This is a genomic window from Pseudomonas sp. SZ40, from assembly GCF_052958135.1.
This window is the reverse complement of sequence record NZ_JBQWIF010000043.1, coordinates 1-44,500: the sequence shown is the minus strand read 5'-3', so window position 1 is coordinate 44,500 and position 44,500 is coordinate 1. Positions and strand designations below refer to the sequence as shown.

Annotated in this window: 35 protein-coding genes and 1 pseudogene; 29 read left to right on the top strand and 7 right to left on the bottom strand. The window is 63.5% G+C overall.

The window, feature by feature from the left end:
- Positions 1–1,196 precede the first annotated feature (1,196 nt).
- The 5 genes from ACT9T4_RS23365 (at position 1,197) to ACT9T4_RS23345 (ending at position 8,720) form a co-directional block, all read left to right on the top strand.
- On the top strand, positions 1,197–3,338 hold the full coding sequence (locus ACT9T4_RS23365; protein WP_499119197.1) for a TonB-dependent receptor: 2,142 nt from the start codon (positions 1,197–1,199) through the stop codon (positions 3,336–3,338).
- Positions 3,339–3,372: 34 nt separating this feature from the next.
- Entirely contained in the window at positions 3,373–4,956 is a 1,584-nt protein-coding gene (locus ACT9T4_RS23360) for a flavin monoamine oxidase family protein (RefSeq protein ID WP_499119195.1), read from the top strand.
- Positions 4,957–4,967: 11 nt separating this feature from the next.
- Positions 4,968–5,465 (top strand): RidA family protein, encoded by a 498-nt coding sequence (locus ACT9T4_RS23355; RefSeq protein WP_042556467.1) that lies wholly within the window; start codon positions 4,968–4,970, stop codon positions 5,463–5,465.
- 106 nt (positions 5,466–5,571) lie between these two features.
- Positions 5,572–8,037 (top strand): TonB-dependent receptor plug domain-containing protein, encoded by a 2,466-nt coding sequence (locus tag ACT9T4_RS23350; protein ID WP_499119193.1) that lies wholly within the window; start codon positions 5,572–5,574, stop codon positions 8,035–8,037.
- Between the two features lie 65 nt (positions 8,038–8,102).
- Complete coding sequence (locus ACT9T4_RS23345; RefSeq protein WP_042556466.1) at positions 8,103–8,720, top strand: histidine phosphatase family protein; 618 nt, start codon at positions 8,103–8,105, stop codon at positions 8,718–8,720.
- Here ACT9T4_RS23345 and ACT9T4_RS23340 read toward each other — a convergent pair.
- Positions 8,701–8,988 carry a hypothetical protein gene (locus ACT9T4_RS23340; protein WP_499119191.1) on the bottom strand — a complete coding sequence of 96 codons (288 nt, stop codon included), beginning with the start codon at positions 8,986–8,988 and terminating at the stop codon, positions 8,701–8,703. The genes ACT9T4_RS23345 and ACT9T4_RS23340 overlap by 20 nt on opposite strands.
- 398 nt (positions 8,989–9,386) lie before the next feature.
- Between ACT9T4_RS23340 and ACT9T4_RS23335 the strand changes: the two genes are divergently transcribed.
- Complete coding sequence (locus ACT9T4_RS23335; protein ID WP_197077066.1) at positions 9,387–9,635, top strand: helix-turn-helix domain-containing protein; 249 nt, start codon at positions 9,387–9,389, stop codon at positions 9,633–9,635.
- Here ACT9T4_RS23335 and ACT9T4_RS23330 read toward each other — a convergent pair.
- The 3 genes from ACT9T4_RS23330 to ACT9T4_RS23320 form a co-directional block, all read right to left on the bottom strand.
- On the bottom strand, positions 9,568–9,987 hold the full coding sequence (locus ACT9T4_RS23330) for a bifunctional diaminohydroxyphosphoribosylaminopyrimidine deaminase/5-amino-6-(5-phosphoribosylamino)uracil reductase RibD (RefSeq protein WP_042556464.1): 420 nt from the start codon (positions 9,985–9,987) through the stop codon (positions 9,568–9,570). The two genes, ACT9T4_RS23335 and ACT9T4_RS23330, sit on opposite strands and share 68 nt — an antisense overlap.
- Positions 9,988–10,408: 421 nt before the next feature.
- Positions 10,409–11,023 (bottom strand): nucleotidyltransferase family protein, encoded by a 615-nt coding sequence (locus ACT9T4_RS23325; protein ID WP_499119188.1) that lies wholly within the window; start codon positions 11,021–11,023, stop codon positions 10,409–10,411.
- Positions 11,024–11,123: 100 nt separating this feature from the next.
- Complete coding sequence (locus tag ACT9T4_RS23320; RefSeq protein WP_499119186.1) at positions 11,124–12,455, bottom strand: LLM class flavin-dependent oxidoreductase; 1,332 nt, start codon at positions 12,453–12,455, stop codon at positions 11,124–11,126.
- A 387-nt stretch (positions 12,456–12,842) separates the two neighbouring features.
- Here ACT9T4_RS23320 and ACT9T4_RS23315 point away from each other — a divergent pair, with 387 nt between their 5' ends.
- From ACT9T4_RS23315 to ACT9T4_RS23205, 23 genes and pseudogenes are all read left to right on the top strand, one after another.
- Positions 12,843–13,826, top strand: a complete 984-nt coding sequence (locus tag ACT9T4_RS23315; RefSeq protein ID WP_042556461.1) for an ABC transporter substrate-binding protein — start codon at positions 12,843–12,845, stop codon at positions 13,824–13,826.
- A gap of 19 nt (positions 13,827–13,845) precedes the next feature.
- A complete protein-coding gene (locus ACT9T4_RS23310; protein WP_042556460.1) occupies positions 13,846–15,180 on the top strand; it encodes an LLM class flavin-dependent oxidoreductase in 1,335 nt (444 codons plus the stop codon).
- The gene (locus ACT9T4_RS23305; protein WP_499119183.1) at positions 15,177–15,863 is read left to right on the top strand and encodes a peroxiredoxin-like family protein; all 687 of its coding nucleotides are present in this window, start codon (positions 15,177–15,179) and stop codon (positions 15,861–15,863) included. Before ACT9T4_RS23310 ends, ACT9T4_RS23305 begins: the two co-directional genes overlap by 4 nt.
- A gap of 81 nt (positions 15,864–15,944) precedes the next feature.
- The gene (locus tag ACT9T4_RS23300) at positions 15,945–18,497 is read left to right on the top strand and encodes a TonB-dependent receptor plug domain-containing protein (RefSeq protein WP_179538230.1); all 2,553 of its coding nucleotides are present in this window, start codon (positions 15,945–15,947) and stop codon (positions 18,495–18,497) included.
- Positions 18,498–18,515: 18 nt separating this feature from the next.
- Complete coding sequence (locus tag ACT9T4_RS23295; protein WP_499119181.1) at positions 18,516–19,376, top strand: TauD/TfdA dioxygenase family protein; 861 nt, start codon at positions 18,516–18,518, stop codon at positions 19,374–19,376.
- A complete protein-coding gene (locus ACT9T4_RS23290) occupies positions 19,376–20,710 on the top strand; it encodes an LLM class flavin-dependent oxidoreductase (protein WP_499119179.1) in 1,335 nt (444 codons plus the stop codon). The genes ACT9T4_RS23295 and ACT9T4_RS23290 overlap by 1 nt, the downstream gene beginning before the upstream one ends.
- Before the next feature lie 131 nt (positions 20,711–20,841).
- Positions 20,842–21,948 carry an LLM class flavin-dependent oxidoreductase gene (locus ACT9T4_RS23285; RefSeq protein ID WP_499119178.1) on the top strand — a complete coding sequence of 369 codons (1,107 nt, stop codon included), beginning with the start codon at positions 20,842–20,844 and terminating at the stop codon, positions 21,946–21,948.
- 15 nt (positions 21,949–21,963) lie between these two features.
- Positions 21,964–23,160, top strand: coding sequence for an alpha-hydroxy acid oxidase (locus ACT9T4_RS23280; RefSeq protein WP_499119176.1), 1,197 nt, complete (start codon positions 21,964–21,966; stop codon positions 23,158–23,160).
- A gap of 81 nt (positions 23,161–23,241) precedes the next feature.
- Positions 23,242–24,600 carry an LLM class flavin-dependent oxidoreductase gene (locus tag ACT9T4_RS23275; RefSeq protein WP_499119174.1) on the top strand — a complete coding sequence of 453 codons (1,359 nt, stop codon included), beginning with the start codon at positions 23,242–23,244 and terminating at the stop codon, positions 24,598–24,600.
- Positions 24,601–25,059: 459 nt separating this feature from the next.
- On the top strand, positions 25,060–25,896 hold the full coding sequence (locus ACT9T4_RS23270) for a class II aldolase/adducin family protein (RefSeq protein WP_179538234.1): 837 nt from the start codon (positions 25,060–25,062) through the stop codon (positions 25,894–25,896).
- Positions 25,897–25,910: 14 nt separating this feature from the next.
- On the top strand, positions 25,911–26,879 hold the full coding sequence (locus ACT9T4_RS23265; protein ID WP_499119172.1) for an ABC transporter substrate-binding protein: 969 nt from the start codon (positions 25,911–25,913) through the stop codon (positions 26,877–26,879).
- A gap of 301 nt (positions 26,880–27,180) precedes the next feature.
- Entirely contained in the window at positions 27,181–29,640 is a 2,460-nt protein-coding gene (locus ACT9T4_RS23260; protein ID WP_179538236.1) for a TonB-dependent receptor plug domain-containing protein, read from the top strand.
- Positions 29,641–29,689: 49 nt separating this feature from the next.
- Positions 29,690–31,018: an LLM class flavin-dependent oxidoreductase gene (locus tag ACT9T4_RS23255; RefSeq protein WP_042556450.1), complete on the top strand. Its 1,329-nt coding sequence runs from the start codon at positions 29,690–29,692 to the stop codon at positions 31,016–31,018.
- 17 nt (positions 31,019–31,035) lie between these two features.
- Positions 31,036–32,634 (top strand): ABC transporter substrate-binding protein, encoded by a 1,599-nt coding sequence (locus ACT9T4_RS23250; protein ID WP_499119170.1) that lies wholly within the window; start codon positions 31,036–31,038, stop codon positions 32,632–32,634.
- Positions 32,631–33,632 (top strand): ABC transporter permease, encoded by a 1,002-nt coding sequence (locus ACT9T4_RS23245; protein ID WP_179538239.1) that lies wholly within the window; start codon positions 32,631–32,633, stop codon positions 33,630–33,632. Before ACT9T4_RS23250 ends, ACT9T4_RS23245 begins: the two co-directional genes overlap by 4 nt.
- The gene (locus tag ACT9T4_RS23240; protein WP_499119168.1) at positions 33,629–34,480 is read left to right on the top strand and encodes an ABC transporter permease; all 852 of its coding nucleotides are present in this window, start codon (positions 33,629–33,631) and stop codon (positions 34,478–34,480) included. The genes ACT9T4_RS23245 and ACT9T4_RS23240 overlap by 4 nt, the downstream gene beginning before the upstream one ends.
- Positions 34,477–35,274 (top strand): annotated as a pseudogene (locus ACT9T4_RS23235) (ABC transporter ATP-binding protein); the annotation flags it as partial. The gene ACT9T4_RS23240 and the pseudogene ACT9T4_RS23235, both read left to right, overlap by 4 nt.
- A 33-nt stretch (positions 35,275–35,307) precedes the next feature.
- Complete coding sequence (locus ACT9T4_RS23230; RefSeq protein WP_499119199.1) at positions 35,308–36,102, top strand: ABC transporter ATP-binding protein; 795 nt, start codon at positions 35,308–35,310, stop codon at positions 36,100–36,102.
- A gap of 134 nt (positions 36,103–36,236) precedes the next feature.
- Entirely contained in the window at positions 36,237–37,061 is an 825-nt protein-coding gene (locus ACT9T4_RS23225; protein WP_499119166.1) for an NADPH-dependent oxidoreductase, read from the top strand.
- Between the two features lie 106 nt (positions 37,062–37,167).
- Positions 37,168–37,677, top strand: a complete 510-nt coding sequence (locus ACT9T4_RS23220) for a flavin reductase family protein (RefSeq protein ID WP_499119164.1) — start codon at positions 37,168–37,170, stop codon at positions 37,675–37,677.
- A 113-nt stretch (positions 37,678–37,790) separates the two neighbouring features.
- Entirely contained in the window at positions 37,791–39,149 is a 1,359-nt protein-coding gene (locus ACT9T4_RS23215; protein WP_499119198.1) for an MFS transporter, read from the top strand.
- 73 nt (positions 39,150–39,222) lie between these two features.
- Positions 39,223–40,224 (top strand): aldo/keto reductase, encoded by a 1,002-nt coding sequence (locus ACT9T4_RS23210; RefSeq protein WP_499119162.1) that lies wholly within the window; start codon positions 39,223–39,225, stop codon positions 40,222–40,224.
- Between the two features lie 20 nt (positions 40,225–40,244).
- Positions 40,245–41,282, top strand: coding sequence for an NADP(H)-dependent aldo-keto reductase (locus ACT9T4_RS23205; protein WP_499119160.1), 1,038 nt, complete (start codon positions 40,245–40,247; stop codon positions 41,280–41,282).
- A gap of 51 nt (positions 41,283–41,333) precedes the next feature.
- Here ACT9T4_RS23205 and mntP read toward each other — a convergent pair whose 3' ends face one another.
- From mntP to ACT9T4_RS23190, 3 genes are all read right to left on the bottom strand, one after another.
- Positions 41,334–41,900: a manganese efflux pump MntP gene (gene mntP, locus ACT9T4_RS23200; RefSeq protein WP_042556440.1), complete on the bottom strand. Its 567-nt coding sequence runs from the start codon at positions 41,898–41,900 to the stop codon at positions 41,334–41,336.
- 350 nt (positions 41,901–42,250) lie between these two features.
- The gene (locus ACT9T4_RS23195; RefSeq protein WP_499119158.1) at positions 42,251–43,207 is read right to left on the bottom strand and encodes a 2-hydroxyacid dehydrogenase; all 957 of its coding nucleotides are present in this window, start codon (positions 43,205–43,207) and stop codon (positions 42,251–42,253) included.
- A gap of 44 nt (positions 43,208–43,251) precedes the next feature.
- Positions 43,252–44,016 carry an SDR family oxidoreductase gene (locus tag ACT9T4_RS23190; protein ID WP_499119156.1) on the bottom strand — a complete coding sequence of 255 codons (765 nt, stop codon included), beginning with the start codon at positions 44,014–44,016 and terminating at the stop codon, positions 43,252–43,254.
- Positions 44,017–44,500: the final 484 nt, after the last annotated feature.

The following is a 44,500-nucleotide window of genomic DNA, read 5'->3' as shown; positions in this document are numbered from 1 at the left end:
GCCCGCGAGCGGGCTCCTACGGGTTAGAACTCCGGCCGTGTAGGAGCCCGCTTGCGGGCGATTGGTGATTGCACAGCTAGTCCTGCGGAATGGTCACAATCGATTCGCCCGCGAGCGGGCTCCTACGGGTCAGAACTCCGGCCGTGTAGAAGCCCGCTTGCGGGCGATTGGTGATCGCATAGCTAGTCCTGCTAAATGGCCACGATCGATTCGCCCGCGAGCGGGCTCCTACGGGTCAGAACTCCGGCCATGTAGGAGCCCGCTTGCGGGCGATTGGTGATTGCATAGCTAGTCCTGCTAAATGGCCACGATCGATTCGCCCGCGAGCGGGCTCCTACGGGTTAGAACTCCGGCCGTGTAGGAGCCCGCTTGCGGGCGATTGGTGATTGCACAGCTAGTCCGGCCATGTAGGAGCCCGCTTGCAGGCGATTGGTGATTGCACAGCAAGTCCTGCTGAATGGCCACGATCGATTCGCCCGCGAGCGGGCTCCTACGGGGCTGCTTAGCCTACCGGCAGCTCGCCGGTCACCATCGCCGTGACGATGAAGATGCCGAACAGCGGCAGCGACCAGAGGCCGTGCCGATTTCGGTCGGGGTGATGCCAAACTGGTGGAAATCGCGTTACGTGGGCGGGGCCGCTGGTATGGGACCGGCAAATGGGCACCACGCCTTCTGGGTGAAGTTAGCCCGCTGGTGGCGAATCGATTCGACGAGGCTTTCGGCGCGTTGTTCGTATACGCCAGCGTCGAGCCAGTCATTCGCTTGGCAGAAGATGAGTTATCACCCCATGGAGGCTTTCTCTTCGATGGCGACTGCCGTCCGGCACCGCCGACGTGGCGTCATTAAGAACGCCTCACCACACCCAGCTCGAGCCAGGGTGCCCGTCTTGCCCCCAGCACTACACAGGTTCATGCCCGTGATCATGCACCGATCCGCAGCAATCAGCGCACCCATTAAAATCAATTAATTTGATATTTTAAAAACGACTAAATAAGACAAATAAATAATTAGTTTAGAAGTAAATGTGCTTTCACAGACATTTTTAAAACGAATATCGTTTATGCAACCCGACCCCGACACGGTGGAGGCAATGGATTCCCGCTGCACTGTGTCCTGACGACGGGGTTGCTCCCTTGCCCGCAGGCGGCCGGTTTCCGACATCACGATCCTATCGATGACTGCCAGGAAAGCCTGCGATGCCAACCCTCCTCCACCCGTTGCACCCACTCGTGTTATCCATCGCGTTGAGTATCTCGGCACTGGCCGGTGCAGCCGATAACGATCGCCTGCCGACCGTCACCGTGACCGCCGAACACCGCTCGGAAAACCTGCAGAAAACCCCACTGGCGATCAGCGCCTTCGACGAGAACGCCCTGCGCGACGCGCAGATCAACAACGTACGTGACCTCTCGGGCCGGGTGCCGAACCTGACCCTCAATCGCCAGTCGATTTCCTACAGCGCGCAGACCTACGGCATCCGGGGTATCGGTGAAACCGACCCGATCCAGGAGGCTGCGGTGGCCGTGTATGCCGATGACCTGTACATCCCCCGGGCGATTTCCTCGATGATCGACTTCAACGATGTCGAGCGCGTGGAAGTAATGCGCGGCCCACAGGGCACGCTCTATGGGCGCAACAGTGCCGCCGGTGCGGTACGTGTCATCACCCGTGATCCGGATCAGCAGACGCGCGGTTTCTTCGAACTCGGTGCCGGCACCTACAACGCCCGCAACGGCCGCTTGCTGATCAGCGGCCCGTTGGTCGACAACACCCTGTTCGGCAGCTTCTCGGCGATCCGCCTGACCCGTGACGGCACGGTTCGCAACCGTACCCGCAACAAGGACGTCAACAACGTCGACATCCAGTCCTATCGCGGCAAGCTGCGCCTCGCGCCGGAGGATTCGCCCTGGGATGTGCAACTGACCCTGGCCGGCACTTTCGACCGTGGCGATACCACCAGCTACTCGCCCTTCGATCCAGCGACCGGTCGCTACGACAAGTTCAAGACCTACAGCAGCCTCGACCCGAAGAACAAACTCGACCAGGGCAGCGCGGTGCTGCGTGCGATCTACACCCTGAACGACAACCTCAGTTTCAAGTCGGTCACCGCCTGGTCTGAGTTCGATCAGCCGGTGGACTACGACAACTCCGGTCAGGCCAACAGCGGCAACGCCGCACCGATCCAGAACAACCTGATTCTCTACAAGCAGCGTTACGCCACCCAGGAATTCCAGCTAAACGGCAGCCATGACGACTTCACCTATACCCTCGGACTGTACCTCTACAAGGAGCGCTTCAGCGCCGAACGCGACAGCCTGACCTACTCGGTGGCCGCCGACCGGGTCAACGCTTCCGGCCAGTACAGCACCACCGATACTGAAAGTTATGCGCTGTACGGCCAGAGCAACTACAAGCTGACCCCGCGCCTGTCGCTGACTACCGGCCTGCGTTATACCAGCGAGCACAAGAACTTCCGTTACAGCAATTACGCCATCACCCCGGACAGACAGATAACCGGCACCAACTTCAGTGCCGAAACCAGCGAATCCTGGGCTTCGTTCAGCCCCAAGGTCGGCCTCGAATACGCCTGGAGCGATGACCTGGTGCAGTACGGCTACGTGGCCAAGGGCTTCAAGGCAGGCGGTTTCGACAACCGCGCGCCGACCCGGCTGGCGGCCGAACAGGGGTTCGATCCGGAAAACGTGACCACCTACGAGGTCGGCTTCAAGGGCGACTTCGCCGCTGGCCGGCTGCGCAGCAACATCGCCCTGTTCTACAACGATTACGACGACCTGCAGACCAACGCCTGGGATCCGGCCATCAGCGCCAACCTGCGTACCAACGTCGGCAGCGCCCATACCTACGGCCTGGAACTGGAGAACACCGCGCTGCTAACCCGCGACCTGCGCCTGACCGCCAACATCGGCTACCTGAAGAGCAAGTATGACGATTTCCAGAACGCCAGCGGCCCGGGGGTCAGCGCTGACGGCAAGGAAATGATCTTCGCCCCCCGCTGGAATGCCAGCCTGGGCCTCAACTGGACGGTGCCGGTCGCCCTGCCCGGCGCGCTGATCGCTGCTACCGACTACCAGTACCAGACCCGCTCCTACGCCAACGCCCTGAACGCCGACATCTACGAAGTCCCGGCTCAGGGTTTCTGGAACGCCAGCACCAGCTATGCCAGCGGCGACGGCCACTGGACGACCACGCTGTCGGTCAAGAACCTGCTGGACCGCGCCTACCCGCAAAGCGTCGCCAATTCGGCCGCCAGTCGCACCGCCTACTACTCGGTCAATGACCCACGCACCGTTCTGCTGAGCGTGCGTTACGACCTTTGAGCGAGCGCCCTTTTACCTTCAAGGAGAGATAGAAATGGGACTTACCCGCAGAGACCTGATTTCCCGCATCGCCGCCGTAGGCGGCTATTCCGCCGCCATGGGCGCCATGAGCGGCCTGGGCCTGATGCCGGGCCACCTGCAGGCGGCGGCGTTCGAGCCGCTGAACATCGCGGGCAGTGCCGGCAATGGCAAGCGCGTGCTGATCGTTGGCGGCGGCATCGCCGGCCTGGTGTCGGCCTACGAGCTGGCCAAGGCCGGCTTCTCGGTCAAGCTGCTGGAGGCCCGCGAGCGTATTGGTGGTCGTGTCTGGACCCTGCGCAACGGCGATCGCATCGAGCATAACGATGGCTCTCGGCAAACCGTGGAATTCGACGAGGGTTTGTTCTTCAACGCCGGCGCCGGCCGCATTCCCAGCCATCACCTGACCATTCTCGGTTACTGCCGGGAGTTCGGTGTCGAGCTGCAACCGCTGGTCAACAGCAGCCGCAGTGCCCTGGTGCAGCCGGATCTTGGCCGCCCGCCGTTGCAGCTTCGCCAGGTAGTCAACGACACCCGCGGCTGGCTCAGCGAACTGCTGTCTCGCAGTGTCAGCAGCCATGCCCTGGATCAGCAGCTCTCTGCGGATGAGCGCAAGGGGCTGCTGGATTTCCTGCGGGTATATGGCGATCTCGACGCCGAACACCATTACAAGGGTTCGGTGCGTGCCGGCTATAGCCGCTTCGCCGGCGCTGGCGACCAGACACCAATCACCCGGCAACCCGAGAAACTGACACGCCTGCTCGACAGCAATCTGCTGCTGCCGCAGATATTCGAGGAGATCCCGGAGTTCTCCGCCACCATGATGCAACCGGTCGGCGGCATGGATCGTATTCCCTATGCGTTCTATGAGCGGGTCAAACAGCACGTGCAGCTCAATGCCGAAGTGCTTGGCGTTGAAACCTCGGAACGCGGTAGCAAAGTGCTCTGGAAGGATCGCCTCAGCGGCAGGCAGCACAGCGAGGAAGCCGACTACGCCATCGTCACCCTGCCGACGCCCCTGCTGGCCAAACTACCGAGCAACTTCAGCAAGGACTTCAAGGCCGCACTGGGCAGAACCGAGGGCGACTACAGCAACAAGGTCGCCTGGCAGTCACCGCGCTTCTGGGAAACCGAGTACCAGATATACGGTGGGCTTTCCTACATCAACCACGAAGCGCGCACGCTCTGGTACCCCAGCGAGGGCCTCAACAGCGCCCAGGGCGTGCTGGTGGGCACCTACAACAATGGCGAGGTAGCCAAGACCTTCGCCGCCAAAACCCTGGAGCAGCAGATCGCCTCCTCGCGGCAGGCCGTGGAATCCCTGCACCCGGGGCACAGCAGCAAGCTCGGGCGGCCGCTGGCGGTCAACTGGTCGAAGATCGCCTTCAGTGAAAGCCCGTGGATCGTCCACGGTGCCGGTACCTCCAGCCCGTCCTACGACGAACTCAATCAGCCCCAGGGGCGTACCTGGCTGGCCAGCGACTCACTGGCCCATGGCGGCGTCGGCATCTGGCAGAACACCGCAGCCGAGTCGGCGCGCCGCGTGGTAGGGCTGATCGCCACCCATGCCCTCCAACAACGATCCGGCGTTGCCGCCTGAAAGGAATGACGATGAAAAACCCTGCCTTGCTACTCGGAGCCCTCATGACCCTGACCGCTATCAATGCCCAGGCCGATGCCATCAAGCGTATCGACCCACCAGGCTCCAACTTCCCCATCTCGCAACTGGTCACCGTACCTGCCGGTAGCTCGCTGACTTTCGTCAGCGGCACCTTGCCCGATGTCGCCGACCCCAAGGCCAAGCCACAGACCATCGCGGCCTACGGCAATACCGAGACCCAGACCCTCTCGGTACTCAACAAGATTCGCACGGCATTGCAGAGCCAGGGCCTGGATCTCGGTGACATCGTGCAGTTGCGGGTGTTCCTGGTTGGAGACCCGGCCCACGACGGCAAGCTCGACTTCGCCGGCCTGCAAGCTGCCTACACCCAGTTCTTCGCTACCGCGCAACAGCCCAACAAGCCCACCCGTACGGCATTGCAAGTCGTTGCATTGCCGCTGCCAGGCGCTCTGGTAGAGATCGAAGCGATCGCAGCCAAAGCGCCTTAGATACCCGTTCAACACCTGATAAGCCTTTTCCGCCGGGCCAGCCCGGCGGAGAGGCGGCGTGCACCCGAAAAAAGCTGCACGTTCGACTGCCTCATGGAGAGAGCACATGCCTTCATCACCCTTCGATCTGCCCACTGCCCGTTTCACACCCGCCCTGCTTGCCCTGGCAATCGCCGCTGCTGGTCTGGGTTCAGCGAGCGCCCAGGCGCAAACCCATGGCGGCCAGCCGGCTGCTTCGTCGCAACTCGGCACCGTGATCGTCACCGGCAACCGCGGTAGCGAAGCTCGCACGGTAACCAGCAGCCCGGTCCCCATCGACGTGATCAGCGCCGCTCAGTTACAGGAAACCGGCAAGCCCGGTCTGATGGAAGCGCTCAGTGCCAGCGTCCCCTCGCTGACCCTGCCGGAAAAAACCGGCTGGGATGCCAGCGGTATCGCCCGCGCGCCCAACCTGCGCGGCCTGAATGCCAGCCAGGTACTGGTGCTGGTCAACGGCAAGCGCCGCCACACCAGCGCCACGCTGAACATCAACGGCATCAACGCCGGTGCTGCGCCCACGGATCTCGACCTGATCCCCATCGGCGCCATCGATCGCGTCGAGGTGCTGCGTGACGGCGCAGCGGCGCAGTACGGCTCGGATGCCATCGCCGGGGTGATCAACGTCATCCTCAAGGCCGACACCAGCGGCGCTGCGGTGACCAACCTGGGTCAAGGTTACGACGGCAAGAAACAGACCGTGCAGCAGAGCCTCAACAAGGGGTTCGAGATCGGTGATGGCGGCGTCCTGCAATTCGCTCTGGATGCACGCAGCCAGAACGACGACAACAAGGCACGCGCCAACGGCTACACCTATGAACAGGCCTATGATCTGGCAGGCAAATCCACCTACGGCGGTTACGGTACACCCAAGATCAACCTGCTGACCCTGGGCTACAACGCCGAGCTGCCGATCAACGACAATCTGGAGCTGTACTCCTTCACCACCTGGTCGTATCGCAAGGGCGAACAGGGCCAGAACTTCCGCTTGCCGACCATCGTCAACACCATCACCACCGGGCCCAACGGACGCCCTGCCGGTTACACGCCAACCTGGTATATCGAAGAAGACGACCTGCAGGCAGCCTTTGGCGGGCGCGGCGAGGTGGGTGAATGGGGCTGGGATCTCTCCAGCACTTACGGACGCAACGCCGCCGAACAGGGCACCTGGAACAACCAGAATCCCTCCCTGGGCGAAGCCACCCCCAACTCGTTCGAGTCCGGTACCTGGATCGCCACCCAGTTGACCAGCAACCTCGACTTCAGCCGCAACTTCGAGGTTGGCCTCAGCAAGCCGCTGGACCTGTCCTGGGGCCTGGAGCACCGCAAGGAAACCTACCAGGTGCGTGCTGGCGACTGGGCTTCGTGGGCGGATGGCGGTTACTGCCGAGCCAACCCGGTCAGTGGCGCCCAGGAATGCGCATCCTCGGGCGCCCAGGTCACCAACGGCATCTCCCCGGCCGAAGCCACCAGCGCCAGCCGCAACAGCGTTGCCAGCTACGTCGACGTTGGCTTCAGCCCGAGCGAAAAGTGGTACCTGGGCACCGCCCTGCGCTATGAGCACTACAATCAGGGCGTAGGTGCCACGCGCAGCGGCAAACTGACGACCCGCTATGACTTCACGCCCGAGTTCGCCGTGCGCGCCACCGTCAGCAACGGCTTCCGTGCGCCGTCGCTGGCCAACGACCTGTTCAGTGCGCGCTCGACCAGCTACGCGGTGATCGACGGTGTGTATCAGTCATTCAACTTTGGCGTATTGCCGGTAGAGTCCGCCGCCGCCCGGGCGCTTGGTGCCAAGGCGCTGAAACCGGAAAAATCCACCAACTTCAGCCTGGGCCTGACCTACACGCCGACGCCCGAGCTGTCGCTTACCGCCGACGCCTATCTGATCGACATACGCGATCGCATCACCCTCACCGGCCGCCTGCTGGGCGAAGAGGTGCGCCAGACGCTGATCGATAACGGCATTACCTCGACCTCGGGTGGCCAGTACTTCGTCAATGGTGCCGACACCCGCACCAAAGGCCTGGACATCGTCGCCAGCTACAACCAGAACCTGCAACGCTTCGGCTCGCTGAAATGGACGGCGGCCTTCAACTGGAACGACACCGAGATCCGCAGCTACCAGCAGAGCACCGAGATTCTCGGCACCGCTTACGAGTTGATGAACCGCGAGGCCCGTAACCTGCTGACCAACGTACAGCCCAACACCAAGCTGATCCTCGGTACCACCTGGAGCCTCGACGACTGGACGGTCAACCTCGGCCTGACGCGCTATGGCTCTTATCGGGAGGTCAACGACGCCAATGACCGCAGCCTTGACCGTGTCTACAAGGCCAACTGGATCACCGACCTCGATGTCGGCTACAGCCTTACCGAGAACCTCGATCTGGCCATCGGTGCGAAGAACCTGTTCGACGTCTATCCGAAACGTCAGGGCATCGCCAGCGCGACCATGGGCTCCGGCTACGGCACCTATTCGCCATTCGGCTTCACCGGTGGCTACTACTACACCCGACTGAGCTACGCGTTCTGACGCAGCGATGCCCGCCAGCCCTCCACAGGCCTGGCGAGCATCGCCTTGGATGATGAGGAGAAGGCATGAACCTGTTGCTGGTACGTCACGGACAAACGGCTTTCAACCTCGAGCAGCGCTACCTCGGCGCCCTCGATCCCCCCTTGAACGACACCGGCATCGCCCAAGCGCAAAGGCTGCGGGCTCGGTTGCCCGAGGGCATCGACGTGCTGATCAGTTCGCCGCTGCTGCGCGCCCGCCAGACAGCGGAGATTCTGCGTGGTGAAAGCGGACCTGCAGTGGTTGTGAACGACGCGTTCCGCGAGCGCAACGTAGGCGTTTTCGAAGGGCTTACCCAGCGCGAGGCGCGCCTGGCGTTTCCCGGCCTGTGGGCGAGAAACATCACCCGCCAGTGGTCCGCAGCGCCCGACGAAGGTGAAACCATCGCCGCGGTATTCGCCCGCGTTCATGCAGGCCTGGCAGAACTGCTCCAGCACAATGCCGACGCGACCGTACTGCTGGTCGCCCACGGCTTCGTGGCCAAGGTCATCCGTGCCATCGCGCGGGGCGATCACCACGACCTGTTCGACTGGCAACTGGACAACGCCGCGATCTGTGAACTGCAAGTGAGCCCGCCATTGACATCCTTCACCGCCGAATACGGCAGTAACACACTGCCGCAGGTCACGCCAAACCTGGCATAGCCCCCTGCTCTCGCCCCTTCACCACGCCGATCGCACGGATATCGGAGAGGTGCACCTCGTAAGGGTCGCGGCGCTCGTCGCAGTCCAGCGCCACGATCAGGAAGTAGGCATGCGGGTTGATGCCGGTCATGGGCAAGACCACACCGATGATATGGGCGAGGTGCCCGTAGGACTCCGCCTCACCCTCCCAGTACAGCTCCATGAGGACGCTTTTGCCGAGATAGGAGATCGCGCTGGCGGCGTCCAGCCATGGAACGCTCCGCCCCATGCAGCCATTGCACGCATGTAGGAGCCCGCTTGCGGGCGATTGGTGGTTGCACCGCAAGTCCTGCTGGATGGCTGCAATCGATTCGCCCGCGAGCGGGCTCCTACGGGGTAGAACTTCATCGCTTGTGTGTGATTGGTGGTTGCATCGCAAGTCCTGTTGGACGGCCACGATCGATTCGCCCGCGAGCGGGCTCCTACGGGGTAGAGCTCCGTCGCTTGTGGGTGATTGGTGGTTGCACCGCAAGTCCTGCTGGATGGCCACGATCGATTCGCCCGCAAGCGGGCTCCTACGGGGTAGAACTTCATCGGTTGTGGGTGATTGGTGGTTGCATCGCAGGTCCTGCTGGATGGCTGCAATCGATTCGCCCGCGAGCGGGCTCCTACGGTTAGAACTCCTTGGTGGCCAGCGGCAACTGGCAAAGCGCAGCCGAGCACCTGGGCATCAGCACCACCACGCTGTGGCGCAGGATGAAGAGAGGACCGGGGCTGCTTCGATGCCGCACGCTACGGCTGAGCAGGCGCCACCTCGTCATAGGGGTAGATGCGGCAGCAGTCCCATCCGGGTGCTGCCCTGAGCCACTCAAGCGCCGCCAGGCAGAAGATAGCCCCGCAGATCGCGTTCAGCTTCTTCACTACCTGTCCCGATGATCACCTCAATGCCGGCATCGACAAGAATCCGTGCGCCGGCACCTGCATTTCTCGGATCGGGATCCAGTATGGCGATGAACACCCGTTCGATGCCCTGCCTGACCAGGGCGTGAGCGCATGATGGCGTGCGCCCATGAAACGAGCAGGGTTCCAGGGTGACGTAAGCCGTCAGGCCCTGCTGACTTCCCGATGGCAGTTGGGCCAGAGCCATCGCTTCGGCATGATGCTGACCAGGCGCCTGGGTGTGGCCTCGGCTGACGACCCTGCCCTCTCGGACCAGCACGCAACCGACCGGTGGATTCGGCAAGCACGCCGGTAAAGCTCGTTTACCTTCCGCCAAGGCGAGCGACATGAAGTACTCAGGGTCTGTTGACGTTTCAGCACGACCGCGCCGGAGCCAGTTTTTGCGCGAGGCAAGGCACGAGGTGCGAAGTTTGGCTGGCCAAATGAGCCACCGAGAAACGCAGCATCGCGCTAAAACTGGCCCGGCCCTACGGGTTGCGCGGGAAATCTCGCCATGCGTCGTTGGAGGACTTGAAAAGGGAATGCCATTCCCTGCGCCCTCCGCCTCGCCTGGCGAGATTTCTCGCAGCAACGCGGCTCGCGCTGAAACGTCAACAGACCCTGGGCCTGCAGACTCTTCGAAAAACAGACTCTCCGCTGCAGGCGTCGATTGCGCGCAATCGCCAAGCCCAGGCTCTGGCGTAACCTGCTGCGTTCGTACCCGTTTGAACGACGCGCTTATCGCCCAGGTACGGAACCTGCCAACCCAGTTACCCGGCATCGATTACAGTGACCAACGGCCAGCGCTCCTGGTAGCGCTTCTGCTCGTTCCGCTGACGGTAGGTCTGCTCGCTGACACGCGCCGGGTTGCGCTGCACGCGCATATCGAAGAGGTCATCCAGCCCATGTGGGGCAATGATGCGCAAAGCGCCATCGGCGTCCAGACTCACGGCAACCGAAGTGGCGAACTCGGGCCAGCTCGCCACCGCCTCATGGAGCGACTGCAACGGCTCGACGGCATGGCCGAAACATGACTCGAACCACAGGTGCACTGCCGCCTGGTTAGTCACCTCCCAGGGAAAGCGAGGAGCGAGGACACCCAGCATCGCCTGCAACTCGGTATCCGTCGCCGCAGACGACTCCAGCGGTTCGAAATAAGCCAGATCGATGTCCGCCAGGAACGACGGTTCGGTATGACCGTGCAGGTGATCCCAAACCAGATTGCGCACTGCCCCGGCGCCGATGCACCAATCGCTCAACTCCAGCTGGCGAGCCCCTTGCAACGCATCCATGAACCAGGAAGACTGCCGCACGATCGCTTCCAGCCGCTGCGTCAGCAGCCAGGTGCGACTCTGCTGCGCGGTTCGGCATAAACAATGGTTCATTGCCATGTGCTGCTTACCTATACGTCCTGGCGTGGAAATCTTACCGGTGCAATCCCGTTTTTCTACGGCGCATTGAAAACCAACGTAGTGTATCTGCCGATCAGGCGGGTAGCCGCCGATTGCGCGGAATCTCCAGCCCCAAGCTCTCACGCAAGGTGCTGCCTTCGTACTGCCGACGATAGACACCGCGCGCCTGCAGGATCGGCACCACCTGTTCGGTGAAACGGCGAAATTGCTCCGGGTGACCCACGTAGATATTGAAGCCATCCAGCGCCCGCGCCTCGAACCAGCGAATCATCTCATCGGCAACGGTTTGCGCTGAACCGACGAACGCGTTGGGCCGCAGCGTGAGGCCGTTGGCGACCGCCTGGCGTAGCGTCCAGCCCTTGCTGACGGCCATGTCGGTGGCCGCCTTGGCGGCGGTGTAGAAACTGCTGCGCGCATGCTCCAGCGCCTCGACCGGGAATGGCGCATCGAGGTCGTATTGGCGGAAGTCATGCCAGCCGAAGGAGCGGCCGAACTCGGCCAGAGCTTGCTCGAAGCTGTGATCCGCTTCGTGATAGCGCCGCTCGATTTCTCGCGCCTGCTGGTCGGTGTCGCCGACGAAGATCTGCGCACCTGGGAGGATAAGCACTTCGTCCGGGTCACGACCCTGCTGCTGCGCACGACGCTTGATGTCCTGATAGAAGGCCTGCCCCTTATCCACGCTTGGCGCGTGGGTAAACACCACATCAGCGATGCGCGCACCCAGTTCGCGGCCTTGCTGCGAATCACCGGCCTGGAAAATCACGGGCTGCCCCTGGGGCGAGCGCTGGATATTCAGTGGCCCGACCACCGAGAAATACTCACCTTTGTGGTGCGTGGCATGCAGCTTGGAGCGGTCAAGAAACTGCCCGGTCTCACGGTTGCGCGGCAGCGCATCGTCCTCGTAGGACTGCCAAAGCTTCTGCACCACCTGCACGTGCTCCAGGGCACGCCCGTAGCGAGTGTCGTAGTCGTAATGCTCGTCGCGCCCGTAATTGCCGGCGGTACCGGCATCGCCACTGGTGACCACGTTCCAACCGGCGCGCCCCTTGCTGATCAAATCCAGCGAGGCCAGGCGGCGAGCCACGTTGAAGGGCTCGTTGTAGGACGTGGTCAGGGTGCCAACCAAACCGATATTACGGGTCGTCACCGCCAGAGCCGAAAGCAGCGTCAACGGCTCCAGCCGGTTGAGGTAATGGGGTGGCGAGTCAGGGGTGATGAATTGGCTGTCGACGATGAAGATCAGGTCGAACAGCGCCGCTTCGGCCTGTCGCGCCAGGTCGATGAACCAGTCGATATTGACACTGGCATCACTTGGAATCTCGGGGTCGTGCCAGAGATTGTGCCGGCCCGGGCCACCGACGCCCATGGCCACCGCGCCCAGTTTGATCTGCCTTTTACCGCTCATATGAAAATCCGCAACGATCTACTCGTGGCAGGCATTAAATACCTATTACTGATATTTAAAAACAGTTTAAATAATGAAATTACATAATTAGCTTAGAACCATAAAGACTTTCACAGCTGTTTATTAGAGGGATAAGGTCAGTTCCAGACCGACCCCTTTCCTGGTGGAGGCCGTCCCCACGAGCCATCCCGGGAGCGCAACGTCATGACATCCCACCATCATCTGCCAACGCTTATCGGGGCTGTATTGCCCGATAGCGCTCGGCCGCACGCTGCGCTCACCGCGACCGTGCCCTCTCTGCGCTCACGACCGCCACACGGCGAGCCCTTGGCACCCCACAAACACTCACCTTCCATCGGCCGATGAAGCCGAACCAGGAGCCATCACATGCTGATTCGTACCCTTATCGCCACCTTGTTGGGCAGCAGCCTGTTGCTGGGTGGCCAAGCTAGCGCTGCCGACCTCGAACCGCTACGCGTCGCCAATCAGAAATCCGGCATCAAGTTGCTGCTGCAGGCTGCCGGTGAACTCGACGACGTGCCCTACCGCATCGACTTCTCCGAATTCCCCGCAGCGGCGCCACTGGGCGAAGCGCTGAATGCTGGCGCCGTAGACATCGGTGGTCTTGGCGATGCCCCTTACGTGTTCGCGCTGGGTGCCGGGGCGCCGCTCAAGGTGGTGGAAATCATCAAGCGAGATGGCCGTTACACCACCTCGATTCTGGTGCCCAAGGACTCGCCACTGAAAACCGTGGCCGATCTCAAGGGCCAGCGCATCGTCACCAACCGCGGCTCGATCGGCCACTTCCTGGTCATCCGGGCGCTGCGCGAAGCCGGTCTGAAAACCTCCGACGTGACCTTCGTCAACCTGCTGCCCACCGATGCCCGCAGCGCCCTGGAAAGCGGTGCCGCGGATGCCTGGTCGACCTGGGATCCCTACACCACCATCGCCATCACCCAGAACGGCGCACGCATCCTGCGTGACAGCGACGACCTGCTGACCAACCACTTCTACCTGGCTGCCACCCAGGACGCCGTAGACGGCAAACGCGTGCAGCTCGAGGATTTCGTCAAACGTGTCGAGCGCGCCTTCCTGTGGGCCAACGACCATCACCAGGCCTATGCAGAAGCCCAGGCTCGGGTTACCGGCCTGCCGGTCGCGGTGCACCTGGAGTCGGTCAAGGAAACCACCCACTCCCGCGCCGAGATCACCGACAAGGTGATCAGCGACCTGCAGCAGGTCTCGGACATCTATCTCGAAGAGGGCGTGCTGACCCGCGCCGTGGACGTATCCCAGGGGTTCGATCCGAGTTTCAACGCTGCCCGTGCCGAGCAGCCGGGCAAGGCGGTTGCCCAGGCGCAACCTCAGTAAATCGACAGGAGCATTTTCCATGAGCAAACGACAGATCAAACTTGGCGCGATGATTCACGGCGTCGGCCACGGATGGGGCGAGTGGCGCCATCCGAACGCCCTGGCCGATGCCAGCGTCAATTTCGGTTTCTACAAGCAGCAGGCACAGCTGGCCGAAGGCGCCAAGTTCGACTTCGCCTTCATCGCCGACAGCCTGCATATCCACGCCAAGTCGAGCCCGCACTATCTCAACCGCTTCGAGCCGCTGACCGTGCTCTCGGCGCTGGCTGCGGTCACCGAGAACATTGGCCTGGTGGCGACCGTGACGGTGAGCTACACCGAGCCGTTCCAGGTCGCTCGCCAGTTCGCCTCGCTGGATCACATCAGCGGAGGGCGTGCTGGCTGGAACGTGGTCACCTCCTGGCTCTCCGGCACCGCCGACAACTTCGGCAAGGCCGAGCACCCGCCGCACGCCACGCGCTACCGCATCGCCCGGGAGCACGTGAACGTGGTCAAGGGGTTGTGGGATTCCTGGGAAGACGATGCCTTCACCCGCGACAAGCAGAGCGGCGAATTCTTCGATCCGGAAAAACTCCATGCCCTCAATCACCAGGGCGAGTTCTTCAAGGTCAAGGGCCCACTGAACATCCAGCGTTCGCGCCAGGGCCAACCACTGATCTTCCAGGCCGGCACCTCCGAGGATGGCCGCAACTTCGCCGCGCAGAACGCCGATGCGATCTTCGTCAGCCCGGAATCCTTCAGCGAGGCCCGCGCCTATTACGCGGACCTCAAGCAGCGTGCGGCCAAGGCCGGCCGCAATCCGGACGAGCTGTTCATCCTGCCGGGCATCCGCCCGATCATCGGCCGCGATGCCGAAGAGGTGGAAAGCCGTTACCAGCAGGCCGTCGAACTGGTGAGCATCGAGGATGCCATCGTCGCCCTGGGGCGCCCGTTCAATGATTACGACTTCTCCACACACGATCTCGACGCGCCCTTCCCCGACCTTGGTGACCTGGGCAGCAACAGTCAGAAAGGCGGCTCCGACCGCATCAAGCAGCAGGCCCGCGAAGAGAACCTGACCCTGCGCGAAGTCGCCCTGCACTTCTCGCGCCCACGCCGCGATTTCGTCGGCACACCGGAAGAAGTCGCCAACACCCTGCAGGACTGGTTCGAAGACGGCGCCGCCGACGGTTTCATCGTCAACTCGCTGCTGCCTGACGGCCTGGCCTACTTCACCGAGCACGTGGTGCCGCTGCTGCAAACCCGCGGCCTGCTGCGCCGTGAATACGAGGGCAATACCCTGCGTGACAACTTCGGCCTGGCCGTACCCACCAACCGCAACACGCTGCAACGCGCACAAGGAGAAGTGGCATGAGCGATTCCCTGAACGATCTGCTGGCCGAACTGCACGCCGAGCGCGAGCGCACCTGGGCCCCTGAGGCGCTGAAGGTCAATATCGAGCAACGCCAGAAGTTGGTGGACGAGGCGCGTCACGACGCCTTCGTCAAGGTCGGCGACAACGTCGCCTCCTTCGAACTGGAGAACGTCGACGGCAGCACCCTGAGCCTCGAAAGCCTGGTCGCCGACGGCCCGGCGGTGCTGGTGTTCTTTCGCTTCGCCGGCTGCCCGGCCTGCAATATCGCCATCCCCCATTACCAACGCCATCTGCAGCCGGCCTTGCAGCAGCGCGGGGTACCGCTGGTGGCCGTCAGCCCGCAGGTGCCGGAGCGCCTGGTGGAGATCCGCGACAGGCATCGGTTGACCCTGCAGGTCGTCAGCGATCGGGACAACGCCCTGGCTCGGCGCTTCGGCATTCTCTACGAATTCGACGAGCCGTCGCGCCAGGCCGCACTCAGCAAGGGCCCGGGCATCGGCGCCGTGACCGGTACCGGCACCTGGGAGCTGCCGCAACCGACCGTGGTGGTGATCGGCAGCGACCACCGCGTGCACTTCGCCGAGGTCAGCCCGGACTGGCTGGTGCGCAGCGAAGCGCAACCGATCATTGATGCGGTGGATGAGGTGCTTGGGGTCACCGACAAGGTGGCGAGAAGCGCCTGATGTAGTTCGTCCCGGTCCACCCTACAAAAGCCGAAGCCGCCCTACAACACGACTCTTTCTCTCTAAAAAAGGATGCGGCCCATGCACGCGCCAGGATTCGTTCGTCCCGAAAAACGCCTGCCTTATGCCCTGTCGCTGCTCTGCCTGGCGTTACCGGGGGCGACCTGGGCCGCGGAAAAGGACACGGCCCTCGGTACGGTTTCGGTGATATCCACCGGCAACCGCAGCAATACCCTGACCGTGGCCGACAGCCCCTCGCCGATCGACATCATCAGCGGCGAGCAGATTCGCAAGACCGGCAAGGCCAGCCTGCGTGAGGCCCTGGGTCGCATCGTGCCGTCATTCAGCGCGCCCGCCCAGGCCGGTGGCGGCACCTCTTCCTCGGTACGCCCGGTGTCGATCCGCGGCCTGAGTGGCGATCACCTGCTGGTACTGGTCAACGGCAAGCGTCGCCACAACACGGCGGTCTACAACAACTTCGCGCGTATCGCCAGCGGCAGCGTGCCGGTGGATCTCGACCTGGTCCCCACCTCGGCCATCGAGCGCATCGAACTGCTGCGCGACGGCGCCTCGGCGCAGTACGGCTCGGACGCCATCGCCGGAGTACTGAACATCATCCTCAAGAGTCAGGACAATGGCGGCAGCGCCAGCGTGACCAGCGGCCAGCAGGAAGACAAACCCGGCGACCTGACCCAGACCGGACTCAATGGCGGCTTCGCGCTTGGCGACAACGGCGGCTTCTTCAACAGTTCGCTGGATATCCGCCTGCAGGGCCCCTCCTATGCGGCCGGCGATGCCCAGGGCGCCTGGTACTACCCGGTGCAAGGCGGTCAGTCGGTGCCGTTCGGCACCCCCGGCGCACAGCCTGACCCCCGCGAGGGCTCGGTGGATCGGCTGCTGGAAAAGGGATATGGCCGGTCCAACCGCGACAAGGTCTACAACCTCTCCTACAACGCCGAACTGCCGCTGCGCGACGATCTGACGCTGTACTCGTTCGCCACCTACAGCGACCGGGAAATCGTCGACACCCGTGGCAGCTTCCGCGCCACCAGCCTGGCGTCGATACCCGAGATCTATCCGGATGGATTTCATGCCCAGCGCCTGATCGACGAGCGCGACTTCCAGGTGGCATTTGGCGGCAAGGGCGACCTGGCCGGCTGGGCCTATGACCTGAGCACCACCTACGGCAAGGACGACGTACGCCTGGGGGCACAGAACACGCTGAATGCCTCCCTGGGGCCGGCAAGCAAGACCTCGTTCTACCTGGGCGCGCTGGAGTTCGAACAATGGACCAGCAACCTCGATATCACCCGGCCTTTCGAAATCGGCCTGCCGAAACCGCTGCAACTGTCGGCCGGCATCGAGCATCGCTGGGAAAAGTACCTGCAGACCGAAGGCGAACCCGACTCGTACCGCGACGGCGGCTATGTCTACCCGGTTGGCCACCCGCGTGCCGGGCAACGGCCCAGCGCCGGCCTGCAATCGTTCACCGGCACGTCGGTGGCCGATGCCGGCTCGCTGGACCGTGACAGCTACGCCGTCTACCTCGACGCCGGCAGCAACCTGACCGAGCGCTGGTACACCAGCGCCGCCGTGCGCTTCGAGCACTACGACGACAGTTCCGGCAACACCGCCAGCGGCAAGCTCTCGACCCGTTACGAGCTGGCCCCGGGATTGGCCTTGCGCGGTACCTTCAACACCGGTTTTCGTGCGCCCTCGCTGGCTCAGCAGACCTTTTCCGTCACCCAGAACACCGCCGTGCGGCTGCCGGACGGCAGCTATCAGTTGCTGCTGGCGCGCTACCTGCCGCCTGGCAGCACCGCGGCCCAGGCATTGGGTGGCCAGGATCTGGAACCGGAAAAATCGACCAATTTCAGCGTGGGCATCTCCTGGGAACCGACGCGCAACGCGCGCATCACGCTCGACGCCTACCGCATCGAGATCAAGGACCGCATCGTCAAGAGCGAGATCATCCGCGACAGCGGCTCTTCAACGGTGATCCGCGACACCCTCGCTTCGCTCGGCATCAACGACCTGTACTCGGCGCAATACAACATGAACGGCGTCGACACTCGCACCGACGGCGTCGATCTGGTCAGCGAACTGAACAGCGATTACGGGCGCTTCGGCCAGGTGCGCTGGTCGGCGCTGTACAGCTACAACCACACGACCATTCGCGACATCAAGCAGAACGGCACGGTCAGCAATCTGCTCGGCAGCGACTACGTGATCTTCGGCCATCAGGCACAGACCGACCTGACCCGCGGAACGCCACGCGACAAACTGGTTTTCGGCAGCAATTGGCGCATTGGCGACTTCATCACCGATGTGCAACTGACCCGCTACGGCACGTACACCGAAGCGGGCATCAGTGCAGCAGCCGACCGCGAGTTCGGCGCCCGCTGGATCACCGACCTCGACCTGACCTACCTGGTCAACGACAACCTCTCCGCCTCCATCGGCGCCAACAACCTGTTCGGCATACGCCCGGACAAGCAGGCCGCCAACCCCAGCGTCACCGGGCTGGGCGCAGCGAACCCCAGCGAAATCAACAACCCTGATGAATACGGCAGCTTCAGCCCCTACGGGCTAAACGGCGCGTTCTATTACGCGCGCCTTTCCTACGACTGGTAACGACAAGAGGACAGCCCCATGCCCGCAGAGAACGTCGTCGCGCTCACCGAAACCCTCGTGGTCACGCCACTGGAGCCCACCGTGGGCGCCGAGATAAGCGGCATCGACCTGAGCAAGCCACTCAACGCGCGACAGCGTGACGAGATTCACGGGCTGCTGCTGCGCCACAAGGTGATTTTCTTTCGCGACCAGCACATCAGCAGCGAACAGCAGATCGCTTTCGCCAGCCAGTTCGGCGAGCTGTACGTGCACCCCACCACCAGCCAGGAAGACCGCAACAAACCCCAGGCCCACCTGATTCTCGCCAGCCAGGCCAAGGAGACTTACGGCGATGCACGCAAGGGTCGCTGGCACACCGATACCAGCTGGATGCTCAAGCCAACCTGGGGCGCGGTGCTGCGTGCGGTAGCGCTGCCGGAGCTGGGTGGCGACACCGTGTGGGCAGATGCCGGCCTGGTCTATCGAGGCCTTTCGGATGAACTGAAAGCGCGTATCGACAACCTCTACGTCACCCACAATTTCAAATCGTCGCTGGACAGGGTCGGCTACAGCTACCCGATCCTCGCCCATCCGCTGGTGCGCACCCATCCGCAAACCGGCGAGGACGCACTGTTCATCAACTTCTCGATGTCGCCACAGGTGATCGGCTGGTCCGTCGAGGAAAGCCGCGCACTGGTCGCCGAGCTGCTCAGGGAAGTCGGCAATCCGGAATATCAGGTGCGCTTCAAATGGACGCCAGGCACCGTGGCGTTCTGGGACAACCGCGCGCTGCTGCATTATCCGGTCTACAACTACGGCGACTTCGACCGGGTGATGGAACGGGTGCTGATCGCCGACGACGACATCCCCCACCGCGTGCGCGCGCAGGTAGCCGGTTGATGGCCCGGCAACTGCACCTGGCGCTGTTCGTCAGCCATGCCGGCAGCCACCTTGCGGGCTGGCGCCTGCCCGAAGCGGAAGTCGGCAATGCGCTGGACATACGCTATTACCAGCGCCTGGCCGAACAGGCCGAAGCCGCCAAACTGGACATGCTGTTCGTGGCCGACAAGCTGGCCCTGGACGATATCCATGGCGGCTCCTTCGATGCCGCCGTGACCTGGCGACCGAGCGGTTCGCCCGAGCCCCTGGCGCTGCTCTCGGCGCTCAGCGTGCTGACATCGCACATCGGCCTCGGTGCGACCATTTCCACCAGCTATCACCAGCCGTTCCATGTCGCCCGTCAGTTCGCCACGCTGGATCATTTCAGCGGCGGCCGCGCGGCCTGGAATGCGGTGACCTCGGTGAACGATGGCGAGGCCCGCAACTTCGGCCTGGATGAGCATCTCGGCCACGCCGAGCGCTACACCAAGGCCAGCGAGTTTCTCGATGTGGTGCGCACCCTCTGGGACACCTGGGAAAACGATGCGCTGCTGGTCGACAAGGCCAGTGGCCGCTATGCCGATGCCAGCAAGCTGCATTACGCCAACCAACAGGGCGACTGGTTCAAGGTACGCGGCCCGCTCAATCTGCCGCGCCCGCCCCAGGGGCACCCGGTGCTGATCCAGGCCGGCGTGTCGCCGGCCTTTCAGTCGCTGGCGGCACGCAACGCCGAGGTGGTCTTCCCGGTGCAGTCGACGCTGGAAAAGGCCAGAGCGTTCTACCGCGAATTCAAGGAGCAGGTGGTCGCCGCCGGCCGCCAGCCCGATGACGTCAAGGTGCTGCCCGGCCTCTACCCGATCATCGCCGACAGCGATGAACAGGCCCACGCCCTGGCCGCCGAGCTGGACGAGCAGATCCTGCCCATCGCCGGCCTGGCATTCATGTCGGCGAGCATGAACTACGACCTGGCGAGGCATGACCCCAAGGCGCCGGTACCGGATATCCGCGAGCACATCCGCGGCAGCAAGGGGCGCTTCGACGTGGTGATCGGCAACGCCATCGAAGCCGGCTGGACGCTCGAACAGTTGGGCCGCTGGTACGCATCGAGCCTGGCGTTCGCCAAGTTCATCGGTTCACCGCAGACGGTCGCCGAGCAGATCCAGCAGTGGTTCGAACTGGAGGCTGCGGACGGATTCGTGGTGATGCCGCCCTACATGCCAGGCGGCGCCGAGCGCTTTCTCGATGAGGTGGTGCCCGAGCTGCAGCGGCGTGGAATCTTCCGTACCGACTACCAGGGCAGCACCCTGCGCGAGCACCTCGGATTGCGCACGCCAGTTAATAGATTTAGAAAATAACATAAGCATATTTTTATACGTTCTTTGCATATTCAAAAGGCCTTTCCTAGTATCCGTCCATTGCCTTGACGTGCATCCAGATGCCGCGCCAATCAACGCGGCACCCACCGAACAGACAGGAGTTCCCCGCAATGAGTCTCGAATTTATCGGCCTGATCGGCCCGCAGGAAGGCAGTGAATCGCAAGCGGCCCGTGGCCCCGCCGTCGACATCGAGTTCATCAAGGCATTCGCCCAGGCTCAGGAGTACGATGGCTTCGACAAGGCACTGCTGGCGGTCAACACCAGCGCGGCGGATTCGATGATTCTGGCCAGCTATGTCGCCGCCGTGACCGACAAGCTCGGCCTGCTGGTCGCGCACCGCCCGGGCTTCCAGGCGCCAACCTTCGCCGCCCGGCAGTTCGCCACCCTCGACCACCTCAGCCGTGGCCGTGCCTCGATCAACGTGATCACCGGTGGCGACAGCGGTGACCTGCAGCGCGATGGCGACTTCCTCGACAAGGACGCCCGCTATGCACGCACCGAGGAGTATCTGGATATCTTGCGCAAGGTGTGGACGAGCACCGAGCCCTTCGATCATCAGGGCGAGCACTACCGTATCGAAGACAATCTGACGCTGGTCAAGCCGGTCCAGAAGCCTCACGTCCCGGTCTACTTTTCCGGCGCATCCGACGCTGCGGTGGAAGTCGCCGCCAAGCACGCCGACGTGTACATGATGTGGGGCGAGCCACTGGAACAGGTCCGCGAGCGCATCGCCAAGGTGCGCAAGGCCGCGGCCAAATACGGCCGCGAAAAGCATATCCGCTTCAGCCTGTCGCTACGGCCGATCCTCGGTGCCACCGAAGATGAAGCCTGGGCCCGCGCCGAGCGCATCCTGGCAGATGCCCGTGAACTGATTCATCTGCGCCAGGGCAAACGTCGCGACAAGAACTTCGGCACCAGCAACTCGGGCTCTTCACGGCTGGTCGAGCTGGCGAGCCAACGCAAGGTGCACGACAAGCGCCTGTGGACCGAGATCGCCGCCCTGAGCGGCGGCGCCGGCAACTCCACCTCGCTGGTGGGCACACCGGATCAGGTCGCCGATGCCGCACTGGACTACTACAACGCGGGCATCACCACCTTTCTGTTCCGTGGCTTCGAGCAACTGCGCGATGCGGCGGAATACGGCCAGGATCTGCTGCCACGCATTCGCGCCCTGGTCGAGCAGCAAGGCAGTGCGAAGAAAGTCCAGAACGCCTGAGCAGGAATCACCACGATGCCGCCAAGCAGACGCGACACCCTGGGGATGCTCACTGGAGGTGCCGCCCTGTTGGCGGCACAGTCGGCACTGGGCTCCGAGCACTCGCCACTCAAAGAAAGCCCACGCCGCGTGAAAGAATCATCGACTCCCCGGCAAGCGCCGAAAACCTACAACCTTTTGGAACTGGAAGCGCTCGCATCAGAGGTCATTCCTCGCCCGGCCTTCGATTACATCGCACGGGGCGCCGGTGACGAGCAGACCTTGCGGGAGAACCGCACGGCATTCTCCCGAGCCTTCCTCGACCAGCGCATCCTGACCGGCAAGACGGTCAAGAGCCTGGAGACGAAAATCCTCGGCAGCCCACTGCGTGCACCTGTCGTAGTGTCCGCGATGGCAGCGCACGGTCTGGCGCACCCATCGGCAGAATCCGGCACGGCAAAAGGCGCCGCTGCTTATGGAACACTGCTGGGTGTCAGCACCGTCTCGACCCAGAACCTCGAGCAAGTTGCCTCGGCAAGCAACGGTGACAAGTGGTTCCAGTGCTACCTGACGCGCGACAGCGGCTTCAACCGCGAACTGCTGCAGCGCGCGCACGCGGCGGGTTACAAAGCCATCGTCATGACTGCAGACGTGACGGTCGGCGGTAATCGCGAGCAGGACCGGCGCAATAACCTGCGCATGCCAACCCCCGGCAACTTTCTAGATACCAGTAATCGACCTCGTAAGATCGAGTTCGCGTTCGACAGCAGCATTGGCCTGGACAGCCTGGATTTCGTGCGCGAGCACAGTGGTGGTCTGCCGTTGATCGTCAAGGGCGTGACCACTGCGCTGGATGCGCGAGCGCTGCTGCAACACGGGGTCGATGCCATCCAGGTTTCCAATCACGGCGGCCGCCAGCTGGACGGTTCCCCGGCAGCGTTCGACTCATTGCAGCGAGTGGCCGCCGAGGTAAAGGGCCGCGTCCCGCTCATCTTCGACAGCGGCATCCGGCGCGGCCTCGATGTGTTCAAGGCCATCGCCGCCGGCGCTGATCTGGTCGCAGTCGGTCGTCCCGTGCTCTACGGCCTGGCCCTCAATGGCTCGCAAGGGGTGCAGTGGGTGCTCGAACAGCTCGAGCAGGAACTGCGCATCGTCATGCAACTTTCCGGCGCTGCCACGGTTGCCGACATCCGCACCACGCCTTTGCTGCACAAGCCGTTCTTCGACGCATGAAGCGCAGCGCTGAGCGACTGCGCCAGCGCTATGCACCGTGGTAACCCTCACTCGCGACTGGCATGACCAGGGGATAACAGCATGACTCAACGACAACTGCATTTCGGCGCCATTCTCACGGGCGTTGGCACCAGCCAGCAGGAATGGCTGAACCCGGAAATTCCCGGCAACGCCAGCATCGACATCGACTGGTACAAGCAGCAGGCACGCGCTGCCGAGGCGGCCAGGTTCGATTTCGTGTTCATCGTCGACAGCCCCTACATCACGCCGGAATCGGCACCGCACTTTCTCAATCGCCTGGAGCCGCTGACGCTGCTCTCCGCCCTGGCCGGCGCCACCGAGCGGATCGGCCTGGTGGCCACGCTGACCACCTCCTACACCGAACCCTTCAACGTTGCGCGCCAGTTCGCCTCGCTGGACCAGATCAGCCATGGCCGCGCCGGCTGGAACGTGGTGACCACCGGCCTGGAGGGTGCGGCGGGCAACTTTGGCCGCGAGCAGCATATCGACCACGGCGAGCGTTACCGGCGTGCCCACGAGCACGTTGCGGTAGTACAGGGTTTGTGGGACTCATACGAAGACGATGCCTTCCCACGCGACAAGGCCAGCAGGCGCTTTCTCGACCCGGCCAAACAGCACCGCCTGGATCATCAGGGCGAGTTCTTTTCGGTTACCGGCCCACTGAACATCTCCCGCTCCCCTCAGGGGCAGCCGGTGATCTTCCAGGCGGGCGTGTCCGAATCCGGCCGCGGCCTGGCTGCCGCCATCGCCGAAGGCATCTTCGCTGGCGTGGACAACTTCGAGGATGCCCGCGAGTACTATGCGGACATCAAGCGGCGTACCGCCGAAGCCGGACGCAACCCCGATCATGTGCTGCTGTTCCCGGGTATCGAGCCGATCATCGCCGACACCGATGAGCAGGCCCAGGCCATCGAGCGTGAGCGCAAGGGCGAGCTGGACCTGCACAAGGCCCTGGTGCAACTGGGCCGCCCGTTCAACTACCACGATTTCAGCCAATACGAGCTGGACGCGCCCTTCCCCGATCTCGGCGACCTGGGCAGCAATGGCTATCGCGGCCACGCCGAACGCATCAAGCGCGTGGCCCGTGAACAGCACCTGACGCTGCGCCAGACCGCGCTGCGCTTCGGTCAGCCCTACTCCAGCTTCGTCGGTTCGCCGCTTACGGTGGCCAACGAAATAGAGCGCTGGTTCCGCGAAGGCGCCGTGGACGGTTTCAACATCCACGTTGGCGCCCCCAGCGAATTCGCCCGTTCCACCGACGAAGTACTGCCTATCCTGCGTGAGCGCGGTCTGTTCCGTGCCGATTACACGGCGCGCACGCTGCGTGGTCATCTCGGACTACCGGTACCCGGCAACCGCCATACCGCCAAGGACGCCAGCATCCAGCAGGCGCCGCGAGCGCAGGCCGTACCGGCCTGACAGCACGCCTTGGTCGACACGCTCCAGGCGCTGCTGTCGGCGTGTCGACAAGGCCTTCATCGGGCTCGCGCAGCCCCACACTGCGATTCGATCACCTGCAACTCGATGGCGCTCTTCGAGGCTATTACCGTGCGCGCGAATTAATTCATGACGCTATTTCTGAACCAGGACTAGCGCACATATAAAATTCAAAATAAACATAACTATCCATAATGGTAATTAATTAAAAGAATAATATGTTTAGACCAAAACAGTATTTATCAAGCCTGTTTAATTTCCGTAGATTTTAACCATTCCGACCCCTCACCCGGTGGAGGCTATCGACACGCATGACGTGACGACGAAGTCGGATAGTAACGTTGTACGCTCCGCTTCCCGTTATTGCTCTGCGTTCGATATAAGGCGAGACGTTGAATGATCAACGCCCGCATAACCTGATCGAGCCTGAGACCCACCGAAATGACCCGTCGCGAGATATTCCCGCCCGTTCACAGCATCCGCTCACTGCCCCACGACAATAACCGCCTGCTGTCCACCGAAGTGCCCAGGCTGTCCGATCCACACGCCGAGCGCCTGCACCGCAAACAGCGCCTCGCGGCCTCGTACCGGCTGTTCGCCGAGCTGGGTTTCGAAGTGGGAGTGGCCGGGCATTTCACGGCCCGCGACCCGATCGAAACCGACCATTACTGGATCAACCCACTGGGCGTACCGTTCTCGCAGATTCGTGTTTCCGACCTGCTGCGGGTCGATGGCGCAGGCCAGGTGGTCGAAGGCGACGGCCTGCTCAACACCAGCGCGCTGGATCTGCACTACGAGCTGCAGCGGGCACGCCCCGAGGTGGTCGGCATCGCCCACCTGCATGGCTTTCATGGTCGCGTCTGGTCATCGTTCGGACGCCTGTTCGAGCCGATCACCGCCGAGTCTTCGGCGTTCATCGATGATCAGGTGATCTTCGCACGCAATGCTCTGCGCAGTGCCGATGGAGCGCTGGAGCAGGATCGCCAGATCGTCACCCGGTCATTCGTCGAGCACTTTGCCGCGAATAACCTGCTGGTGTGGCAGAACCATGGCCTGTGGACCACAGGCGAAACCGTCGAGAGCGCCGCGTGGCGCTTCATCCAGGCCGATGACAGCGCCCGAGCACACCTGCTGGCCTATGCTGCCGGGCAGCCGGTGGTGCCAGAAATCGACCCTGCCGACCGTGCCCCCAAGGCACGCCGTGAGTTCTTCGCCTGGGTGAACTTCCTGCCGCTATGGGATCGCATCATCCGCCAGCAACCAGACCTTCTGGACTGAGCGGGAGCCAGCACATGCCTACCATCAACCGTCGCTCCCTGCTGCGCAATGGCGCCATTCTGGCTGCCGGCGGGCTGCTACCCGGCTGGGCTGCAGCCGATGACAGCCAGCCGCTGCGGGTCTGGCGCTACAAGGGCACCATCGCCTATTTCCTCGACGATGCTGGCCAGGCACAAGCGCCCTACCCTCTGGAGTGGGTCGATATCGCCGGTGGCAACCTGGTGCTCGAAGCACTGACCAGCAACAGCCTCGACTACGCCTTCATGAGCGAAATCCCGCCGATCTTCGCCAGCATCGCCAAGGCTCCGCTGGCCCTGATCGCCAGCTACAGCGGCGACAACAACAAGACCGGCATCGTGGTGAAGAAGAACAGCGGCATCAGCCAGGTCAGTGACCTGCGTGGCAAACGTATCAGCTACGTGCGTGCCACCAACACGCACTATCTGGTACTCAACATGCTGCGCCAGAACGGCCTGGCGCTGTCCGACGTACAGGCCATTCCGCTACCGGCCCAGGACGGCCTGAGTGCCTTCCAGAACGGCCATATCGATGCACTGGTGACCGGTGGCATCAGCGCGATTCATGCCGAGGCCAACCTCGACGGCGTATTGCTGCAAAGCGCCGAGGGCTATTACTCGGGCAACTACCTGATCTCCACGACCCGAACCGCCTTGGCCAAACCCGGTAAACGGGCAGCCATCGGTGATTTTCTGCTGCGTGAAAAAGCCGCCTGGGACTGGATCGAGAGCCACCCCGAACAGTGGGCATTGCGCAGTGAAACGCTCACCGGCATTCCCCGGGAGCTCTATTTGCAGCAATTCGAACAACGCAGCCAGCCGGCGCGAATAAGGCCCGTGGAAGATGCCGCCATAGAGGCCCAGCAGCAAGTTGCCGATGTGTTCTACGAGAGCGGCCTGATACGTCAGAAAGTCGATGTCCGCCCACTGTGGGACAAACAGTTCAGCGAACTATTGAGCGGCTGAACATGAATAACGAACCCCACTCAACAGCATGAAAGAGCACCTGTTCTAACGATACCGAGCCACCCATCAGACACAACTTCCCATTCATTGAACGGCAACGCGTCAACGTTGCCGCGACGGCGCCCTGCTGCCTGCAAACAGCAACTAACAGTGCGCCAGCACGTGCACCAGAACTATCAGGCAAGACCCTCAGGGCAAACCCGGGATTGTCTCCATCAGGACGAAACACGCCGTGCAGCGGAAAGCACGAATACCGGGCTCCCAGATGCCTGAACAATTATCGAGAATGAGGGGCAAATGGATGAAATCCACATTGAATTACCCTGTGCTGTCATTGGCGCCTGCCCTGCTGGCCGGCTATCTGATCAGCCCGATCGCTGCCGTCGCCGCACAGACCGACGACAAGCTGGACACCGTGATCGTCACCGGATCACGCGGCAGCGAAGCACGCACGGTGACCACCAGCCCATCGCCGATCGACGTGATCGACAGCACGCAGCTGGAAAAGACCGGCGAAACCAACCTGAAGACCGCCCTGCAGAAAGCCTTGCCGTCATATCAGGTGCGCTCGGTACGCAGCAATTCCAACGACTCCGTGCACCGTCCCGCCAAGCTGCGCGGCCTGGGTGCGGCCGACGTGCTGGTGCTGGTCAACGGCAAGCGCCGCCACACCAGTTCATCGGTACACCTGGGCGGCCTGGAGTCCAACGGCGCGACCTCGGTGGATCTGGAGCTGATTCCGGTCAGCGCCATTCACCACGTCGAAGTGCTGCGCGATGGCGCTGCGGCGCAATACGGATCGGACGCGGTTGCCGGGGTGATCAACATCATCCTCAAGGAGACCGACCACGGCGGCTCTGCCAGTGCCTACTGGGGCGAGTACTTCGAGGGCGATGGCGAGAACCTCAAGCTGGCTGCCAACAAGGGCTTCGCCCTGCCCAACGACGGCTTCATCAACCTGGCCATCGACGGGCGCTCGGAGCAAACCGCAGTCAAGTCGCTGGACGCCACCGGCGCCTTCTACCACCCGGTCAATGGCCAGCCGGACCCACGCGAAGCCACCGTCAGCCGCAAGGTCTCGAAGAACGGCAAGCCCAAGGTCAAGGGCTTCAACGGCTCCTACAACCTGGAGCTGCCGGTCAACGACGAGGTGTCGCTGTACTCCTTCTCCACCTATACCGAACGCGACTCAAGGGTCGGCCAGAATTTCAGGCGGCCCAACTCGACCAACATCATCGAGTCCATCTACCCCGACGGCACCGCCCCCTTCGTGACCTTCGAGGAAACCGACTGGCAGGTCGCGGGTGGCGTGAAGGGGCTGGCCGCCGGTTGGGACTGGGATCTGAGCACCACCTACGGGCGCAACGAGATCGACCACGGCTCGCGCGAGAGCCTCAATGCATCCCTCGGCCCGTCCAGCCCGACGAGTTTCTGGACCTACACCTCGGAATCCGAACAGTGGACCACCAACCTCGACTTCTCCCGCGCCTTCGAGGTCGGCCTGAGCAAGCCCCTGCAATTTTCCTGGGGTGCGGAATACCGCGAGGATGGCTTCAAGACCATTTCCGGTGACCCAGCCTCCTACGCGGCGGGTACCTATCAGTACCCGGTGGGCAACCCGCTCAACCCAAGCACCGGCTCGATCGGTGCCCAGGGTGCGATCACCCTGCTCCCGGAAGACGAAGCGGACGTGCAGCGCAGCAACTACGCCGGCTACGTGGACGTCGGTTTCTACCCGACCGAGAAGCTTTACGTCGGCCTGGCCGGGCGCTACGAGGAATACGATGACGCCGCAGGCGACACCACCAGCGGCAAGCTCTCGCTGCGCTACGAGTTCACCCCCGACTTCGCCCTGCGCGGCACCATCAACAATGGCTTCCGCGCCCCGTCGCTGTCGCAGACCTCGTTTGCACGCAGCCAGAACGCCTACACCAGCGTGGGCGGCCAGGCGGTCTACGCGCAAACCAAGACGGCTGCCGTCGACAGCGAACTGGCGCGTGCCCTGGGCGCTACCGACCTGAAGCCGGAGAAATCCACCAACATCAGTGTCGGCTTCACCTGGAAACCGGTTCAGGCCGCCAACGTGACGCTCGACGTCTATCAGGTGGAGGTCAAGGATCGCATCAGCGGCAGTACCTATTTCTCCGGCAGCGCGGTGAACGCCCTGCTGGCGAACCTCGGCTATGCACCGGGCTACCGCGTGCAGTACTTCACCAATGCCGCCGACACCACCACCACGGGGCTGGATCTGGTCGCCGATTACCGTTCCGACTTCGGCCGCTACGGCCAGGTCAAATGGAGCCTGGGCTACAACTACAACAAGACCGAGATCGACAAGCTGGCCTCCACACCGGGCGTGCTGGCGGCCATCGGCGTCAACCAGCCGCTGGTCGATCACGTTTCTCAGGGCTACCTGACCGACTCCTACCCACGCAGCAAACTGATCCTCGGCAGCGACTGGCGGATCGGCGATTTCAGCGCCGCGCTGACCCTCACCCGTCACGACAAGGTGACCGAGCGCGATACCGGCGGCCCGCAGTTCGACCAGACCTACGGCGCCAAGTGGATCACCGATGTGGAGTTCGGTTACGACCTCAGCGACAACCTCAATGTCGTGCTGGGCGCCAGCAACCTGTTCGACGTCAAACCGGACGAGCACAAGTACCCAAGCGGCAACACCAACGGCTTCCCGCCCTACGCCAACGCGCCCTTCGATGACAACGGCGCCTACTGGTACACCCGCGTCGCCTACAACTTCTGACCCTTCGAACGCCTCCGGCAGCGCCGCAGGCCAACCCGTGGAAAACGCCATGAGCACAGCAGACAAGAAGATCATTCTCGGGGCCTTCGTACCCGGGGTGTTGACCGGTTCGGCCTGGCGCCTGCCGGAAGCGCCGAAAGACACCTTTCTGGACTTCGACCATTACCGCTACATCGCCGAGAAGCTGGAAGCCGGGCGCTTTCATGCGCTGTTCTTCAACGACGGCGTCAAGGTCGACCTCGATCCGGGCCTGGAGAAAGGCGCCAACAGCGTGCGCTGGGATCCGTTGATCCTGGCCCCGGCACTGGCCCTGGTCACCAGGCATATCGGCCTGATCACCACCGGCAGCACCACCTACAACGAGCCCTACAACCTGGCACGCAAATACGCGTCGCTGGATCACATCAGCAAGGGTCGAGCGGGCTGGAACCTGGTGACATCGCTGGGCGGTGGCGAGAACTTCAATCGCGCCGAGCACAGCCAGCACAGTGATCGTCACGAGCGCGCCGAAGAGTTCTTCGACGTGATCAGCGGCCTGTGGGACAGCTGGGGGGATGGTGCCTTCGTGCAGGACAAGGCATCCGGCACCTGGCTGGATCTCGACAAACTGCATGTGCTCGACCATCAGGGCAAGCACTTCCAGGTCAAGGGGCCGCTCAACGTGGCCAGGCCGATCCAGGGTCACCCGGTGATCGCCCAGGCGGGCTCCTCGGAGGCTGGCATCCGCCTCGGTGCTCGGGTTGGCGAACTGATCTTCACGGCGCAGCAGACGGTCGAGGAAAGCCTGGCGTTCTACCGCACCATCAAGGATCAGGCGGCAACCGAGTTCGGTCGCTCGGCCGAGCAACTCATCGTGCTGCCAGGCATTTCGCCGGTGGTCGGCAAGACGCTGGCCGAGGCCGAAGCCAAGTACGAGCGCCTGCAGGAGTTGCTCGACCCGAAATCCTTCCTGAGTCGCATCTCGCGTTTCGCCAGCCTGGATTACGACCTCTCCGAACTGCCCTTCGATGAGGTGGTGCCCCTGCCGCCCGAGCAGTTCAGCACCGACAGCCACCCCAGCCGGCAGAAGCTGGTCTACGACCTGATCCGCCGCGAACGGCCCACGGTCCGGCAACTGTTCAACAAACTCACCGCAGGCGGCCACCGCGTACTGATCGGCACCCCGCAGAGCATCGCCGACGACCTGCAGCACTGGTTCGACAGTGGCGCCGCCGACGGTTTCAACGTGATGTTCTCCGGCCTGCACGCCGGCATCGACGATTTCGTCGACGGGGTCGTGCCCGAGCTGCAGCGCCGCGGCCTGTTCCAGCGTGAATACGCCGGCACCACCCTGCGCGAAAACCTCGGCTTGCCCTATCGGCAGAACCGCCACCGCTGACCTGACTGGAGACCTCCATGACACGCCGCCCTCTCTTCTGGACGACGACCCTGGCATTGGCCATCGGCCTGGCTGGCTGCGGCGACCCGGCGCCGCCGAGCGACACCCCCTCGACGGCCAAGGCACCGGCACACGGCGGGATACTCAAGGTCGCCTTCGACGGTGACCCGCTGTGCATCGACCCGCACCAGGCCGGCAACAACACGGCGCTCAATGTGGGTCGGCAACTGACCGACTCGCTCACCGATCAGGATCCGCAATCCAGCGAGATCGTGCCCTGGCTGGCCGAGCGCTGGGAAATCAGCGAAGACTCGCGGCGCTTCACCTTCCACCTGCGCGAGGGGGTGACCTTCAGTGACGGCACACCGCTCGACGCCGCCGCGGTCAAGGCCAACTTCGAGGCGATCATCGGCCTCGGCGCCCTGGCCACCCTCGGCGGTACCTATCTGTCCGGGCTGGAAAGCATCGAAGTACCCGAGCCGTTGACCCTGGTGGTCAGTTTCAAGCAGCCCAACGCCCAGTTCCTGCAGGCCACCTCGACCATGAGTCTGGGCCTGTTCGCCACCAGCACGCTGCAACGCTCCAGCGAGGAACGCTGCCAGGGTGCTCTGGTCGGCTCGGGCCCTTTCGTACTGGACAGCTTTACCCATAACCAGAGCGTGAAGCTTTCACACCGCGCCGATTACACCTGGCCATCATCCCTGGCAGGCCATCAGGGTCGTGCCTGGCTCGATGGCATCGAGTTCGTGATCATTCCGGAGTCGGGGGTGCGCCTGGGCAGCCTGCTGTCACGGCAGATCGACGTGAATACCGGTGTGGCGGTGCAGGACGAAGGCATTCTCGAGGCGCAGGGCATCCCGTTCATCGCTCGTCCCAACCCGGGCATCGTCTTCAACCTGGCGCCGAACGAATCCCGCGAACTGCTCAAGGAAACCGCCGTTCGCCAGGCCCTCAACAAGGCCATCGACCGCAGCGAACTGCAGGGCATCATCTCCCGCTATCAGAAGCCCGCGACTTCGGCTCTGGCCAGCAGCACGCCGCTGTATCACGACCTGTCCGGGGCGCTGCAGCACGACGCGCAAGGCGCCGCACGGCTGCTCGACGAGGCCGGCTGGCAACTCGGCGCCGATGGTATCCGAGCACGGGATGGCCAGCGGCTGTCGTTCCGGGTCGATTACTGGCAGGCCTCGACGCCGGTGTTGGAACTGATCCAGCAGCAACTGCGCCAGGCCGGTATCGAGCTGCGCCTGAACAAGACCACCATCAGTCAGACCAGCGCGCTGCAAAGCGAAGGCGACTACGACCTGTGGTTCTTCAACCTCACCCGTGCCGACCCCGACGTACTGCGCACGGTGTTCTTCGCCTCCGGGCGCAACGTCAACAAGCGTCCGTTTTCGGAGGTCGACGAAGTGCTGCAGGCGTCGGCCTCGGTGCTCGATGCGGGGCAGCGCCGCCAGCTGATCCAGCGCGCCAGTCAGTTGCTCGTCGAGCAGGGCCACATCCTGCCGCTGTACGAATCGGCCACGGTGACGGCATTCGGCAACCAGGTTCACGGCCTGCATTACGAGGCCTCCACCCGCCTGCAATTCTTCGATACCTGGCTGGAACCACGATGATCGCGAGCACTTTCTGGAACCTGTCTGCCGCCACTCGACGGCGCGTCCTCGCTCAGGCCTACGGGCTGCTCGCCCGCCTGGGCCAGGCGCTGTTCGTGCTGTGGGCAGCCTTCACGCTGTCGTTCGTGATCCTCTACGCGCTGCCGAGCGACCCGGTGACCATCATGCTCAGTCAGAGCGGGGAGATGAGCGCGGCGGATCAGGCGCAGATCGATGCCCTCAAGGCCCGCTACCACCTCGACGAGCCTCTGCCAGTGCAGTACGCCATCGCCTTGTGGCAGGCCCTGCAACTGGACCTGGGCACCTCGATCCAGAGCGGCAAGGCCGTCACCCTGACGCTCTGGCAGGCGCTGCCCGGAACGGCCGCGCTCACTGCTGCGGCGTTGCTGCTGGCGATTCCCGCTGGGGTTGGCCTGGCGCTACTGGCCAGCCTGGTGCGTAATCCGCGCGGCCAGGAGACCCTGCTGGCACTGCCCTCGGTGGCGGTTTCCCTGCCCACCTTCTGGGTCGGCCTGCTGTTGTTGCAGGGGCTTTCGTTCCGCCTCCATCTGTTTCCAGCCATGGGCAACCAGGGCCTCGCATCGCTGGTGCTGCCAGCCTTGACCCTGGCGATACCCACCGCGGCGGTGATCGCCCAGGTGCTGTCACGGTCCATCGCCGGGGTGATTCGCCAGCCCTTCGTCAGCGCCTTGCGCAGCAAGGGTGTCAGCCGCCGCCGCGTACTGTTCGGCCATGTGCTGCACAACGCCTCGATTCCGCTGCTGACCCTGGCTGGCGGCATCATCGGCAACCTGCTGGCCGGTGCGGTGGTCACCGAGACGGTGTTCTCCCGAGATGGCATCGGCCGCCTCGCCCAGGGCGCCGTGGCCAGCCAGGACATCCCCATGGTGCAGGGCGTGGTGCTGCTGGCGGCGCTGATCTACATCCTCGTCAACCTGCTGGTGGACCTGCTCTACCCCCTGCTCGACCCCCGTATCAACCTGAGGAAGACGCCATGAGCAGCTTGTCACCCGTGGCCCGGACGAGCCTTACCTTGTGGCCGTGGCGCCTGCGCCCCGTGCTGCTGGCCAGCCTGCTGGTTCTGGCGCTGGTGCTCGGCTGGGCATTGTTCCCCAGCCTGTTCACCCGCATCGACCCATTGCTCGCGGTGCCGGCCAAGGCCCTGCAAGCGCCTTCCGGGGAGCACTGGTTCGGCACCGATCACCTGGGCCGCGACCTGTATGCGCGCACCGTGCATGGCGCCGGTCTGTCGTTGCGCGCCACCACCCTGGCAGTACTGATTGCGCTACTGACAGGCGGCGCCCTGGGCCTGATTTCGGGCTATTTCTCCGGCCGTGTGGACGTCCTGCTGATGCGCCTGATCGAGGTGTTGATGGCCATCCCTTCACTGCTGCTGGCCATGGCGGTGATCACCGTACTGGGTTTCGGCACCCTCAATATCGCCCTGGCCGTGGGCCTGTCGTCGGTGGCGACCTTCACGCGGATGACCCGCGGTGAAGTGCTGCGCTGGCGCGCCAGCACCTTCGTCGAAGCCGCCATCGCCAGCGGCGTCGGGCACTGGAGCATCATTGGCCGGCATATCCTGCCGCACGCAGCGGGGCCGGTGCTGGCACTGGCGGCTCTGGAGTTCGGTGGCGCGGTACTGGCGGTATCGGCACTGAGCTTTCTCGGTTTCGGCGCACCGCCACCGCAACCGGAATGGGGCCTGCTGATCGCCGAGGGGCGCAACTTCATCGTCGCCGCCTGGTGGTACACCACCCTGCCAGGGTTGCTGGTAGCCGCCGTGGTGCTGGCCGCCAACCAGCTCGCCCGCGCCATGCAGAAAACCTGGGGAGAACAGCGATGAGCCGCCCACTGTTGAAGGTCAGCGGGTTGTCGATCGACTACCTGGGCGTGACAGGCGCGCAGCCCGCCACCCGGGACATCGACCTGCAGATCGGCCGCGGCGAGTTCGTCGCCATCGTCGGCGAATCCGGCTCGGGCAAATCCACCACCGCCTCGGCGCTGATCGGCCTGCTGGCGGACAATGCACGCATCGGCGCCGGCACCATCGAGTTCGATGGCCAGGCCCTGGAGCAGCTCGACGACCGTCATTGGCGGCAGCTACGTGGCACCCGTATCGGCTTCGTGCCTCAGGATCCGGCGCTGTCCCTGGATCCGGTGAAGCGCATCGGCCAGCAGGTCATCGAAGCCCTTACCGTGCATCGCGTACCTCGTAAAGCGGCGCAAGCACGCAGCCTGGAAGTGCTCGCCCAGGTCGGTTTGCGCGATGTCGAGCGGCTGGCTCGGCGCTACCCTCACGAGTTGTCCGGCGGCATGCGCCAGCGTGTGCTGATCGCCATCGCCATGGCCAATCACCCGTCGCTGATCATCGCCGACGAGCCGACCAGCGCATTGGACGTTTCGGTGCAGCGCCAGGTGCTCGATCACCTGCAGAACCTGGCCCGCGAACAGAAGATCGCCGTGTTGTTGATCACCCACGATCTGGGCGTGGCCATGGACCGTGCCGAGCGGGTGATCGTCATGCAGCAGGGGCGGATCGTCGAGAGTGGCAGCACTCAGGATATCTTCCTGCGCCCTCGCCACCCCTACACGCGTCGGCTGCTCGATGCCGCCCCCAGTTTCACCCAGGCGCTCCCAGACAGGCGCCAGCTTCCCGCGAGGGAGACGCCGCTGCTCAGCGTACGGGGGCTGAGCAAGCAATTCACCAGCTGGCGCGATGATCTGCCGCCGGCTGTCTCGCAGGTGTCATTCGACATCCAGCGAGGCACCACGCTGAGCCTCGTCGGTGAGTCCGGTTCGGGCAAATCGACCACTGCACGCATGATCTTGCGCCTGGAACAGGCGACTGCCGGTACCGTGCTGTTCGACGGCCAGGATGTGCTGACCCGCGACGCAGCCCGGTTGCGTGATTACCGCCGTCGCGTGCAGGTGGTCTATCAGAACCCCTACGCCTCGCTGGACCCGCGCTTCACGCTGGAGCAGATCATCTGTGAGCCACTGCGCGCCTTCGCGATTGGCGACCGTACCGCGCAGCGGCAACGGGCAGCGACACTGCTGCAGCGCGTCGGCCTGCCGGTCACGCTGCTGGGCAGCCGCCCCGCGCACCTGTCCGGCGGTCAGCGTCAGCGGGTGGCGATAGCCCGGGCACTGGCCCTGGAACCGCAACTGCTGATTCTCGACGAGCCACTTTCCGCCCTGGATGCCTCGGTGCAGAAGCAGATTCTCGACCTGCTGGCCGAACTCCAGGGGGAGCTGGGCCTTAGCTACCTGTTCATCTCCCATGATCTGGCAGTGGTGAGGCAGATTTCCGATCAGGTGGTGGTGATGCAGGCAGGCCGGATCGTCGAACAGGGCCCAGCCGAGCAGCTGTTCCGCACGCCTGCCAACGCCTATACCCAGCGCCTGCTCAGCGACGTACCCGGGCAACGCTATCTGGACAGCCTGCATTTTCAGGTCGCCATATAACATCCTAAAAAAGCATATTACCAGCAATACAATATTCTTTATTTTGATTATTAACTTAGCATCAGCAGGTATTTCACAAGCGCACGGCAGGCCCCTAAGGTATGCCATCCGCGCTTGAATACAGGAGATGGGAAATGCCTGAAAGCACTGCATCAGCACTCTGGCAACAACGTTACGGTGGCAGCATCGGTGCTGCCGACTGGCGGGCCAACCCGGTGATCGAGCACCTGCTCGCGCATCGCAGCGTACGTGCCTATCTCGAACAGCCGCTGCCGGCCGGTACTCTGGAAACCCTGCTGGCCGCCGCGCAGTCGGCCTCCACCTCCTCCAACCTGCAGGCCTGGAGCCTGCTGGCGGTCGAAGACCCGGCGCGCAAGGAGCGTCTGGCCGCGCTGGCCAACGATCAGGCGCATATCCGCAAGGCGCCTCTATTCCTGATCTGGCTGGCGGATTTCTCGCGAGCACAGCGCATCGCCGAGCAGCGCGACGTGCAACTGCAGGCGCCAGCCTATCTGGACAGCCTGCTGGTCGGCAGCATCGATGCTGCCCTGGCAGCGCAAAACGCCGTGGTCGCCGCCGAATCTCTGGGCCTGGGTACCGTCTACATCGGCGCGCTGCGCAATGACCTGCAGGCAGTGATCGACGAACTGCACCTGCCGCCCCTGGTGTTCCCGGTTTTCGGGCTGTGCGTCGGCTATGCCGATCCGCAGCAGCCGGCGGCGATCAAGCCCCGGCTGCCCCAGGCCGTGACGCTGCACCGCGAGACCTACGGCGTCGACGGCGAGGCGGAACGGGTCGCGGCCTACGAAGGAACCGCTGCTGCCTTCAGCCATGCCCAGGGGCAGAACACGCCAGGCTGGAGCGAGCAGGTGATCAATCGCCTCAAGGGCGTGGAGTCGCTGCATGGCCGCGAGCGTATCAGCCATACGTTGAACGAACAGGGCCTGGCGCTGCGTTAGTCGAAACCACCTATCTGTGGGAGCGGCGAACGCCCGCTTTCGCCTTGTGACGCCCTTTGCCCTATTCGAAATTTGAGACCTGACAGCCAAAAAACGTGAGTCCCCCATGACCGTACTCGTTCTGGAAAAACCCCTCATCGACACCGTCGATGCTACCGATTTCAAGCAAGCCATGCGCAACACCGCCGCTTCGGTGAACATCATCACCTGCGCTGGCGACGATGCCGATTACGGGCTCACCGCGACCGCGTTCAGCTCGGTGACCGCCGACCCACCCACCGTGCTGATCGCGGTGAACAGCGGCGCCAGCCTCTATCCGCACCTGATGCGCCAGAAACGCTTTTGCGTCAACGTGCTGAATGCCGATGCCGAAGAAGCCGCCAATGATTTCGCCGGCCGCCTGCCGCCCGAGCAGCGTTTCGGCAAGCATGCCTGGCGGCGCCTGGACAGCGGCAATCCGGCGCTGCTGGCCAGCACCGCGGGCTTCGACTGCCGGATTACCGACTTCCACCATGTCGGTACCCATCTGGTAGCGATTGCCGAGGTACTGGACTGCTGGCACGACGATCAGCAGCCGCTGCTCTACGCTTCGGGCCGCTACGGCCGCTTCTCCTGAGCGGCGCGGTTTCCGAGCGCCGGGCGTCCCCCGACGTCGAGCTGCCGCAACCGGCGCAGGGCGACGGGCTCGACACTCGGGAGCCTGAGGCGGCATTCGATCGCAAGGTGCCGATGATCATCGGCTGCGCCCTGTTCATGGAGCTGCTCGACTCCACCGCCGTGCTCACGGCGCTGGCGAAGATCGCCGAGGATTTCGGCGAGTCCAGCGTGCACATGAACCTGATCGTGTCCCTGTACCTGCTCGCCGTGGCGATGTTCATCCCGATCAGCGGCTGGCTGGCAGAGCGCTACGGCCCACGGCGCCTGTTCATTGCCGCCATCGGGCTGTTCATCGCCAGTTCGCTGGCCTGTGCGCTGTCCACTTCGTTGCTGCAGCTTTCCCTGGCACGTTTCTGCCAGGGCACTGCGGGCGCGATGATGGTACCGGTCGGGCAGATCATCCTGCTGCGCTGGACCAGCAAGGCCAACCTGATGCGCGCCATGGCCTTCCTCACCATGCCGGCCTTGCTGGGGCCGATGGTCGGGCCGCCGCTGGGCGGCCTGCTGGTGACGACGCTGTCGTGGCACTGGATTTTTCTGATCAACCTGCCCATCGGCCTGCTGGGAATCGTCCTGATCCTGCGGCACATTCCGGACTACCCCGGGCACCGACGCCAGCCCCTCGATCTCGCCGGCTTTCTGCTCAGCAGCCTGGCGCTGGCCAGCCTGGTACTGGCTTTCGAATCCCTCGGCCACGGCCGCTCACTGGCGTGGTTCTGGTCGTGTGCGCTGCTGGGCAATGGCCTGCTGTTCGGCCTGCTCTACATTCGCCATGCCCGGCGTTCGGCGGCACCGCTACTGGATTTCTCGCTGCTGCGCATTCCTACCTTCGCGATCGTCCTGTGGGGCGGCACGCTGTTCCGCCTGGGCAGCGCTTCACTGCCGTTTCTACTGGTGCTGCTGTTTCAGGTCGGCTTCGGCCTCAGCGCGCTGCAGGCAGGCCTACTGACCTTCGCCGCCGGCGCTGGTGCGTTGCTGATCAAATTCATCTCGGTACGCATGGTGAGGCGCTTCGGATTTCGGCGCATTCTGCTGTGGAACGCCGTCATCGGTGGCCTTTCCGTGGCCATCTGTGCGTTGCTGCGGGCCGACACGCCCGCGCTGCTGGTGATCGTCATGCTGTTCATGGGCGGCCTGTCCCGCTCCCTGCAGATGAGCACCATGGGTGCGCTGACCTACGCTGATGTCAGCAGTTGTCACGCCAGTAAAGCCAGCACCCTGTCCGCAATGTCCGTGCAACTGGGCATGAGCATGGCGGTGTGCATCGCGGCCCTGCTGCTCGGGCTTATCCAGCGTGTGCGCAACCATTCGGCACCGAGCGTCGACGATATCGGCCTGACCATCTTGCTGGTTAGCCTGTTCTGCCTGGCATCCACCTGGGTGTTCCGCAAACTGCACAGGGAGTCTGGACTGGAAGTATCACAGGGCTGACTCACCGAGCCGTTTCAGCAACGCTGCGGTCGGAACATTGATCAGCAGCACAACCAAATGGAGGAAATCACCGATGGATTACCGTTCACTGGGCAAATCCGGCCTCAAGGTATCGCCACTGTCACTGGGCACCATGATGTTCGGCGGTGCCACCGACGAAACCGAATCGCGGCGCATCATCGATCAGGCGCGGGAGCTGGGGGTCAACTTCATCGACACCGCGGACGTATACAACGGCGGCATTTCCGAGCAAATCACCGGCCGCGCGATCGCCGCCGACCGAGCCAACTGGGTGCTGGCCAGCAAGGTCGGCAGCCCGCGCTCGTGGTCCCATCCAGCCAATCAGGGGCTGAGCCGCAAATCCGTCTTCGATGCCCTCGAGGGCAGCCTGCAGCGCCTGGGCACCGATTACCTAGACCTCTACTACCTGCACCGCGAAGATCACGATACGCCGCTGGAGGAAACCATTTCCGCCATCGGCGACCTGATCCGCCAGGGCAAGATCCGCTACTGGGGCGTCTCCAATTTCCGCGGCTGGCGGCTGGCCGAGGCGGTGAACATCGCTCGCCGCCAGGGCGTCGACGATCCCGTGGCCAGTCAGCCGCTGTACAACATCGTCAACCGTCAGGCGGAAACCGAGCAGTTCACCGCGGCGCGCCACTACGGCCTCGGCGTGGTGCCTTACAGCCCGCTGGCGCGTGGCGTACTGAGCGGCAAGTACCAGCCCGGCAGCGAACCGGATGCAGGGTCGCGGGCGGCACGGCAGGACAAACGGATTCTGGAGACCGAATGGCGCCCGGAATCACTGGCCCTGGCGCAGCAGGTCAGCGCCCACGCACAGCGCCGCGGTAGCGACCCGATCAGCTTCGCCATCGCCTGGGTGCTGGCCAACCCTCAGGTCAGCGCCGCCATCGTCGGACCGCGGACGCTGCAGCAGTGGCAGAGCTATATCGGCGCCCTGGAGCTGCGCCTGGACGGCGAGGACGAGGCATTCATCGACGGCCTGGTCGCTCCCGGCCACGCCTCGACACACGGATTCAACGACCCCGCCCACTTCGTCAGCGGGCGCCACTGATCACCCTCATAGGAGCTTCCATGCAAAAGCGTACATTAGGCCGTACCGACCTCGACGTCAGCGTCATCGCCCTGGGCACCATGACCTGGGGCGAACAGAACACCGAGGCCGAGGCTTTCGAGCAGATTCGCCTGGCCAAGGATGCCGGCGTCAATTTCCTCGACACCGCGGAAATGTATCCCGTACCGCCCAACGGCAAGACCTACGGCAGTACCGAAAGCATCATCGGCAACTACTTCCGGCGCTTCGCCGATCGTGCCGACTGGGTACTGGCCAGCAAGGTCGCCGGCCCAGGCCGCATGGAACACATTCGCGACGGTAATCCGCGCCTGGACCGCAAGAACATCATCGCCGCCCTGGACGCCAGCCTGGATCGCCTGCAGACCGACTATCTCGATCTCTATCAACTGCACTGGCCGGATCGCAAGACCAACTTCTTCGGCCAGCTCGGGTTCAGCCACGAGCCGGACGATCAGTCGGTGGCCATCGAAGACACCCTCGAAGTGCTCGACGAGCTGGTCAAGGCCGGCAAGATTCGTCATATCGGCCTGTCCAATGAAACGCCGTGGGGCACCGCGCGCTTCCTGCACCTGGCAGAAACACGCGGCTGGCCTCGCGCCGTGTCGATCCAGAACCCTTACAGCCTGCTCAACCGCACCTTCGAGATCGGCCTGGCGGAAATCGCCCTGCGCGAGCAGATCGGCCTGCTCGCCTACTCGCCACTGGCGTTCGGTGTGCTGTCCGGCAAGTACCTGAACGGTGCGCGCCCGGCGAAAGGCCGGTTGACACTGTTCGAGCGTTTCCAGCGCTACAACAACCCCGAGGTCGAACGGGCGGCCAGCGCCTACGTCGACCTCGCCCGGGAACGCGGGCTGGATCCGGCACAACTGGCGCTGGCCTTCGTGACTTCGAGGCCGTTCGTGACCAGCAACATCATCGGCGCCACGACGCTGGAGCAATTGCGCAGCAACCTGGCCAGTGTGGAGCTGCAACTCGATGACGACCTGCTGGCTGCTCTGGAGGCCATCCACCGCAGCCAGCCCAACCCGGCACCTTGAGCGGCCATCGGGCAGCCCGGTTCAGGGTTGCCCGGATCGCCCCCGGATGAGTCAGAGCATGGTGTGGTCATAGAGGATCGCCGCACCCACGCCGATCAACACCAGACCGCCGATGATTTCCGCCTTGTGGCCAATAGCGGTGCCGATCACCCGGCCGAGCATCACGCCGATGGTGACCATGGTCATGGTCGCCAGACCGATTGCCAGCGCGGCGACCCAGATATTGACATCGACGAATGCCAGGCCGACGCCCACGGCCAATGCGTCGATGCTGGTGGCGAAGGCCGTCACCGCCAGCACCCAGAAGGAGTGCGACTTGGCTTTCTCGGCGGCGTCCGCGGCATCGGGCTGCAGACCAGCGTAGATCATGTGCAGGCCGAGCAGCAGGAGCAGCACGAAGGCGATCCAGTGATCCCATTCCTCGACGAAGCTGGCGGCGGCCTGGCCGATGAACCAGCCGACCACGGGGGTGATGCCTTCGATCACGCCGAAGATCAGTCCAGTGCGCAGGGCATCGATGAAGCGGGGTTTGTGCAGACTGGCGCCCTTGCCGATAGCCGCGGCGAAAGCGTCCGTGGACATGGCGAAAGCCAGAAGGATGAGGGAAATGGGATTCACGGTTACGTCTCGGTCGGGCTATGAGTCAATGACGGATACACGCGCCCGACCTTAGGCACGTATCTGTCATTGGTCTCACCAACCTCACGGTGTTCGCACCACGGCTTCTGCCGAGAATGTTGATACGAACGCTACCGAGCGAGCTCGACAGCAGGCTACTCCCCAAAGAGGCCCGCACTTTACCCAAAAGTAACGACTGAAAAAACCACTTTTTCTGCCGGGAAAAGCCGACGAGTTGCGCGGTCGGCAACTACCCATCAGCCGCAAAACAGGGGCCGGACATGCCGTCCGCGGCCCCAAGGGGCAGCTCGTCGAGAGCCACCATCCGCAAAAGCAGCCAGGTAAAGCGATCAGCCCGTGACGCTACCGGCGGGCTTGCGCCCGGCGAACGCGTCCACCAGGCTGGCAACCACCATCTCGCCCATGCGCGTGCGGGTCTGCACCGTGGCACTGGCGCGATGCGGTTGCAGCACCACTTGCTCGAGCTCGAACAGCTCGCCAGGCACCTGTGGCTCGTCGGCGAACACGTCCAGGCCAGCACCGGCAATCTGGCCGTTTTGCAGCGCAGCAACCAGGGCCGGCTCGTCGACCAGCTTGCCGCGGGCGATGTTGATCAGGTAACCGTCGCGGCCCAGGGCATGCAGCACCTCGGCGTTGACGATGGCTTCGCCCTTGTCGGCAGCGGCCGCCAGGATCAGCGCATCGCTGTCGCTGGCCAGCGCCAGCAGATCCGCCACGAAGGTGTACGGCACGTCACTCATCGCCTGCAGATCGGTGTAACTGATTGGGCAACCAAATGCAGCGGCGCGAGTGGCCACGGCTCGGCCAACGCGGCCCATGCCGACGATGCCGATGCGCATACCGGACATCTGTCGGGCCAGCGGCAATGGCACCAGCGGCGTGGCGCTCGTTGCCCACTGCCCGCTACGCACATAACGGTCACCCGTGCTGATGCCACGACATGCGGAAATCAGCAGACCGATGGCAAGGTCAGCGACGTCCTCGGTCAATGCCCCGATAGTGGCCGTCACCTGGATACCGCGATCACGGGCATAGGCCAGATCGATGGCGTCGGTGCCCACGCCATTGACCGCCACCACTTCGAGGTTCGGCAACTGCGCCATCACCGTCTGGGTGATGCCGGTGTGTCCGCCAGTGATCACGCCACGGATATTGGCGCCGTGTTGCGCCAGATAAGACGCTTTGTCGGCCTGCTCGTAGTAGCGGCGGATGGTGAACAGCTGGTCGAGCTTGTCGCGAATCTCGGGGATCAGGATGGGGCTAAGCTGCAGGACTTCTGGTTTCATGGGTACCTCGTTTATCTGTTGGGCAGGTCGTACCGGCCTGTCGATCAGCCGCGGCCAACGAAGGGCATGTTGGTGGCCATCACGGTCATGTTCAGCACGTTGGCCGAGAGCGGCAGCCCGGCGATGTAGCGCACGGCGTCGGCGACATGCTTGACGTCGACCATGGGCTCGACGGCGATCTCGCCATTGGCCTGGCGCACGCCCTTGGTCATGCGTACCGACAGTTCGGTCAGGGCATTGCCGATATCGATCTGGCTGCAGGCGATGCTGAACTCGCGGCCATCCAGTGCCAGGGACTTGGTCAGGCCCAGCACCGCGTGCTTGCTGGTGGTGTAAGCACTGCTGTAGGGCCGCGGCGTATGTGCGGAAATCGAACCGTTGTTGATGATCCGGCCGCCCTGTGGGGTTTGCTTGCGCATCAGCCGGAAGGCGCCGCGCGCACAGAGAAAGACACCATTGAGGTTGGTGTCGATGACGTTGCGCCACTGCTCGACATCCAGATCGTCGAGGGTCACGGCGGGCGTGTTGACACCGGCGTTGTTGAAGACCACGTCGAGCCGCCCGTAGACCTCCTCGACGCTGGCGAACAAGGCATCGACGCTGGCCGGATCGCGGACGTCGGTAGGCACCGCGATGGCTTCCTGGCCACGGGTACGGGCAATCTCGACCAATGCCTGCAGCGGCTCGGGCCGACGCCCGGCCAGTACCAGCGAAAAACCATCGGCCATCAGCGCCTCGGCGACGGCCTTGCCGATACCGCTGCCGGCACCGGTTACCAGGGCGACTTTTTTCAGGGTTTCATGGGACATTTTTTGTTCTCCTCGATGACCTGTTTACGACGTGCAGTCGGCTTGTTTAGCGGCAGCGAAGTGGCGACAGCGGACGTGCGTTGTGGGGCTCCAATTGGTGGGCTGAAGCCCACCCTACAGCCGTGCATCCAAGCAGGTGGGCTTTAGCCCACCAATCGAACACCCGCGTTACCAATGCAGCCCTTGCTAAAAGTTACCAGGGCGACTTTTTTCGGGGTTTCAGTGGGGCTCCAATTGGTGGGCTGAAGCCCACCCTACAGCCATGCATCCAAGCGTAGGGTGGGCTTTAGCCCACCAAATCGAACGCCCGCGTTACCAATGCAGCCCTTGCTAGAAGTTACCAGAGCGACTTTTTTCGGGGTTTCAGTGGGGCTCCAATTGGTGGGCTGGAGCCCACCCTACAGCCGTGCATCCAAGCGTAGGGTGGGCTTTAGCCCACCAAATCGAACGCCCGCGTTACCAATGCAGCCCTTGCTAGAAGTTA

Bases quoted from the DNA above. Each gene is read 5' to 3' on its own strand.
- ACT9T4_RS23365 (WP_499119197.1), top strand. From the start codon at position 1,197: ATGCCAACCCTCCTCCACCCGTTGCACCCACTCGTGTTATCCATCGCG.
- ACT9T4_RS23360 (WP_499119195.1), top strand. From the start codon at position 3,373: ATGGGACTTACCCGCAGAGACCTGATTTCCCGCATCGCCGCCGTAGGC.
- ACT9T4_RS23355 (WP_042556467.1), top strand. From the start codon at position 4,968: ATGAAAAACCCTGCCTTGCTACTCGGAGCCCTCATGACCCTGACCGCT.
- ACT9T4_RS23350 (WP_499119193.1), top strand. From the start codon at position 5,572: ATGCCTTCATCACCCTTCGATCTGCCCACTGCCCGTTTCACACCCGCC.
- ACT9T4_RS23345 (WP_042556466.1), top strand. From the start codon at position 8,103: ATGAACCTGTTGCTGGTACGTCACGGACAAACGGCTTTCAACCTCGAG.
- ACT9T4_RS23340 (WP_499119191.1), bottom strand. From the start codon at position 8,988: ATGGGGCGGAGCGTTCCATGGCTGGACGCCGCCAGCGCGATCTCCTAT.
- ACT9T4_RS23330 (WP_042556464.1), bottom strand. From the start codon at position 9,987: ATGTCGCTCGCCTTGGCGGAAGGTAAACGAGCTTTACCGGCGTGCTTG.
- ACT9T4_RS23325 (WP_499119188.1), bottom strand. From the start codon at position 11,023: ATGAACCATTGTTTATGCCGAACCGCGCAGCAGAGTCGCACCTGGCTG.
- ACT9T4_RS23320 (WP_499119186.1), bottom strand. From the start codon at position 12,455: ATGAGCGGTAAAAGGCAGATCAAACTGGGCGCGGTGGCCATGGGCGTC.
- ACT9T4_RS23315 (WP_042556461.1), top strand. From the start codon at position 12,843: ATGCTGATTCGTACCCTTATCGCCACCTTGTTGGGCAGCAGCCTGTTG.
- ACT9T4_RS23310 (WP_042556460.1), top strand. From the start codon at position 13,846: ATGAGCAAACGACAGATCAAACTTGGCGCGATGATTCACGGCGTCGGC.
- ACT9T4_RS23305 (WP_499119183.1), top strand. From the start codon at position 15,177: ATGAGCGATTCCCTGAACGATCTGCTGGCCGAACTGCACGCCGAGCGC.
- ACT9T4_RS23300 (WP_179538230.1), top strand. From the start codon at position 15,945: ATGCACGCGCCAGGATTCGTTCGTCCCGAAAAACGCCTGCCTTATGCC.
- ACT9T4_RS23295 (WP_499119181.1), top strand. From the start codon at position 18,516: ATGCCCGCAGAGAACGTCGTCGCGCTCACCGAAACCCTCGTGGTCACG.
- ACT9T4_RS23290 (WP_499119179.1), top strand. From the start codon at position 19,376: ATGGCCCGGCAACTGCACCTGGCGCTGTTCGTCAGCCATGCCGGCAGC.
- ACT9T4_RS23285 (WP_499119178.1), top strand. From the start codon at position 20,842: ATGAGTCTCGAATTTATCGGCCTGATCGGCCCGCAGGAAGGCAGTGAA.
- ACT9T4_RS23280 (WP_499119176.1), top strand. From the start codon at position 21,964: ATGCCGCCAAGCAGACGCGACACCCTGGGGATGCTCACTGGAGGTGCC.
- ACT9T4_RS23275 (WP_499119174.1), top strand. From the start codon at position 23,242: ATGACTCAACGACAACTGCATTTCGGCGCCATTCTCACGGGCGTTGGC.
- ACT9T4_RS23270 (WP_179538234.1), top strand. From the start codon at position 25,060: ATGACCCGTCGCGAGATATTCCCGCCCGTTCACAGCATCCGCTCACTG.
- ACT9T4_RS23265 (WP_499119172.1), top strand. From the start codon at position 25,911: ATGCCTACCATCAACCGTCGCTCCCTGCTGCGCAATGGCGCCATTCTG.
- ACT9T4_RS23260 (WP_179538236.1), top strand. From the start codon at position 27,181: ATGAAATCCACATTGAATTACCCTGTGCTGTCATTGGCGCCTGCCCTG.
- ACT9T4_RS23255 (WP_042556450.1), top strand. From the start codon at position 29,690: ATGAGCACAGCAGACAAGAAGATCATTCTCGGGGCCTTCGTACCCGGG.
- ACT9T4_RS23250 (WP_499119170.1), top strand. From the start codon at position 31,036: ATGACACGCCGCCCTCTCTTCTGGACGACGACCCTGGCATTGGCCATC.
- ACT9T4_RS23245 (WP_179538239.1), top strand. From the start codon at position 32,631: ATGATCGCGAGCACTTTCTGGAACCTGTCTGCCGCCACTCGACGGCGC.
- ACT9T4_RS23240 (WP_499119168.1), top strand. From the start codon at position 33,629: ATGAGCAGCTTGTCACCCGTGGCCCGGACGAGCCTTACCTTGTGGCCG.
- ACT9T4_RS23225 (WP_499119166.1), top strand. From the start codon at position 36,237: ATGCCTGAAAGCACTGCATCAGCACTCTGGCAACAACGTTACGGTGGC.
- ACT9T4_RS23220 (WP_499119164.1), top strand. From the start codon at position 37,168: ATGACCGTACTCGTTCTGGAAAAACCCCTCATCGACACCGTCGATGCT.
- ACT9T4_RS23215 (WP_499119198.1), top strand. From the start codon at position 37,791: ATGATCATCGGCTGCGCCCTGTTCATGGAGCTGCTCGACTCCACCGCC.
- ACT9T4_RS23210 (WP_499119162.1), top strand. From the start codon at position 39,223: ATGGATTACCGTTCACTGGGCAAATCCGGCCTCAAGGTATCGCCACTG.
- ACT9T4_RS23205 (WP_499119160.1), top strand. From the start codon at position 40,245: ATGCAAAAGCGTACATTAGGCCGTACCGACCTCGACGTCAGCGTCATC.
- ACT9T4_RS23195 (WP_499119158.1), bottom strand. From the start codon at position 43,207: ATGAAACCAGAAGTCCTGCAGCTTAGCCCCATCCTGATCCCCGAGATT.
- ACT9T4_RS23190 (WP_499119156.1), bottom strand. From the start codon at position 44,016: ATGTCCCATGAAACCCTGAAAAAAGTCGCCCTGGTAACCGGTGCCGGC.